Here is a 55,767-nt window from a genome sequence, read left to right as displayed (position 1 = left end):
CTTCCGCCTTCATCTCTGCGATGTGCTCGGGCGGCATGTAGCTGAAGTCGGCGCCGAAAAAGTGGCCCATCATGCGGTAGCACATGGCCTCGACAAGGGTCGGCCCCTCGCCCCGGCGGGCGCGGTCGACCGCTTCCTTCACCGCCGGGTAGACCTGGTGGACGTCATTGCCGTCGACGGTGACGCCCGGCATTCCGTAGCCGGCGGCGCGCGAAGCGATATTGGGACTGTCCGTATGGTCGGCATAGGCCGTGTGCTCGCCGTAGCGGTTGTTCTGGCACAGGAAGACGACCGGCAGCTTGTAGAGCTGGGCCATGTTCATCGCCTCGTGGAAGCCGCCGATATTGGCCGCGCCGTCGCCGAAGCTGACGAGGGTCACGCGCCCGTCGCCGTTGTTCTGGCTCGCCATGGCAAGGCCGTTGGCGATGGGCAGGCCGGAGCCGACCACACCGGTCGTCACCATGATCCCCGTCTCGGGATCGGTGATGTGCATGGTGCCGCCCTTGCCCTTGCAGGTGCCGGTGGCCTTGCCGAGGCATTCGCCCCACCACTTCTCCATCGGGATGCCCTTGGCGGTCTGCTCGCCCTGCCCGCGATAGGTGCAGACGACGTAGTCTTCCTTCTCGAGCGCCGCCATCGCCGCCGCCGAGACCAGCTCCTGCCCGCGCACACAGTAATACATCACCGCGACCTTGCCGCCCATCAGCAGCTCGCGGAACTTCTCGTCGGTGCGGTTCACCTTCATCGTGCGGGTGTAGATGTCGAGCAGCTTGTCGCGATCGATCTCGGCCATAATCACTACCTCATTGGACCCGTTCGTGCTGAGCTTGTCGAAGCACCGTTCTTCTTGGGACGATGGCCGGCGGGAAGAAAGTGCGGCCCTTCGACAGGCTCAGGGCGAACGGAGGTTTGCTCTTAGAATTGGACGCGCTGGGTGAAGCCACCGTCCACCACGATGTTCGCGCCGGTCATGTAGGGCACCGCCGGGCTCGCCACGAAGACGATCGCCTTCGCCACCTCCACCGGCTCGCCGAAGCGGCCCGTGGGCATCTTGGCGAGGGTCGCATCGTAGAGCGGCTTCATGTGCTCCTCGATGATCTCCCAGTTGCCGCCCTTGTAGTAGATCGCGCCCGGGCTGACGGTGTTCACGCGGATGCCCTTCGCCGCCATCGCCTGGCTGAGCTGCGAGGCATAGGTGATCAGGGCCGCCTTGATTGCGTTGAAGGGGTTGGGCGCGATGAAGGTCTCGAGCGCGGCGGTCGAGGACAGCATCACGATCGAGCCGGTGCCCGACTTCTCGAGGTGGGGCGTCAGGGTCTCGACCGCATAGGCCGCGCCCTTCAGGTCCATGTCGAGACAGGCCTGCCAGTCGCCAGCGCCCCCGGTGCCCGAGGCGCTCGCGGTGTGCACGAAGATGTCGCAGCCACCGAGTTCGGCCACGGCCTTTTCCAGCCACGCCTGGTAGGCCTCGGTGCCGCTCGCCATGTCGAAGACCTCGGCGAAGACCTTGCCGGGGCCTGCCGCATCGATCGCGGCCTTGGCGGCCTCGATCTTGTCTTCCTTGCGGGAGAAGAAGGCGACATCCGCACCCTCGGCGGCGAACAGCTTGAGGGATTCGAGGCCGAGCCCGTGGGCCCCGCCGTTCATGATGACCTTCTTGCCCTTCAGTCCCAGATCCATCGCGCCTCTCCCCGGCTTGTGCTTGTGATCCGAGGGGATAGCCCAGCGGGCGGGCGGGGCGTATCGTCAATTTTGACGGGGTGGCCGCCGCCTAGCGCACGTCGCTCCACGGCTTGGAGAGCAGGCCCGCGCAATTGATCACGCCGACCAGCGAATAGGTCTGGGGGAAATTGCCCCACAATTCGCCGGTGACGAAGTCGATGTCCTCGCTCAGCAGGCCCGAGGCGGTGGTGTGGCTGAGCATGGTCGAAAAGAGCCCGCGCGCCTCCTCGCTGCGGCCGACGAGGTGCAGCGCCTCGATCAGCCAGAAGGTGCAGACGTTGAAGGCGGTCTCGGGCAGGCCGAAATCGTCCTCGGCGGCATAGCGCAGCATGAAGTCGCCGCGCCGGAGCTGCTCCTCCACGGCCGCGAAGGTGGACAGGAAGCGCGGGTTGTCGGGCGCGAGGAAGCGCAGTTCGACCATCTGGAGCAGGCTCGCGTCGAGATAGTCGCTTTCGAAGCTGGCGCCGTAGTGGCCGCCGTCCTCGCCGCCATCGACCCACGCCTCGGCCTCGATTGTCGCGCGGATCGCGTCGGCCCGCGCGCGCCAGAGTTCGGCGCGGTCGGTCTTGCCGAGCCAGTCGGCGGCCATCGCCAGCCGGTCGCAGGCGGCCCAGCTCATCACCGCCGAATAGGTGTGCACCTCCTTGCGGGTGCGGAACTCCCACAGGCCCGCATCGGGCTGGTCGTGCATCGCATAGGCCATCTCGCCCACCGCCTCGAGGCTCTCGAAATCGCGCTCGTCGGCGATGCGCAGCAGGCGCTGGTCGATGAAGCCCTGCACCGTCGGGAGCACGATCTGGCCGTAGCAGTCGTGCTGGACCTGCTGGTAGGCGGCGTTCCCGACCCGCACCGGCCCCATGCCGCGATAGCCCGCCAGCGCGGGCGCGGCGGTCTCGTGCAGTTCGGACACGCCCATCACCGAATAGAGCGGCTGGATCTGCCCGCCCTTGGCGTCATCGACGATGTTCCGGAGATAGGCGAGATACTTCTCCAGCACGTCGAGCGCGCCCAGCCGGTTCAGCGCCTGCACGGTGTAATAGGAATCGCGGATCCAGCAGTAGCGGTAGTCCCAGTTGCGCTCCGAATGCGGCGCCTCGGGGATCGAGGTGGTGAGCGCGGCGACGATCGCGCCGGTCTCCTCGTGCTGGCAGAGCTTCAGGGTGATCGCGCAGCGGATCACCTGTGCCTGCCATTCGACCGGGGTCGCAAGGCCCCGCACCCAGCGGCCCCAGTAATCGCGCGTCGCCTGCTCCATGCGGCGGATTTCCTCGCGCAGGGCGCCGCCGAAGGGCTCGTCGGGGCCGAGGAAGAAATGGGTATCCGCCTCCAGCCGGAAGGGGCGGCCCTCGAGCACGTATCCGACCGGCGCGTCGGTGGTGAGCCGCAGCGCCTGGGGGCCGGTGAGATAGCGGATGTGGTTGGTGCCGTGGGTCGTCTCGGCCCGCGCGGCGCCGTAGTCGCGCATCGGGGCGAGTATCACGCGGATGCGCGGGGATCCCGCCACCGGCCGCACGATCCGTCCGATCGCCACGGGGCGGTACATCCGCCCCTTGCCCTCGTGCCGCGGACAGAAATCGAGCACCTCGATCGCGCTGCCGTCCTCTGCCTCGAGCCGGGTGACGAGGATCGGGGTGTTGCGGATATAGGATTGCGAGGCGGACACCTGCCCGACCAGTTCGATCCGCCAGACGCCGTCCTCGCGGTTCGCGCCGTTCATCAGCGAACAGAACACCGGATCGCCGTCGACCCGCGGCACGCAGGCCCACACGATCGCGCCCTCGCGGTCGACGAGGGCGCTGATCTGGCAATTGCCGATCGGCCAGAGTTCGAGGTCGGGGGTCGCCGGGGAAGCCACGTCCGGTGGCATAGGGGCCTGGGGCCGGGGGTCAAAAGCCGCACCCGCCATCCGCCGCGAGTGGTGGCCGTTGCGCGGCGAGCCGCAAGACCGGACGCGGCTCCCGTTCGCCAGACCGGCGGTCAGCCCCGGCCGATCCGCAGCCGCCGCAGCAGCGAGCCGGTGCGGGAGGCCGGAGGGGGAATACCCGCTTCGTTGGCGCAGCTTTCAAAGACATGCGCCCTGATGACGGGGATGTAGACATCCGCGTCCAGCCCCAGCAGCGCGCAGATCGTGCGGGTGAAGCCGAACACGAAGGGCTTGCCCGGGAGGCTGGCGAAATCGCCCGATTCGATGCACCGCACGTAACGCTCGGGGATCCGCGTTTTCTGCGAAACCCCGAGCGTCGTCATGCGGCGCCGCTTGCGGGCATTGCCGATCTCCTCACCGATGAGGACAAGCGCCGGCAACTCGACGTTCCCTTTTTCGTTTTTCATTGTGCGTCCCGAAGGGCAGCCGAGCATCGCGGTGCGGTTAGTCGAACCTTTGCACAAGCGGCAACCGGCGCGGCCCAAAGTGGGCCGACATGGGCAGGGTTGCGCCGGTCACGCCGGAATCCTCGCGAGATAGGAGTTCAGATCCTTCAGCTTGCGCACGAGGAAGCTGCGGATTTCGTAGGTGTAATCGGAATCGCCGACCTGTGCCGGAAAATAGACGCCGCGGCCCGATCGTCTCAGATAGCCGCGCTCGACAAGGCCGTTGACCCGGCGGCGTGCGGTCTCGCGGCTCATGCCGAGGCTGGTGTAGATCAACTTGAGACTGACCACGGGCCGGGCCTCGTCGGGGATCGCGGCCGCTTCGGTGGCGAAGGTGCGCGTGAGGAAGGGGTCCTTCCTGAGCTCGCGGGTGCTCTCGGAAGCGACGAGGCAGACGATCGCGACCTCCTCGACGGTGAGATCGTTCTGGTGCACGCCGAAACGCATGAATTCGGTGAACAGTTCGATGAAGAACGACGCGACATAGCGCGATGCGGCACACGACATATGCATTCCCCCGACCGGCTCCGGTCACGCAACCGCGCGCCACGAGTCTCTCCGCCAAGGCTGGCATGGTTAACGCATCGGATGAAGGAGTATGCCCCAGATTGGGCAATCGCATCGGCTGCTGGTGCTGCTGGGGAGGATTGAACTCCCGACCTCACCCTTACCAAGGGTGCGCTCTACCACTGAGCTACAGCAGCGCCGGAAACAGGCGCGCCCTATTGTCGCGCCTCCCCGCAATGTCAAGCGGGGGTTGAAGCTGTGCTCCCATATCGGCAATGCGTTTCGCATGAGTGAAGACCCTCGCAAGAATATGTCACGCGAAGAGCGGCTCGCGGCCAAGCTGCGCGAGAACCTGCGACGCAGGAAGGCGCAGGCGCGGGCGATGGGCGATTCGGATGTGACGGAATCGCTTCCCATTCGCTCGGACGAAAGCTAACCCCCCGCCCTCAACCGCACTGACGGAAAGCGACAATGCCCAAGCTCATCCTCGTCCGCCACGGCCAGAGCCAGTGGAACCTCGAAAACCGCTTCACCGGCTGGTGGGATGTCGACCTGACCGAAAAGGGTGTCGCCGAGGCCACCGCCGCCGGTCACCTGCTGCGCGAGAAGGGCGTGCTGCCGACTTATGCCTTCACCTCGCTCCAGACCCGCGCGATCAAGACGCTGCACCTGGCGCTGGAGGCGGCAGGGCGGCTGTGGATCCCCGAGGTCAAGGACTGGCGGCTCAACGAGCGCCACTATGGGGGCCTCACCGGCCTCGACAAGGCCGAGACCGCGGCCAAGCACGGCGATGATCAGGTGAAGATCTGGCGCCGCAGCTTCGACATTCCCCCGCCGGTGCTGGAAGCGGGGAGCGAATTCGATCTCGCCAGCGACCCGCGCTATGCCGGGATCGCGATCCCCTCGACCGAGAGCCTAAAGCTCACGATCGAGCGCGTGCTGCCCTATTGGGAAAGCACCATCCTGCCCGTGCTGGCGCGCGGCGAGACGGTGATCATCGCGGCCCACGGCAATTCCCTGCGCGCGCTGGTGAAGCACCTCTCCGGCATCTCGGACGCGGACATCACCGACCTCGAGATTCCCACCGGCCAGCCGATCGTCTACGACTTCGATGGCGACCGGGTCGCAGGTGAACGCCACTATCTGAAGGACGCGTGATGGACGCCATCGGGGGGAAGGTCGCGATCGTGATGGGCAGCCAGTCTGACTGGCCGACCATGAAGGCCGCCGCCGAGGTGCTCGACGAGCTGGAAGTGCCCCACGAGGCGCGGATCGTCTCGGCCCACCGCACGCCCGACCGGATGGTCGCTTTCGCGAAGGGCGCCGAGGGCGAGGGCTTCTCCGTCATCATCGCCGGCGCGGGCGGTGCGGCGCATCTGCCCGGGATGATCGCCAGCATGACGCACCTCCCGGTGCTGGGCGTTCCGGTGCAGTCGAAGGCATTGAGCGGCATGGATAGCCTGCTCTCGATCGTGCAGATGCCGGGCGGCATTCCCGTCGGCACGCTGGCGATCGGCGAGGCCGGGGCGAAGAACGCGGGGCTGCTGGCGGCCTCGATCCTGGCGCTTTCGGACGAGGATCTCTCCGAACGCCTGCAGGACTGGCGCGCCGCGAAGAGCGCGGGCGTGGGCGAGGTGCCGGAGGACTGATGCTTCCCCCCGGTTCCACCATCGGCATCCTCGGCGGCGGGCAGCTGGGCCGGATGATGGCGGTCGCCGCCTTGCAGCTCGGCTACCGGGTCGTCGGCTTCGCGCCCGAGGGCGACAATGTCGCGGCCGATGCCTGCTCGGGCTTCATCACCGCCGAGTGGGACGATGCTGCGGCGCTCGGGCAATTCGCCGCGGCCTGCGATGTGGTGACGTGGGAATTCGAGAACGTGCCCGTCTCCACGGTCGCGGCCCTGCCCGAACCGCTGCTGGCCTGCCCCGTGCGCGCGCTCGAGGTCGCGCAGGACCGGCTCCGCGAGAAGGCCTTCGCTGCCGAACTCGGCGGGGTGCCTGCGCCCTATCGGGCGGTGGAGAGTGCCGAAGATCTCGCCGCCGCCATCGCCGCGGTCGGCACCCCCGGCATCCTCAAGACCGCGCGTGACGGCTATGACGGCAAGGGCCAGTGGCGGGTGCGCTCGGTTGTCGAGGCCGGAACGGCCGTCTTCCCGGGTGTGACCTGCATCTACGAGGGCTTCGTGACGTACGAGACCGAGTTCTCGGTCATTCTCGTGCGCGGGGCCGATGGCGAGGTGCGGTTCTGGGATTCGACCGCCAATCTTCACGAGGGCGGGATGCTCGCCCAGTCGATCCTCCCGGCGGGCGCGCTGGTCGAGGCGCAGGTCCCCGCCGCGCGCGAACTGGCGGCAAGGGTCGCCGAGGCGCTCGGCTATGTCGGGGTGCTGACGCTGGAATTCTTCGCCACCCGCGACGGCCCGGTGTTCAACGAGATGGCCCCGCGGGTCCACAATTCCGGCCACTGGACGATCGAGGGCGCCGCCACGAGCCAGTTCGAGAACCACATCCGCGCGATCTGCGGGTTGCCGCTGGGGGGCACCAAGACCCGCTTCGCCAGCATCGAGATGCGCAACATCGTCGGCGAGGATGCGCTCAAGGCCCACGCCATCCTCGCCGAAACCGGCGAGCCGCACCTCCACCTCTACGGCAAGGCCGAAGCGCGTGAGGGGCGCAAGATGGGCCATGTCACCCGCGTCGGGCACGCGCTGAAATGACGCCCGAAATCGTGCTGATCTACGCCCGCGCCGCCAATGGCGCGATCGGCAACGAGGGCGACCTGCCCTGGCGCCTGCCCGCTGACCTCAAGCGGTTCAAGGCGCTGACCATGGGCAAACCCATTATCATGGGCCGCAAGACCTTCGAGAGCCTGCCCGGCCTCCTCCCCGGGCGCCGCCACATCGTCCTCTCCCGCCGCGAGGGCTTCGCGCCCGAGGGCGTGGCGATGGCCGGATCGGTCAGGGAGGCGCTGGCGCTGGCGGCCGAGGGCAACGCAACAGGCGAGGTGGCGGTGATCGGCGGGGCGGCGATCTACGACGTGTTCATGCCGCTCGCCCACCGCATCGAACTCACCCAGATCCACGCCGACTACGCGGGCGACACCTTCATGGCCGAGCCGGGCCGCGAATGGGTGCTGACCGCGCGCGAGGATCATGCGGCGGAAGGGGCGCACCCCGCCTTCTCCTTCCTGACCTTCCGCCGGGCCCAGAACTCAGGAGCGCAGGGCTGATGCGCTGGCTCGACCACCGCGAGGCGATGCCCGAGCCCTTGCGGGGCGCGGTGATCGCGCTCGGCAATTTCGACGGTTTCCACCGCGGGCACCAGGCGGTTGCGGGAGAGGCGATCCGCTGGGCGCAGGCCGAAGGCCGCCCCTCGATCATCGCCACCTTCGATCCCCACCCGGTGCGCTTCTTCAAGCCGGACGTGCCACCCTTCCGGCTGACGACGCTGGAGCAGCGGCAGGAGCTTTACCTCGCCGCCGGCGCGACCGCGATGCTGGTGTTCCACTTCGATGCGGACCTCGCCGGGACGAGCGCGGAGGATTTCATCCAGCGCATCCTGATCGACCGCTTCGGCGCGCATGGCGTGGTCACTGGGGGCGATTTCACCTTCGGCAAGGGGGCGAAAGGCAACGTCGAGCTGCTGCGCACCCTCGGCGGCGAGCTGGGCCTGCAATCGCGGGTGGTCGAGGCCGTTCAGGCGGACGGCGAGGTGGTCTCCTCCAGCCGCATCCGTCAGGCGCTGCGCGACGGCGACCCGCAGGAAGCCGCGCGCCTGCTCACCCGGCCCTTCGCGATCCGCGGCATCGTGGAGCACGGCGACAAGCGCGGGCGCACCATCGGCTATCCCACGGCGAACCTCGGGGTGGAGAACTACCTGCGCCCCAGATACGGCATCTACGCCGTCACGGGCCGCATCCTGGCGACCGGCGAGGTGCTGAAGGGCGCCGCCAATATCGGCATCCGCCCGCAGTTCGAACCGCCCAAGGAGCTGCTCGAGCCTTATTTCTTCGACTTCTCGGGCGATCTCTACGGGCAGGAGATCGAGGTGGCCTTCCACCACTACCTGCGCGGCGAGGCGAAGTTCGACAGCCTCGAGGCGCTGATCGCCCAGATGGACAAGGATTGTGCCGAGGCGCGGCGGTTGCTTTTGTAGAAGGGTTTCACGCAGAGGCGCAGAGGAAGCAGAGGCGCAGAGGCTCGCGCCCGCGGCGCAGCCGCACTCTTCCTCAGATATTGCGGATCGCTGCTCAGTCGAGAAGGAGGATGGTGCCTTCGGCATGCACAACATCTCTGCGCCTCCCTTCTTCTCTGCGCCTCTGCGTGAAACCCTTTTCGTCCCCTTCCCAAGACAAATTGCGCAAAGCCCGCCCGCCCGCTAAGGCCCCGCGCGATATGTCCGACGAACCCACGCAGCGCGATTACCGGGACACCGTCTTCCTGCCGAAGACCGATTTCCCCATGAAGGCCGGCCTCCCCCAGAAGGAGCCGGGCATTGCCGCGCGCTGGGAAGCGATCGGGCTCTATGACGCGCTGCGCAAGGCGCGCCGGGGCCGCGAGAAGTTCATCCTCCACGACGGCCCGCCCTACGCCAATGGCGACATGCATATCGGGCACGCGCTGAACCACATCCTCAAGGACATGGTCTGCCGCACCCAGAACCTCTTGGGCCGCGATGCGCCTTACGTGCCGGGCTGGGACTGCCACGGCCTGCCCATCGAGTGGAAGGTCGAGGAGCAGTACCGCAAGGAGAAGAAGGCCAAGCCCGTCCTCACCGGCAAGGGCCGCGACGAGGCGGCGGTGAAGGCCTTCCGTGACGAGTGCCGCGCCTACGCGCAACACTGGGTCGACGTGCAGCGCGCGCAGCTCAAGCGCCTCGGCATCATGGGCGATTGGGACCACCCCTACCTCACCATGCAGAAGGAAAGCGAGGCGGTGATCGTCGCCGAACTCCTGAAGCTGGCCGAGGCGGGGAACCTCTACCGCGGCTCGAAGCCGGTAATGTGGTCCCCGGTCGAACAGACCGCGCTGGCCGAGGCGGAGGTCGAATACGAGGACATCACCTCGACCCAGATCGACGTGGCGTTCGAGATCGTCGAGAGCCCGATCCCCGAACTGGTCGGCGCCCACGCGGTGATCTGGACGACGACCCCGTGGACGATCCCGGTGAACCAGGCCTTGGCCTATGGGCCGGACATCGAATATGTAATGTTCAACGATCCGGGCACTACCGACCGAGTTCTGGTAGCGAAGGACTTAGCGTTGGCGTTCGAGCAGCGTTCTCGGAAATCCGAGAGCGACGGGAATTGGCCATACATCACCGCCTCGTGGACAGAAGGTGATGGGCACTTAATCATCAAGGGCGCGGACCTCGCCGGCACCCTCGCCCGTCACCCTATGCACCACCTCGGCGGGTTCTACGCGGCCCCGCGCCCGCTGCTCCCCGGCGACTTCGTCACCACCGATAGCGGCACCGGCCTCGTCCACATGGCGCCCGATCATGGCGAGGACGACTTCGAGCTGTGCAAGGCGAACGGCATCAACCCCGTCTTTGCGGTGATGGACGATGGTCGCTACCGCGACGACTGGCAATGGCTGGGCGCTGCGGATGAGCGGCGCATGAGCGTCATCAACCCCAAATTCAACGCACCCGACGGCCCGATCTGCTCGGACCTGCGCGAAGCGGGCGCGCTGCTCGCGGCGAGCGCCGACTACGCGCACTCCTACCCGCATTCGTGGCGCTCCAAGGCCAAGGTGATCTTCCGCTGCACCCCGCAATGGTTCGTGCCGATGGACAAGCCTCTGCCGGGTGTCTCGACTGCGCTCGACACGAACGGAGTCGAGAACACCACCCCCCAGCCGTTCGCGTCGAGCGAAGTCGAGACGCTGCGCAGCACTGCCCTCGCCGAAATCGCGCGCGTGCAGTTCATCCCCGAAAAGGGCCGCAACCGCATTGGTGCGATGGTCGAGGGGCGGCCCGACTGGGTGCTCTCGCGCCAGCGCGCCTGGGGCGTGCCGATCACGCTGTTCGTGCGGCCGGACGGCTCCTACCTCCAGGACCCCGCCGTCAACGCCCGCATCGTCGCCGCGGTGAACGCGGAAGGCATGGACGCGTGGAACAGCGCCAACAAGGCCGCCTTCCTCGGCCCCGACTACGACCCGAACGACTTCGAGATGGTCACCGACATTCTCGACGTGTGGTTCGATTCGGGCTGCACCCATGCCTTCGTGCTGGAATCGGGGCGCTGGCCCGACCTGCAATGGCCCGCCAACCTCTACCTCGAAGGCTCGGACCAGCATCGCGGCTGGTTCCAGTCCTCGCTGTTGCAATCCTCGGCCACCCGCGGCCGCGCGCCCTACGACCAGGTCCTGACCCACGGCTTCACGATGGACGCCAAGGGCAAGAAGATGTCGAAGAGCCTCGGCAACACGGTCGATCCGCTGAAGGTGATGGAAACCTACGGCGCGGACATCATCCGGCTGTGGGCGCTCTCGGTCGATTTCACCGAGGATCACCGCATCGGCGACGAGATCCTCAAGGGCGTCGGCGACCAGTATCGCAAGCTCAGGAACACCTTCCGCTACCTGCTCGGCGCGCTCGACGGTTTCGTGGGCGACTGGAGCGATGCGGGCGAGCTGCCGGAGCTGGAGGTCTACATCCTCTCGCTGCTGAGCGAGCTGGACGGCAAATTGAAGGCGGCGGCGGAGGCCTACGACTTCAACACCTACACCCGCCTGCTGGTCGACTTCTGCAACGAGGACCTCTCGGCCTTCTTCTTCGATATCCGCAAGGACAGCCTCTATTGCGACGGGCCGGAGAGCACCACGCGCAACGCCTATCGCACCGTGCTCGACCTGCTGTTCCACGCGCTGGTGCGCTACGCCGCGCCGGTGCTGGTGTTCACGGCGGAGGAGGTGTGGCTCAGCCGCTATCCCGAGGACGGCGAGGCCGATGACGCGGGCCAGCGCGGCTCTGTCCACCTGCTCGAATGGCCGAGCATCCCCGGCGTCGTCGCCGACCGCGCGAAGTGGGAGGCCCTGCGCGCGCTGCGCGACCAGGTCAACGAAGCGATCGAGCCGCTGCGGCGCGACAAGACCATCCGCTCAAGCCTCGAGGCCGAAGTGGTCGTCCCCGCGGCGGCCGTGCCGGAGGGCATCACCGACGCCCAGCTCGCCGAACTGTTCATCACCGCGACAGTCACCCGCGGGCAGGGCGAGGCCGTGATCGTGACCAAGACCAGCCACCACAAGTGCGGCCGCTGCTGGCGGCACCTGCCCGACGTGGCCGTCGAGGGGTCGTTGTGCACCCGTTGCGATGCGGTTGTCGGGTCATGAGCGGCCTGTTCACTCGCAATCGCGTGATCGGCCTCGCGCTTGCCGCCTTCGTGGCGGTGATCGACCAGGCGGTGAAGCTCTGGGTGATCGGCCCGCTCGACCTGCGCCGGGTGCTGCACATCGACCTGCTGCCCTTCTTCGACCTCACCTACATGGAGAACCGCGGCATCTCGCTCGGGATGTTCCAGGCGAACGACATGGAGACCCGCTGGCTGCTGGTCGCGCTCACCGCGGGAATCGCGCTGGTGGTGCTGGTGTGGATGATGCGCGAGAAGGCCCTCGCCGACATCGTCGGGCTGGCGCTGATCCTCGGCGGGGCGTTGGGGAATATCCGCGACCGCTATGATCTCGGCTATGTCATCGACTATGCCGATTTCCACATCGGGGAATTCCGCCCCTTCCTGATCTTCAACATTGCCGACGCCGCGATTACCCTCGGCGTCGTCATTATCCTTGCCCGCAGCCTGCTGGTGCGCGACAAGGGCGACACCGAAACCGGGGACGCGCCCCGTGGAGAGCAACACAATGCGTAAGATGGCACCCCTGATCCTGCTGGCCGGCGCGGCCGCGATGCTGGCGGGTTGCGGCGGCGGCGGCGGGGTGTTCAACCGCGCGCGGCCCGACGAGTTCGCCGTGCAGCGCCAGGCACCGCTGGTGGTTCCGCCCGACTTCACCCTCACCCCGCCCGCACCCGGCGCCCCGCGCCCGGCGGAAGGCACCGCCTCGGAACAGGCCCTCGAAGCCCTGTTCGGCGGCCCCGCACCGCGCAGCCGGGTCGAGGCGAGCGTGCTCGACCGTGCCGGAAGCGCCGCGCCGAGCATCCGCTCGCAGGTCGGCGACACCGGGACCAACACCGTCGCCAAGGGCCGCGTCACCCGCGACATCATCGCCGCGCCGGAAGGTGACGGCCAGTCGGCTTCGACCGTAATCCCGAGCGCCTGACAGCAACATCCGTTCGCCTCGAGCCCTTCGGCAGGCTCAGGATGAACTGTCGACTTCGTCGTCAGTCGAGAGGCCCGGTCAGGTGTCTCGATTGCGCTCGACACGAACGGGGTTGAGGCTTGCTTCTCAGTCCCCCTCGACCACCCGGCTCACCAGCAGCTTGTCGATGCGGCGGCCGTCCATGTCGACCACCTCGAAACGCCAGCCCTGGTCGGTGAAGTGCTCGCCTTCGTGCGGCAGCTTCTTCATCACCGACAGGGCATAGCCCGCCGCCGTCCCGAATTCGCGATCCTCGCCATATTCGAGGCCCAGCCGGTCGGCGAGGGCGTCGGCCGAGAGCGATCCCGAGACCAGCAGCGATCCGTCCTCGCGTTCGACCACGCTCGGCAGGTCGCCATCGTCGCTGTCGCTGGCGAAGTTGCCGACGATCGCGGTGAGCAGGTCGACGGGGGTGACGATGCCTTCGAAATGCCCGTATTCGTCGTGCACCACCGCCATCGCCACCTCAGCGGACTGGAGCACGCGCAGGGCGTCCATCGCGTCGAGCTGGTCAGGCACGACCTCGACCCTGCGCATCATCTCGCGTAAGGGCACCGCGCGCCCGGCGACCAGCGCGGCGAGCACGTCGCGCACCTTGACCACGCCGAGGATCGTGTCGGGCGAGCCTTCCGCGACCGGCAGGAGCGAGTGGGTGCTTTCCTCGATCGTCTCGCGGATCTCTGCCGCATCGGCATCGGCATCGATCCAGTCGACCTCGGTGCGCGGGGTCATCATCTCGCGCACCGGTCGCTGGGCGAGGCGGACGACTCCGGTGAGGATCTGGCGCTGCTCGGCCTCGATCACGCCCGACCGGGTCGCCTCGGCGAAGATCATGCGCAACTCCTCCGCGGTGACGCGGGCCTCGTCGCCGCTGCGGATGCCGAACAGGCGGATGATTGCGGCGGAACTCGAATCGAGCACCCACACCAGCGGGGCGGCGGCCCTGGCGAGGAAGGCCATCGGGGGTGCCATCACCAGCGACACCGGCACCGCCGCCTGGAGCGCAAGCTGCTTGGGCACCAGTTCGCCGACGATCAGGCTGAGATAGGTGGTGAATGCGATCACCACCACGAAGCCGGTCTCGTCGGCATATTGCGGCGGCAGGCCGAGTGCCGCCAGCCGCTCGCCGACCGGGCCGCCGAGGCTCGCGCCCGAATAGGCGCCGGCGATGATCCCGATCAGCGTGATGCCGATCTGGACGGTCGAGAGGAACTTGCCCGGGTCCGCCGCCAGGGCGATCGCGATCCGCGCGGCTGTCGACCCGGCCTCGGCCTTGGCCTCGAGCGCGCTGGTCTTGGCAGAGACGATCGCCAGCTCCGACATGGCGAACACGCCGTTGAGCACGACGAGCGCGAGGATGATGAACAGATCGGTCCAGGGAAAGGGTGTCACGCCCTTCGCGCTAGCACAATCCGGGTCGCTTGCCAGCCATGCAACGGGGCAGCGGGCCGCGCGGGCGAACGGCGCGGCGGGTTTGTTCAACATGGGTCAAGGAAATGACTTTCAAGAACCTTAGCGTCGCGCCGGATCGACGGCTTGTCGCCGCTGAGACGACATGGCATCGTCGCGAAGAGTAAAGAGGGAGGCAAACGTCATGAACATTTCGCGTATCCTGCTTTCGGGCACCGCAGCCGTCGCGCTGCTGGGCACAAGCGCCTGCGTCACCGACCCCAACACCGGTGAGAAGAAGGTCTCCCGCACCGCGATCGGCACAGGTCTCGGCGGCACGCTCGGCTATCTGCTGGGCGGGGCGATCGGCGGGGACACCGGGCGCATCATCGGCGCCGGCATCGGTGGTTCGGCCGGCGCGATCCTCGGCAAGCAGTACGACGACCAGATCCGCGAGCTGAAGGAACAGACCGCGGGCAGCGGCGTGGATGTCGAGGAAGTGGGCAATCAGGACGCGATTCTCGTGCGCCTGCCCGACGGGGTGACCTTCGCCACCGGCTCGGCGGCAATCAATCCGGGCTTCTACGACACGCTGAACTCGGTCGCCGACACGCTCATCAAGTATCCCAACAGCCTGATCGACGTCTACGGCTTCACCGACACCACCGGCTCGCCGACGACCAACCAGCGCCTGTCGGAACAGCGCGCGCAGGCGGTCGCAGATTATCTGGCGGCGCGCGGCGTGGCGCGGGCGCGCATGGCGACCAGGGGCTTCGGGGAGAGCTACGATCACCTTCGCGTGAAGACCGGCGACAATGTCAACGAGCCGCTCAACCGCCGCGTGGAGATCAAGATCATCCCGGTCAGCCAGGACGACGTGAACGCCGCACGCGCGGGCCGCTGATCGAGAATCACGAGAATGCCTGACGGGTCGCCCTTGTGGGCGGCCCGTCTTGCGTTTCAGCGCAAGGCCCTGGCCCGTTCCGCCAGCCTCTCGACGGCAGCGGCATGGATAGCGGGAGAGCACACCAGCACGCCGAAGTCGCGCGGATCGTGCTTGTTGTAGGCGAGCGGGCGGCCGAAGGCGTCGGTAACCTCCGCCCCGGCCTCGCGCGCGATCAGGGTCGCGGCGGCGATGTCCCACTCGAAGCCCCAGCGCAGCGTCGCCACCAGATCGGCACGATCGTCGGCGACCATCGCGATCCGGAGCGCGATCGAGTTTGGCTGCTCGACCGCGACGAGATCGCTGTCCTCTCTCGGCAGGCTGTGGGTCGGAACGCGGGCGCCGGCGAATTCGCTCCGCTGGCTCGCCCGGACCGGCACATCGTTGAGCGTTGCGCCCTGCCCCGCCACCGCGATCCACTCCTCGCCCCGGGCCGGCGCGGCGAGCATTCCGATCAGCGGCTTTCCGGCACTTACCAGCGCAACCGACACCGCCCAGCCATCGCGCCCGCGCACGAAATCGCGGGTGCCATCGATCGGGTCGACCAGCCAGATGAGTCCGCTCTGCGTGCGCAGCTTGTCGTCGGCGGTTTCCTCGGAAAGCCACGCGGCCGACGGCAGCAGGCGGCGCAGCTCGCGCTTGAGGAAGCGGTCTACCTCGAGGTCCGCCTCGCTCACCGGATTGCCCGGCGTCTTGTCCCAGCTGTGCAGCGCGTGCCCGGCCCCCGGCCAGCGCGAATGGGCAATCCGGCCCGCCTCGCGGACGATGGTCTGAAGGTGCTGCCTGTCAATCATGAGAGGCCTGCCGTTGCGCCTTCACAGGGCACTTTTCAAGAGGTGCGATCCGTGCTTAGGCCCCGCGCAGACAAACCTCTCCCCAGGATTTGCTAGAAGGGATCGATACGCCATGAACGTCCACGAATACCAGGCCAAGGAACTGCTCGCCAAGCACGGCATCGCGGTGCCGGCCGGCCATGCCGCCCTCAGCGTCGAAGAAGCGGTGGAAGCCGCCAAGAAGCTGCCGGGGCCGCTCTATGTCGTGAAGGCGCAGATCCACGCCGGCGGGCGCGGCAAGGGCAAGTTCAAGGAACTCGGCCCCGACGCCAAGGGCGGCGTGCGCCTCGCCAAGAGCCTCGATGAAGTGCGCGCCCACGCCGAGGAAATGCTCGGCAACACGCTCGTCACCATCCAGACGGGGGATGCGGGCAAGCAGGTCAACCGCCTCTACATCACCGACGGCGTCGACATCGCCAAAGAATACTACCTCTCGCTGCTGGTCGACCGTGCCACGGGCCGCGTGGCCTTCGTGGTTTCGACCGAAGGGGGCATGGACATCGAGACCGTGGCGCATGACACGCCCGAACTGATCACCACCTTCACCGTCGATCCGGCGCAGGGCTTCCAGCCCCACCACGGCCGCGCCGTGGCCTTTGCGCTGAAGCTCCAGGGTGATCTCAACAAGCAGGCGCAGAAGCTGGCCAAGCAGCTCTACGACGCCTTCCTCGCCACCGATTGCGAGATGCTGGAAATCAACCCGCTGGTCGAAAGCGAAGACGGCAAGCTGCTGGTGCTCGACGCCAAGATGAGCTTCGACGGCAACGCCCTCTACCGCCACCCCGACATCGAAGCCCTGCGCGACGAGACCGAGGAAGACCCGGCGGAAGTCGAAGCAAGCGAATACGACCTCGCCTACATCAAGCTCGACGGCAACATCGGCTGCATGGTGAACGGCGCGGGCCTCGCCATGGCGACGATGGACATCATCAAGCTGAATGGCGCTTTCCCGGCGAACTTCCTCGACGTGGGCGGCGGCGCCACCACCGAGAAGGTAACGGCGGCCTTCAAGATCATCCTCAAGGACCCGGCGGTCGAGGGCATCCTCGTCAACATCTTCGGCGGGATCATGAAGTGCGACGTGATCGCCAACGGCATCGTCCAGGCGGCCAAGGACGTGAACCTGCAGGTCCCGCTGGTCGTGCGCCTCGAAGGCACCAATGTGGCCGAAGGCAAGGCGATCCTCGCCAATTCGGGCCTCGCGATCGTGCCCGCCGACAACCTCGGCCATGCGGCGCAGAAGATCGTTGCCGAGGTGAAGAAGGCCGCCTGATCGGAGGCTTTCGTTCACATAGTTCATACTGTGCGCAGTTCGCTGCGTATCAACTTTGCCAAGTCCTACAGCGGCCCGCTTCGCTTGACGTTTACGTAAACGCAAGCTAGGCGGGCGGCCAAGGCGCTGAAGTGCGTCACGTGATTCTTTGAGAGGAAGGACAAGCCCATGAAGATCCTCGTCCCCGTCAAGCGGGTGATCGACTACAACGTCAAGCCGCGGGTCAAGGCCGACGGCACCGGCGTCGACCTCGCCAACGTCAAGATGAGCATGAACCCGTTCGACGAGATCGCGGTCGAGGAAGCCATCCGCCTCAAGGAAAAGGGCGCGGCGACCGAGATCGTTGCCGTCAGCATCGGCCCGGCCAAGGCGCAGGAAACCCTGCGCACCGCGCTCGCCATGGGTGCCGACCGCGCGATCCTCGTCGAGACCGAGGAAGAGGTCGAGCCGCTGGCCGTCGCCAAGATCCTTAAGGCCATCGCTGACGAAGAAGCTCCCGGCCTCGTGATCCTCGGCAAGCAGTCGATCTCGGACGATTCGAACCAGACCGGCCAGATGCTCGCCGCTCTCATGGGCCGCCCGCAGGGCACCTTCGCCAACACCGTCGAAGTCGAGGGCGACTCGGTCACCGTGAAGCGCGAAGTCGACGGGGGCTTGCAGACCGTGAAGCTCGCGCTGCCCGCGATCGTCACCACCGACCTGCGCCTCAACGAGCCCCGCTACGCCTCGCTGCCCAACATCATGAAGGCCAAGCAGAAGCCGCTCGCGACCAAGACCGCAGCCGATTACGGCGTCGACCTGACCCCGCGCCTCAAGACGCTGAAGGTGCAGGAACCCGCCGTGCGCCAGGCCGGCGTCAAGGTCGCCGACGTCGCCGAACTGGTCGGCAAGCTCAAGACCCTCGGCATCGCCGACTAAGGCTTCAGACAAGGAACCCAAGAGATGAAGACTCTCGTTCTCGTCGAACATGACAACACCCGGGTGCAGGATGCGACGCTGGCTGTCGTCACCGCCGCATCGAAGCTCGGCGAAGTGCACCTGCTGGTCGCCGGCCACAATTGCGGCGCGGTCGCCGAGGCTGCCGCCAAGATCGCGGGCGTGGGCAAGGTCCACGTCGCCGACGACGCGGCCTATGCCAACGGCCTTGCCGAAAACGTAGCGCCGCTCGCTGCCGAGCTGATGGGCCACCACGACGCCTTCCTCGCCGCAGCCACCACGCAGGGCAAGAACGTCGCCCCACGCGTCGCCGCCCATCTCGACGTGATGCAGGTCTCCGAGATCCTGTCGGTCGAAGGCCCCAAGACCTTCACCCGCCCGATCTACGCCGGCAACGCCATCGCCACCGTCGAATCGACCGATGCCAAGCTGGTCCTCACCGTGCGCGGCACCGCCTTCGAGAAGGCCGCAACCGAGGGCGGTTCGGGCACCATCGAGGCCGTCAGCGGCCCGGGCGATGCCGGCACCTCGAGCTTCGTCAGCTCGGAAATCGCCAAGAGCGAGCGTCCGGAACTGACCAGCGCCAAGATCATCGTCTCGGGCGGCCGCGCGCTCAAGGACGCGGAAACCTTCGAGGCGACCATCACCCCGCTCGCCGACAAGCTCGGCGCCGCCATCGGCGCGAGCCGCGCGGCGGTCGATGCGGGCTATGTCCCCAACGACTATCAGGTCGGCCAGACCGGCAAGATCGTCGCCCCGGAAGTCTATTTCGCCATCGGCATCTCGGGCGCGATCCAGCACCTTGCCGGGATGAAGGACTCCAAGGTCATCATCGCCATCAACAAGGACGAGGACGCCCCGATCTTCCAGGTCGCCGACATCGGGCTCGTCGGCGACCTGTTCACCGCCGTGCCGGAACTCACCAACGCGCTCTAAGCGTTCGATTACAATCTACTTTATCTTCAAAGAAACCTCCGGCAGTCTCACCTGACTGTCGGAGGTTTTTCATGGCCCGGTTGGTTGCTGCTCTTGCCGCCACTGCCATCGCAGCCGCGCCCGCAGCCGCGCAGGCAGAAATCATTCTCGCGCCGATCGAACCATGGCGCGCATCTTTCAACGACGGCCTGTGCCGCATGGAGAGGACCTTTTCGGCATCCGGGATTGCGCACGTTCTTGTTCTCGAGCAAGTTGCACCCGGCGACGTTCTCGACATCGCTTTGGCCGGACCCTCGTTGGCTGGAATCAGCCAGGGCAAGCCACTCCGTCTGCGGTTCGGCGAACACGATCCCGGGACCGAACAACTGCCGCTCGTGGCGGAACAGGGACCACTAGGCCATTTGGTCATTCTAACCGATGTCACACCCGGTGCCGCGAGCCCAAGCGGTAGGGGGTCAATCAACGCCGGGCCCGTTCGACCGGGCATCGATCTCGAGGCGATACCCGGCGCGGACCGCATTGCAATGGCGCAAGATACCCTTCAGATCACCTTGGAAACCGGCGCACTGACAGATGCGTTCCTCGTTCTGAACGAATGCACTGCGCAGATCATGGTGGCGTGGGGCCTGAATCCAGCAGTGCAGAATTCCTTGCAGCGGGGATCATTCCCGGATCGACCGCGCCGCCTTTCCGAAACGATCCTTGATGGATATCCGCAGGGTGCAGTGCAGGACAATCGCGGGGGCACGGTCAGAGCGGCTGTCCTTATCAATGCGTCCGGCGCACCGACCGACTGCAAGATCATTGCGACTTCAGGCTTCGCAGACCTGGACAGGGCGGCCTGCACGGGCTTGATGAAGGGTCGCTATGCGGCTGCCCTCGATGCAGACGGCAAGGCTGTCGACTCGTTCTGGACGACGCGCATCACCTTTTCTCCCGGCTAGGACCCATTCGAATCGTCAGGAAATGTAGTCCCATCCCTACCAGGTACCGCAGATGCGGAGGAACTGGAGGTCGCGGTCCACGGCGCCCTCGATCTGGTTATGGCGCTACAACCTGTTCATCTCAAATGACTTTACTCCTACGCAAACCCGCGGCATTTTCCCTCCATCAACGGAGGTTTCCCATGGGTCGCACCATTCGGATTTTCGTGCCGCTGCTGCTCGCCGCCCTTCCGGGGGTGGCCGCCGCGCAGACCGTGTCGCTTTCGCCGAACGGCGCGTGGCAGCGCGAGAGCGACGGGGACCGCTGCCGCATCAGCCGGGTGTTCGGCGTGGGGGATGCCCGCCACATCCTGATGCTGGACCGCATGGCGCCGGGTGACCGTGTGCACCTCACGCTCGCCGGACCGGCCATCGGCGACTTCACCGACGAAGCCCGGGCCGAACTCGATCTGGCCGACGCCGCGCCGCCCATGCGGGTGAGCCCGCTGCTGGGCGAGGTGGACGGGTTCGGCACCGGACTGAAGCTGACTGGCATCGACCTCGCGCCGGGCGGGGCGGAGCCATCGGCGACCGAGGGGGTCGTCACGCTCGCGCAGCGCGGGCAGAGGCTGCGCCTTCAGACGGGCGTTCTGGGCGAGGTGGTCGCTGCGCTCGACGATTGCGCGCGAGGCCTGGCGGCGGGCTGGGGGCTTGATGTGGCTCAGCTCGACGAGGTGACGAGCGGGCCCCGGTTGCTCAACCGCGCCGCCGTGCGCCGCGGCATCGGCAACTCCTTCGCCGAGCACTGGCGCTGGTATTCCCATACCGACGGGATCGCCCATGTCCGCGTGATCGTGAACGAGGCGGGGCAGCCGGAGGATTGCACCGTGGTCTACGGCACCACCGGCGCCGCGCCCAACGACCGCGCCTGCCGGATCATGCGCAAGGCCCGCTTCGCGCCGGCGCTCGATACCGAGGGCAAGCCGGTCCGCGCCGCCTACTCGGCGAGCTTCAAGGACCGACGCCGGAATGCAAGCTCCTTCGGGATTGCCGGAGATTGAGCTGAACGCAGCGGCGGCAGGTCTGACGGGAGCGGCGCAAGCGCTTCGTCGCAAAGGACTTTATTCGGTAACAGGGCTGCGGCACGATTGCCTTCCCTGCCGGAGGTTCCCCATGCATCGCACGCTTGCCGCCCTTGCCGCCCTCGCCGCTGCCACCTCGCCCGCACTGGCGGCCGAGCCGGTCGTGCTCCAGCCGAACGGTGCGTGGAACCTCGATTACGCCGACGAGAAATGCCTGCTCACGCGCCTCTTCGGCGATGGCAAGGACATGCATTTCCTCGCCTTCCAGCAATACTGGCCCGCGCCCGAGGCGGGGGTGACCGTCGCCGGCCCCGGCTTCGACCGCTTCCGCAGCCTCGCGCGCACCGATGTCCGCTTTTCCGAGGCGCAGACGCCCTTTGCGACCACCCCCTTCACGGGAACGGTCGGCAGCTACGGCCCGGGGGTGATCTTCTCCAACCTCCGGCCCGACCGGGGCGAGCCCGAGCAGAACGTCACCGGCGAGACCGGCAAGCCGGGCCTGCCGCAGCTGGACCCGGCGCTGGGCAAGCAGGCGGTGTTCCTCGAACTCGCGCAGGGCGGGCGGACGGTGCGGCTCGAGACCGGACCGATGGACGCGGCCTTCGCGGCGCTCAATGCCTGCACGCTCGACCTGCTGCGCGACTGGGGGCTGGATCCCGAGCGCCACCTCACGGCGCAAAGCGGGCCACGCTGGCTGAACGAGGAGGCGCTCACACGCCGGATCGTCGCCAACTATCCCCGCGATGCGCGGATGCAGGGCGAGCAGGGGATCATGCGGATGCGGGTGATCGTCGCCGCCGACGGGTCGGTGGAAAGCTGCACGATCATCAGCGCGACCAAGACCGAGCGGCTCGAGAGCCCCGCCTGCGAGGTGATGGCGCGTGCAAAGTTCGATCCGGCGCGGGATGCCAGCGGAACCCCGTTCCGCTCGCTCTACGCGACCTCGATCACCTACCGGATGCGGTGACGGGGCCTAGAGCACCGTCGTAAGAAAGTGCAACGTCATGCCGACGAGCCCGCCCACAAGCGTGCCGTTGATGCGGATGAACTGGAGGTCGCGGCCCACCGCGCCCTCGACGCGGCCCGTTATGGTGGTGGCGTCCCAGCGTTTCACCGTCTCCGACACCAGCCGCACGATCTGGTCGCCATAGCGGGTCGCCACGCCCACCATCGTGCGGCGGGCGAAGCGGTTGATCTGATGCTGGAGCCGCGCATCCTGCTGGAGCGCCTGCCCGAGCTCGGCGAGCATCGCACGCATTTCCTCGCCCATCCCGCTTTCGGGATCGCGGGCGCGGCGGATCAGCGACTGGCGGATGCGCTCCCACACCCCGGTCCACCACACCGCCACGGCGGGATTGGCGATGAGATCGCGCTTCATATCCTCGACCTTGGCACGGGTCTCGGGGTCGTGCTGCAGGTCCTGCCCGAGCTTCGCCAGCCCTTCCTCGATCTTGGCGCGCAGGGGGTGGTCGGGGTTCACCAGCACCTCGGCGAGCAGCTTGTAGAGCCCGTCGAGCACGCTGGAGGAGATGGTCTTGTCGATCCCCGCCCAGCGCAGCACGCCCGACACGCGCTGGTGGATGATCTCGCGCAGGGTCTCCTCGTTGTCCTCGATGGTCAGGCCCGCCCAGCGCACGAAGCCGTCGATCAGCGGCTGGTGGCGCTTGTCGACCATCGCGCTCTCGATCATCCGGCCGGCAAGCGGGGCGATGTCGAGCTTGGCGAGCTGGCTTGCGAGGCCGCTCCGCACCTGATTGCCGAGCCGGTCGGGATCGAGCGATTCGAGCACCTCGGCGAGCAGCTCGGCCGCGCCGCTGGTGATGCGCGAGCGTTCGTCCTGCCCGCCCCGTCCTGGTGAGCCCGCGAGGAACTCGCCGACCGCCTTGGCGACGTTCATCGCCGACATGCGCCGCGCCACCACCGCCGGCGTGAGGAAGTTCTCGCGCAGGAAGGCAGCCATCGTGTCGGCGATGCGGTCCTTGTTCTCGGGGATGATCGCGGTGTGCGGGATCGGCAGGCCGAGCGGATGGCGGAACAGCGCGGTGACGGCGAACCAGTCCGCCAGCCCGCCCACCATCGCCGCCTCGGCGAAGGCGTTGACATAGCCCCAGGCCGGATGGCCGGTGAGCGCGAGGCCGTGGGTGGCGATGAAGATCACCGCCATCGCGGCGAGCATGCCCGTCGCCGTCCAGCGCATCCGCTTCGCGCGGTCGACCGTGAGCGGCTGGCCGCCGAAGGTCAGGGGCCTCGAGAGACGCGTTGCCATGAGAGCGGCCTTAGCCCGCTTGGGGCCGGTCCGTCACCCCTTTCCCGTCACTCGGCCGGCTCGCCGCCCGCCGGACGGTTGGCGAGGCCCGGGAAGGGCAGCTCTGGCGTGCCTTCGATGCCGCGGATCTCGTCGCCCGGCTTGTAGGTCAGCAGGCGCGAGCGCAGCCACGGCCCCACGCGCTTCTCGAACCCGTCGGCAAGGCTGAAGCCGGCCGGCACGATCAGCAGCGTCAGCATGGTCGAGAGCACCAGCCCGCCGATCACCACGATGCCCATCGGCTGGCGCCACGCCCCGTCGCCCGAGAGCGAGAGCGCCACCGGCACCATCCCCGCCGTCATCGCCACGGTCGTCATCACGATCGGCTGGGCACGCTTGTGCCCGGCATCGAGAATCGCCTCGAGCTTGCCGACGCCCTTGTTCATCTCCTCGATCGCGAAGTCGATCAGCAGGATCGAGTTCTTGGACACGATCCCGAGCAGCAGCAGGATGCCGATATAGACCGGCATGGATTGCGGCTGGCCGAGCAGCCAGATCAGCAGGATCCCGCCCAGCGGCGCGAGCGCGAGCGAGGTCATGTTGACCAGCGGGCTCATCAACCGCTTGTAGAGCAGCACCAGCACCGCGAAGACCAGCAGCACGCCCGCGATGATCGCGATGATGAGGTTGGTGATCAGCTCGGCCTGCCATTCCTCCTCGCCCACCACGTCGCGGATCACGCCGAGCGGCAGGTCCTGGAGCACCGGCAGGGCATCGATCTGCGCCTGCGCCTCGCCCTTGAGCACGCCCGCGGCAAGATCGGCGCCCACCAGCACGCGGCGGTTCTGGTTGTAACGCTGGATCGCGGTGGGGCCCGAACCGAAGGTGATGTCGGCCACCCGGCTCAGCGGCACCGATCCGCCATTGGCGAGCGGGACGGGAAGGTTCTCGATCGTGCGGAAATCGGTGCGCGCCTCTTCCGACAGGCGCACCACGATCGGGATCTGGCGATCCGACAGCGAGAAGCGCGCCGCGTTCTGCTCGATCTCGCCCAGCGTCGCGATGCGGATCGTCTGCGACAGGGCGGCGGTGGTGACGCCCAGTTCGGCGGCGATCTTGTCGCGCGGGGTGATGATGATTTCCGGGCGGTTGAGGTCGGCGCTGATGCGCGGGGCGACCAGCGACCTCAGGCCCTTCATCTCCTCCACCAGCCGGGCGGCGGTCTGGTCGAGCAGCACGGGATCGGACCCTGCGAGCATCACCGTCATATCGCGGCCCGAGCCGAACCCGCCGGACTGCGACTGGAAGCGCACCCGGGCATCGGGGAAGCGCGCCAGTTCGGGCGCCAGCTCGCGCTCGAACTCGATCGAGGTGCGCTGGCGGTCGTCGCGCAGCTTGAGGAAGATCGACGAGGTGTCGCCCAGCCGGATGCGTTCGAGCAGGCGCTCGACCTCGGGCTCCTGGCGGAGGCGGTTGGCGACGGTGTTGACCACCCGCTTGGTCTCGGCGAGCGTGGTGCCCGGGACCATCTCGATCTCGACCCGGCTGTTCTCGTCGTCGATCGTCGGCTGGAACTGGCCGGGGATCTGGCCGAACAGCACGATGGTGATCAGCAGCGAGAACCAGCCGATGCCGAGCATCCACACGCGGTGGTCGTAGAAGCGCGCGGTCATCCAGCGGGTCGCGCGGGCAAGGCCGCTGTCGCCGCGGGCAGGTGCCTCGATCGCCTTGAAGGTGAACAGGGCGGCGAGGAAGGACAGCAGCGAGACGAGGAGGATGATCACCACCTCGAACACCTTGGCGACCAGCTTGTGTGCAAACGCGTTGGTGTCGGCTTCGACGGCGCTGGCGATTTCCTTGTGGACGCCCAGCCCGACCAGGCCCTTCCACGCGCCGGTGACCGAACCGCTCGCCAGCTCGAACATCGTCAGCGCCGGGACGATGAGCAGCGCGATCACCGTCAGCAGCAGCGCGGGCACGTAGAGCGCCCGGCGGCGCGGCCCCGTCAGCCCGGCGCGGCGCACGGCCATGCGGCCAGTGTCGAGCGTCCAGGACAGCACGCGCATATAGGCGTCGATCGCCGGCCCCTCGCCGTGTTCGGCGTGGCCCTTGGACTTGAGGAAATAGGCCGCCATCAGCGGCGTGATCATGCGCGCGACGGCGAGCGACATCAGCACCGCGACGACCACGGTGATCCCGAAGTTCTGGAAGAACTGGCCCGAGACGCCCGGCATCAGGCCCACGGGGAGGAACACCGCGACGATGCAGAAGCTGGTGGCGACCACAGGCAGGCCGATCTCGTCGGCGGCATCGATCGAGGCCTGGTAGGCGGTCTTGCCCATCCGCATGTGCCGCACGATGTTCTCGATCTCCACGATCGCATCGTCGACCAGCACGCCTGCCACCAGCGCCAGCGCCAGCAGCGAGAGGAAGTTCAGGTTGAAGCCCAGCAGGTCCATGAACCAGAAGGTCGGGATCGCGGACAGGGGGATGGCGACCGCGCTGATGAAGGTCGCGCGCCAGTCGCGCAGGAACAGGAACACCACGACCACGGCCAGCACCGCGCCTTCGACCAGCGCCCACATCGAGGACTTGTACTGGCTGCGGGTGTAGGTCGTGCTGGTCGAGAACTTGATGAACTTCACGCCCGGGTTCTCGGCCTCGATCTTGTCCATCTCTTCGAGCGCGGCATCATAGACCGCGAGGTCCGATGCGCCGCGGGCGCGGTTCATGAGAAAGTTCACGACCTCCTTGCCGTTCACTTCGCTGATCGAGGTGCGTTCGGAATAGCCGTCGCGCACCTTGGCGATGTCGGCGACGCGGACGGTGCGCCCCCCGCCGAGCTGGATCTGGGTTTGCGAGAGCTGGTAGGCGGTGTCCGAATTGCCCAGCACGCGCAGCGACTGGCGGGTGCCGCCGATCTCGGCGAGGCCGCCGGCCGCATCGAGGTTCGACTGGCGCAGCGCCGCGTTGATCTGCGAGGCGGTCACGCCGAAGGACTGCATCTTGGCCGGATCGAGGATCACCTCGATCTGCCGGTCGACCCCGCCGATGCGCTGGACCTCGGCCATGCCGTCGATCTTGAGCAGCCGCTTGGCGACGGTGTCGTCGACGAACCAGCTCAATTGCTCGAGCGTCATGTCGTTGGCCTCGACCCCGACATAGCCGATCGGCTCGCCCACCACGTTGACCTTGCGCACCTGCGGCTCGAGGATGCCGTCCGGCAGGCTCCCGCGCACCCCGTCGATCGCGGTCTCGACCTCGTTCACGGCCTCGATCAGGTCGGTGCCGATCTCGAACTCGACGAAGGTCTGCGAACTGCCCTCGCGCGCGGTCGACTGGAGCGAGTTGACCCCGGCAATCGAGCGCAGCGCGCTCTCGACGCGCTGGGTGATCTGGTTCTCGATCTCGGTCGGCGAGGCGCCGGGCTGCGCGATCTGCACGATCACCGCCGGGAAATCGACATCCGGGTTGTTGGTCACGTCCATCCGCATGAAGCTGACGATCCCGGCGATCAGCAGGCCGGTGAAGAACACCAGCGGGATCACCGGGTTGCGGATCGACCAGGCCGAGATGTCGCGGAGTGCCATGATGTTCCTGCCTGTTGTTCGCCGTTCTCGGCTGTCCCCGGGGAAGCTACGCGGCGAACCGCGGCGGGGATGGATGCCTTACTTCTTCAGGGGCTGCGGATTGACGGATTCGCCGGGGTTGAGGAACCCGCCGGCGCGCAGCACCACGCGTTCGGTGCCGTTCAGCCCTTCGGTGATGGCGATGCCGTTGGCGGTGACCGCGCCGGTCTTGACCGGACGGCGCACGGCCTTGTTGTCCGCGCCCACGACATAGACGAAGCTGCCCTCATCGTCGGCCAGCACTGCGCTTTCGGGCAGCACGGTCGCGCTGAAGCTGCCGCTGTTGATGCGGGCGGTGGCAAAGCCGCCGGGGCGCAGTTCGGGGGCGAAGCTCAGCGCGATGCGCGCGGTGCCCTGGCGGGAGGTCTGGTCGATCACCGGCGCGATCTGCCACACCTGGCCCGAGAAACGCTGGTCCGACCCGGCCGGCGTGATCGTCGCCATGGTGCCGACCGAGAGCTTGGCGAGCTGTTCTTCCGAAAGCTGGGCCAGCATCTCCATCTCGCCGCCGCTGGCGATGGTGAACAGCGCGGGGGTGCCCGCACCGACGGTCTGGCCGGGCTCGACCGCGCGCGAGAGGACATAGCCGGTCGCAGGCGCGAGGATGTTGAGCCGCTGGTTGCGCGCGCGCTGCTCGGCGAGCTGCGCCTGCGCGACCTTGACCCGTGCGACGGCCGCATCGCGGGTCGCGGTCAGGCGGTCGACATCGGCCTTGGAGACGAAGCCGCGCGCCACCAGTTGCAGCGCACGGTCGAGATTGGCCTGGGCGAGATTGGCATCGGCCCGCGCGACCTCGATCTGCGCGGCCTGGGCCTCGGCCTGCTGGACCTGCACCGAGCGGTCGATCACCGCCAGCACCTGCCCCTGCTGCACCCAGTCGCCCGCATCGACGGTGACGCGCACCACCTGCCCGCCCTCGCCGACCACGCCGACAGGCATCGGGCGGCGCGCGGCGAGCGTGCCGGGTGCCTCGATCTCGCCGGCGACCGTGGTGCGGCCGGGGGTGACGACCGTCACCGAGGGGGCCTGCGAATTGTCGTCGTCCACCGCCACGGGCTCGCCGCCCGCCAGCGCGAACCACGCGGCCACCGCCAGCAGCAGGGCAAAGAGGCCAAGCCCGCCGACGATCAGCCAGCGCGGGATCGCCGGCGCGGCGAGCGTCCGCGCACCGGCATACTCGGTCGCAACCCCATCTGCGGCATCGGCCCTGATCGTCGTCTCGTAATTCATCGCCTGCGTCCTCGCTCGGGCAAGGGTCACGCGGCGCGCGCCCTGCCCCCGAGTGTATTACTCGTATAAGTCACCAAGAGCAACGGCTGATAGAATAGCAGGTGCTGCACTGCAATGCGCGCATCGACCGGTGACTTTCAGCCTAGACGAAGGACAGGCGCGCCAGGTTCCCCTCGAACCGGGTTCAGGCGCGATTCAGCGCATCCGGCCGCGCTGCATCAGGTTGAGGATGCCGAGCAGTATCACCGCGCCGACAAGCGCGCCGAACACCCCGGACCAGTCCGGCGGCCAGGCGCCGATCCGCCCGCCGCCGAGGATGAAGGACAAAAGCCCGTTGCCGATGAACGAACCGACGATCCCGACGACGATATTGGCGATGATGCCCATCGAGGCATCGCGCTTCATCACCAAGCTGGCCAGCCAGCCGATGACGCCGCCCATCACGATGAACCAGATGAATCCCAGCATTCCGGTCTCTCCCCGTTCCGGCCGCGCCACCAAGGCGCGCCCCCGCGCGAGGAATGTGGCACGAATCGGCAGCGGCCCGCAACGCCGAGGCGCTGCGGGCCGCTTTCCGATGCCGGGCGGCAATCAGTACTTGAGCTGGCGCTCGTAGAGGTCGCGGTAGTGCTGGATCTTGGTGACGCGCAGCCCGTGCATCCCCGACCGGTCGACCGCGCGCTGCCACGAAGCGAATTCCTCGAGCGTCAGGCCATAGCGCGACAGCGCCTCGTCGAGCGTCAGCAGCCCGCCGTTGACGGCGGCCACGACCTCGGCCTTGCGCCGCACCACCCAGCGCTTGGTGTCGGGAGAAGGCAGGTCGGCGAGGGTCAGCGGCTCTCCGAGCGGGCCGATGACCTGTGCGGGGCGGATGTCCTGGTTCTCGATCATTTCGTGTCTCTCGCATCGCCACGGGGCGCGTCGGAGGAAAGTCCTGCGGCGTGACCCGGGCGGTTCGCATCGTTGCGGGCGACAATGGCACCCGGAGCTTTCAATTGCCCTAAAGCATCATGGTTAAGTTCGGGTTCGCTATCGTCGAGCAGCGCGAAATAGCTCGCCGCAGCATCGCCGAAGCTGGCCGCGACCGCCTCGATCGGGGCCTGCGCCTCGCTGCGCAACAGCAGCCGCAGGTCGCGCGCGGCATTGAGGCGGGCGGTGAGCTCGCTCCACTCGAGCGCGCGCATGGCATCGCCCGCGCGCCGCGCCGGACGGGCGACGAATCGCTCGTCTCCCGCGACACCGGCCAAAGTGCGCAGACGCGCCCGATCCTCGGCGGTAAGGCCGCCGGAAGGAGCGCCGGAGCGCGCATGAGGGGGCTTGGCTTTCTCGAACATCATCGCCCCTCCTAACCCGAGTGCGTCAAAATCCGGTAAAACTGCCATTTACTCCGGCTTAGGATTAGTGCGGGCGGGTGCGGCAAGGGAGGAGGGCGCGGCGCACTGGCGAAGCGGCCAGGGCATCGCTATATGCGGCGCCGCTCATGGACACCCCCGCCCTTCTCGACACCGGCCCGGTCGCCGCTCCGCCGCTTGATGCCGAAAGCGCCGCCGCGCTGTTCGATCTCCCGCGCGCCGCGCCCGAATGCCGCATTGTCGTGGCGATGAGCGGCGGGGTCGATTCCTCGGTGGTCGCCGCCCTCGCCCACGCCAGCGGCGCGGAAGTGATCGGCATCACGCTCCAGCTTTATGACTATGGTGCCGCCACGGGCCGCAAGGGCGCGTGCTGCGCGGGCGACGACATCCGCGATGCGCGCGCGGTCGCCGACCGGCTGGGCATCGCGCATTACGTCTTCGACCACGAAAGCGCCTTCCGCGAGGAAGTGGTCGAACAGTTCGCCGACGAATATCTCGCCGGGCGCACCCCGGTGCCCTGCATCCGCTGCAACATGGGGCCCAAGTTCACCGACCTGTTCCGCATGGCGCGCGAGCTGGGGGCGGATTGCCTCGCGACCGGGCATTATGTGCGCCGGGTGACGGGGGCTGACGGGGTCGAGCTGCACCGCGCCCACGATCCGGCGCGCGACCAGTCCTACTTCCTCTACGGCACCACCGAGGCGCAGCTCGACTACCTGCGCTTCCCCCTGGGCGGAATGCCCAAGCAGGAGGTGCGCGCGCTGGCCGAGGCGGCGGGGCTGCGCAATGCGGCCAAGCCGGATTCGCAGGACATCTGCTTCGTGCCCGACGGCAATTACGCGAAGATCGTCACCAAGGTCCGCCCCGAGGGCGCGGCTCCCGGCGCGATCGTCCATGCCGCCACCGGCGCGAAGCTGGGCGAACACAAGGGCATCGTGCACTTCACCGTCGGCCAGAGGAAGGGCCTCGAGATCGGCGGGCAGCCCGAGCCGCTCTACGTGATTGCCCTCGATGCAGCATCGCGCGAGGTGCGGGTCGGGCCCAAGCGGATGCTCGCCGTGAATGCCGCGCGCCTCACCGAAACCAACCGCATCGGCCCGGTGCCCGACGCGCCGCTGACCGCGAAGGTCCGCAGCCTCGCGAAGCCCGTGCCGGTGACGCTCGAAGGGGAGCTGGGCGACGGCGCGGCGGTGACGATCCGCTTTGCCGAACCCGAATTCGGCGTCGCACCGGGACAGGCGGCGGTGATCTATGCGGGCGAGCGCGTGGTCGGCGGCGGCTGGATCGACACGACCGAGAAGGTCGAAGCCTAGTTCCCGGACCCGCTCGTCCTGAGCTTGTCGAAGGACCGTCCTACTTCTTCGAACAGAGCAGCAAAGAAATTCCGGCCCTTCGACAAGCTCAGGGCGAACGGAGACTTACCTAGCTCTCGTAGGGCTCCAGCACGCAGCCATAACCCTTGCGGTAGGTCGCGGTCGCCTGCGCCACCAGCGGGAAGCGGGCGGTGACGCTCTTTGTCTCCACGTCCTCGACCAGCGTCACGGCCTCCATGCCCGGCAGCTTGTCCTTGGCGCAATCCTCGAGACTGCGCCCGGCGACGAAGCGGCACGAACAGGCGACCCGGGCCGAATAGGCCGAGGCGATGCTGCCGTAGCCGTTGATGGGCTCGCGGAAGGCCCAGGCCGTCCCGGCAATCCCCAGCGCGAGGATCGCGAGCAGCCACAGGCCCCAGCGCGGACGGGAGGACGAGCCTGCGGGTGATTTCGCCATTGCCAAGCCTTGTTGCTTCGGGAAATGAGGGCGCGATGACCCTGCCAGCCGCCGTCCTTAACCGCGCGACCTGCCTCGCGCCAGCCCTGCTGATGCTTGCCGCCTGCGGTGCCGCTCCGCCGGCCGAGACCCCCCTCGGCGAGGCCGCGCTGGGGGCGGTCACGGCGGATGCGGGCGCGCCCAAAGACCAGCTCGCGCGCGAGATCGACGATCTCTTCACCGCTCCTGGCGTGGGCGAGACCCGCGCCGTGGTGCTGATGGCCAACGGGAAGATCGCCGCCGAGCGATACGGGCCGGGCTACGACAAGGACACGCGCTTCGTCAGCTGGTCGATGGCCAAGACCGTCACCGGGGTGCTGATCGGGATGCTGGTGTCCGACGGCCTGCTGGCGCTCGATGCGCCCGCCCCCGTCCCGCTGTGGCAGCGCCCCGGCGACCCGCGCGCCGAGATCACCGTGCGCCAGCTGCTCCAGATGCGCTCCGGCCTCAGGCACACGGAAAGCGGCGATCCGCCCTACGAATCCTCCGAGGTCCGCATGATCTTCCTCGACGGGCGCGACGACATGGCGCGCTGGGCCGAGGAGCAGCCGCTCGAGGCCGAGCCGGGCAAGCAGTTCGAATATTCGAGCAACACCAGCGTGATCCTCGCCGACATCGCCGCGCGGGCGCTCACGACGAGCGACAAGCCCGAGGCCCGGCGGAAAGCAGTGGCGGATTATCTCCAGCAGCGCCTGTTCGCACCCCTCGGGATGGACAGCATGGTGCCCGAATTCGACGCCAGCGGCACGCTGATCGGCGGCAGCCTGATGCACGCCACCGCCCGCGACTGGGCCAGGTTCGGTGAGATGCTGCGCCTCAAGGGCCGCGCCCCGGGCGGCGAGCAGCTCGTGCCGCAGCGCTGGGTCGAGGCAATGGTGACACCCAGCCCGGCGCGGGCCAATTACGGCTTCCAGATCTGGCTCAACCGCAAATTGCCCGAAGGCGAGGAGCAGCCCCTGTTCCCCGATCGCGCGCCCGCCAGCCTGTTCTCGCTGATCGGGCACGTCGGGCAATATGTGCTCGTCTCGCCCGAGCAGCGCGTGACTCTGGTGCGCCTCGGCCATTCGAACAGGGAGGAGCGCAAGGCAATGCTCCAGCAGGCGGCCGACGTGCTGGAGCTTTATCCCCTGCGCTGAACCGTGCTAACCTGCCGCTCTCTGAATATACGAGGGGGGCAATTCATGGACTACGAAGAAGGCGTCGATGGTGGCGGTGGCAGTGACATCGAAGCCATCGTCACACTGGGGATCGAACCACAAGAGGGCGCGCGCAATGCCGCCGGCTGGGCGGGCTGGGAGGTAAAGCGCACGCGCTCCTTCGCCTCGGCAAAGGAAGACTGGATCGACACCAAGAAGCTGCTGGGGCGCTACCGCAATCCCAGACTGGAACTCGCGATGACGCGCGAGGGCGATGTCTACACCGGCTCATGGACCTTCTCGCTGGAGGTCAAGATCGGCCCCTACCGGATACACAAGGACGGCAAGGTCGTCCTTCAACTCCTCAGCGGAAGCACCGTGCTGCTGTCGGTGAAGGCGCCGGGCTTCGCCCGGGCCTGCGGCGACTGGCGGACCGAAAGCTGGTCGGGGAGCCTGACCCCGGAGCAGTTCGACGCTCTCAGCGGCGTCAGCGGGACGGGCGACGTGGAGCTCAGGCTCTGCTGATCGCGGTCAGAGCCTGAACAGACCCTCGACCACGGTCACGCAGGGGCCGCCGAGCCACGCCCTGTCGCCGTCGAGGCGCAGGGTGAGGTCGCCACCGCGCTGCGAAGCCTGGTGCGCGGTCAAGCTGTCGCGCCCCAGCTTCTTCGCCCAATAGGGCGTAAGCACCGCGTGGGCGGAACCGGTCACGGAGTCCTCGTCCACCCCGCCGCCGGGCACGAAGACGCGGCTGACGATGTCGGTGCTATCGCCCGGCGCGGTGCAGATGAACTGGTCGGTACCCAGCGCCCCCAGCCCGCGAATGTCGGGATTTAGCGCGCGGACCTGAGCCTCGTTTGCGAACAGGAAGATGTTGTAGCGGCTGTCGTTGCGCCACACCTCCAGCGGCTGCGCGCCGAGCAGGGCAACCGCCTCGGGGTAGTCACGCGGGGCGGTCGGGATGGCGGGGAGTGCCAGTTCGTAGCCATCACCGGCCCTGACCACCTCGAGAATGCCCGACTTGCGGGTCCGGAAGGTGATCCGCTCGCCCCCGTCGCGCTGCAAGAGGATGTGCCCGCTCGCCAGCGTCGCATGACCGCACAGGGCGATTTCGTATGTGGGGGTGCACCAGCGCAGCTCCCAGTCCGCCGCTCCGGTGGTATCGCGCACGACGAAGGCGGTCTCCGCAAAGAGGTTCTCGCCCCCGATCTTCACCAGCACGTCATCGGGCAGCCACTCGTCCAGCACCATGACCGCGGCCTGGTTGCCGCCGAAGGGTTGCGCGCTGAAGGCATCGACGTGCCAGTAGGGGATTGTCAGGGGCATTGGGGGGCCTCAGGGATAAAGCAGCGTGTCGGACCACGGCGCGTCCGCGCTGTCGCGGGTGAATTCGCGGCGGTCGTGCAGCCGGTTGTCGCGGTCGATCCAGAACTCGATGCGGCGCGGGCTCAGGGTGAAGCCGGTCCAGTGCGGCGGGCGGGGAACCTTGCCCTCGGCCTCGTGCGCGGCCCAGATTTCCTGCACCCGGTGGATATAGGCCTGCCGCTCGGGCAGGGGACGCGACTGGTCGCTGGCGGCGCTGCCGACCTGGCTCTTGTAGGGGCGCGAGTGGAAATAGGCGTCGGCGCGCTCGGGCGAGACCTCGATGAGCGGGCCCTCGATGCGGATCTGGCGGCGCAGGCTCTTCCAGTGGAACAGCAGCGCGGCCTGCATGTTGGCGCGGATCTGCCCGCCCTTGCGGCTCTCGGCATTGGTGAAGAAGGTGAAGCCCCCCCCGGCTATCTCGCCCCTGCCATGACCCTTCAGCAGCACCATCCGCACCGAGGGCGCACCCCCGGGGGTGGCGGTGGCGAGCGCCATCGCGTTGGAATCGTTGATCTCGCCCACCTGCGCGGCGGCGAACCATTCCTCGAACAGTTCGAAGGGATCGGCCCCTGCCGGCAGCACGCTGTCGGCCAGCTGGGCATCGTCGAGGGGGGTGGAAGTGCTCATGCGCGTAGGTCCTTGCTGATCCGCGCCGGGACATAGGCGCGCCAGGCCGGCGATGAAAGTGCAGGACATGCAATTTCGCCCGCGGCTTGCGCGAGGCCGCTGTCTCACCTAGCTAATACGCCATGCGCGACCCTTACAGCACTCTTGGCGTTCCCCGCACGGCGTCCGAGCAGGACATCAAGAGCGCCTATCGCAAGCTCGCCAAGGAGCTGCACCCCGATCGCAACAAGGACAATCCCAAGGCCGCGGAGAAGTTCTCCGAGGTGACCCGCGCCTATGACCTGCTTTCGGACAAGGCCAAGCGCGCGCAGTTCGACCGCGGCGAGATCGATGCCGAGGGCAATCCCGCCAATCCCTTCGCCGGCATGGGCGCGCGGCCCGGCTACAGCCGCGGCAGCTATGGCGGCGGGCCGGGGGGCAGCGATTTCGGCGGGTTCGGCGGCGACGACGTCGATCTCGGCGACCTGTTCGAGGGCCTGTTCGGCGGACGAAACCGCCAGCAGGCGCCCCCGCGGCGCGGCTTCGGCCGCCAGCCCCCGCCGCCCCCGCCCAAGCGCGGCGCCGACATCCAGTACCGCCTTGCGGTGCCCTTCGTCGAGGCCGCCGCCGGGCGCGACCAGCGCATCACCCTCGCCGACGGCAAGGCGATCAGCCTGAAGCTGCCCGCCGGGGTCGAGGACGGCACGATGATGCGCCTCAAGGACAAGGGCCACCCCGGCCCCGGCGGCAATGGCGACGGGATCGTGATGGTCGAGGTCGGCTCCCACCCCTTCTTCCGCCGCGAGGGCGACAACATCCGCATGGACCTGCCGATCACGCTCGACGAGGCGGTGCGCGGAGCCAAGGTCAAGTGCCCGACCGTGGACGGCGCGGTGATGCTGACGATCCGGCCGGGCAGCTCGGGCGGCACGGTGCTGCGCCTCGCCGGCAAGGGCTGGACCAAGAAGAACGCCAAGCTTGTCGACGGCAAGCACGAACGCGGCGACCAGCTGGTGACGCTGGAAATCCAGCTCCCTGCCGACCTCGGCCCGCTGACCGAACGGCTCGAGGGCTGGATCGACACGGCCCGGCCAAGGGAGAAGTTCGGCCTGTAGCGGCCGGGCGCAAGGCATCATCATGGGCGACACCCCACCCCCCTCCACCCCGCGGTCCCGTTTCTGGGCCGTGGTCGGACAGGTTGCGAGCGACACCTTCAACGACGGGTTCATCCACGCCGGCAATCTCGCCTATCTCGGGATGCTGGCGATCTTCCCCTTCTTCATCCTCGGCGCGGCTCTGTTCGACCTGATCGGCGGGCGCGACAATGCCGAGACGATCATCCTCTCGGTCGCGCAGGCGATGCCGCAATCGGTGGCCGAAACCATCGTGCCGGTGGCCGAGGACGTGATCTACGCCCGTTCGGGCTGGCTGCTGTGGGCCGGCGGCGCGGTCGCGCTGTGGACCGTGTCGAGCCTGATCGAGACCATCCGCGACATCCTGCGCCGCGCCTACGGGGTGCGCAGCGTGCAGGCCTTCTGGCGGACACGGCTGCTGTCGGCCGGGCTGATCCTCGCCGCGGTGGTGGTTCTGATGCTGTCGCTGTTCGCGCAGGTGATGATCGGCGGCGCGCAGGAGGTGATCGCTGCCGCCTTCCCCCAGCTCGGCGAATGGATCGGCACGCTGCGCCTGTCGCGGATCGTGCCGACGCTGGGGCTGGCGGCCTCGCTGTGGGTGCTGTTCGTCACCCTCACCCCGCCCGCCTTCCGCGGCCGGCGCTGCCCGAAATGGCCCGGCGCGCTGTTCACGACGCTGTGGTGGCTGGCGGTGGCCGCGGCGCTCCCGATCGTGCTGCGCAGCGTCTTCACCTATGATCTCACCTATGGCAGCCTCGCCGGAAGCATGGTGACGCTGCTGTTTTTCTGGCTTGTCGGGCTCGGCCTCGTTATCGGCGCGGAACTGAACGCGGCGCTGGCGCCCGACGGGCTGGACAGGCGCGCGGGCGAGGCAAGCGAGGAGTAGGCGTAGATGAACGGGTTGATGGCAGGCAAGCGCGGTCTGATCATGGGGCTCGCCAACGACAAGTCGCTGGCGTGGGGCATCGCAAAGAAGCTGGCCGAACAGGGCGCCGAACTCGCCTTTTCCTACCAGGGCGAAGCACTCGCCAAGCGGGTGATCCCGCTCGCCGCCGAACTCGGCAGCGACTTCACCTTCGAATGCGACGTGTCGGAGATGGAATCGCTCGACGCCGCCTTCGCCACGCTCAGGGAGCGGTGGGAGACGATCGACTTCGTGGTGCACGCGATCGGCTATTCCGACAAGAACGAGCTGCGCGGCAAGTATGTCGACACCAGCCTCGAGAACTTCCTCAACACCATGAACATCTCGGCCTATTCGCTGGTCGCGATCGCGCAGCGCGCCGCGGCGATGATGCCGGAAAGCGGGGGCGCGATCCTCACGCTGTCCTATTACGGCGCCGAGAAGGTCGTGCCGCATTACAACGTCATGGGCGTCGCCAAGGCGGCGCTAGAGACCAGCGTCAAGTATCTCGCCAACGACCTGGGGCCGCGCAATATCCGCGTCAACGCGATCAGCGCCGGCCCGATCAAGACCCTCGCCGCGAGCGGGATCGGCGATTTCCGCTACATCCTCAAGTGGAATGAATACAACGCGCCGCTACGCCGCAACGTGACCATCGAGGATGTCGGCGGTGCGGGGCTCTACCTGTTGTCCGACCTGTCCTCGGGCGTGACGGGCGAGACCCACCATGTCGATGCCGGCTACCATGTGGTCGGCATGAAGCAGGAAGACGCGCCGGATATCGCGCTGTCCTGAGGGTTTCAGGCTGCTCGAACGAGCAGTGTCACTTCGGCGCCAGCAAAGTCGATCCCGGCGATGTTGTCGGCATAGAGGCACTCGCCCGGACCTGCGCAGGCAATGCCGCCATCGGCACGTACCTCGCCGGCGAGCGGCAGAGCCATTAGCGGGCCGGTGAAGCCCTCCCGCGTCGCAGCATCGGGCTCACCCTCTACCCGGTCCAGCCGGAAATGCGGTCCGTCAACCAGCACCTGACCGGCAGCTATGTTGCGCGTGTGCTCTGGGGCGTAGGGCTTGAGATCGGCCACGGCCAGCGCCCGCTCGAGATGGAGTTCGCGCGGGCGGCCATAGTCAAAGAGGCGGAAAGTGGTGTCGGAGTTCTGCTGAACTTCCACCAGCGCGAGACCCGGTCCGATTGCATGGACCGTGCCTGCGGGCAGATAGAAGAGGTCGCCAGGGCGCGCCACGTGCCACGTCATCAGACGCTCGATCGAACCGTCTTCGGCAGCTGCGGCGATCTCCTCGACGGTCATCTCGCGTTCGAACCCGATGGCGAGGCGAGCATCCTCTTCGGCGTCCAGCACCAGCCAGCATTCCTCCTTGCCCGCTTCGCCCGGCAGGGCCTGCGCATCGGAGGGGTGCACCTGCACCGACAGCTTTTCCGACGTGAAGAGATACTTGACCAGCACCTGCGGAAGTTCGGGTGGCGGCTCGAACCAGATCTCGCCGATCCTTTCGTCTGCGGGAGCGGCGAAGGGTGCGGGCAGCCTGTCGCACCCCCACACCTTGGCGACCATTCGTGTCTCGAGCCGACGCGTGCTCATTGGTTCGCAGCTCCCGGCAGCTTGCCGACTGCCTGCGCACCCTCGCGGGAGACGACCAGCACCTCGCCTTCGGACACGATGATGCAGATGTCGGTGAGGCCGACTGCTGAAATGCGCGGCCCATCAGTAAGCGCCAGCACACCGCGGCACTGGGCGAGATCGACCGTTCCGCTGCGCACGACGTTACCTGCCGCGTCGGCCCGATCCGCCAGTGCATCGCCGAGGGCGGCCCAGTTGCCGATGTCCGACCAATTCATGTCGGCCGGCACCATTGCAGCATTGGCGGTGTTCTCCATGACCGCGTAGTCGACCGAGTCACCCTCGATGGCCGCGAAGGGCTGTGCCGCCGGATGGAAACGCCTGCCCTCCTCGCGACCCGCAGCCACGGCCTCTGCCACCCGTCGCGCCATGTCCGGCCGGTGCGTGGCAAGCTCTTCGAGCAGCTGTCCGGCACGGAAGGCGAAGATACCGCCATTCCAGCTGTAGTTGCCGCTGGCGATGTAGGCTTGCGCGGTGCTGATGTCAGGCTTCTCCACGAAGCGAGCAACACGATAGCCGCCGAGCAGCGGCTCGCCGCGCTCGAGATAGCCGTAGCCGGTCTCGGGCCGGTCAGCAGCGATCCCGAAAGACACAAGATAGCCACTCCGTGCAAGTTCGGCCGCGGCAATCGCGGCGGCCCTGAAGGCGGGAACGTCGCCGATGTGGTGATCGCTCGGGCAGACCAGCATCACCGCTTCGGGCGGAAGCAGGGCTGCGGCGAGCGCGATCGCGGGGGCGGTGTTGCGCCCCACCGGCTCGATCACCAGCCGCGCGCCGGGGGCGTCGCCCAACTGGGTCTCGATCAGATCCGCATGGGCTGAACCGGCAACCACCATCGGCGCGGCGAATGTCGTAGCGTCGGCCACGCGCGCCACTGCTGCCTCGAACAAGGTCTCCTCGCCCACAAGCGGCAGAAAGGGCTTCGGGCGCGCCTTGCGGCTCAGCGGCCACAGCCGAGTTCCGCTACCGCCGCAAAGGATAACCGGATGAATCATCGCCATGTCTTATGCACCTTCAGGGTTTAGCGGGAATGATTGGGAGGAGGAAGCCGGTAGTGCCTGTTGCCACGAGTTGCCGCCGATCGCAGTGATCAGCGAGACAGTGGCTCGGTTTGGAGCTGCAAGAGGAATTTGTCGAGGTCTGCGAAGTGGTTAGACCATTCGTAAGCGTGAAACCCCGTCATCCGCTGCATCTGCGCATCGCGGCGGACGCTGGCAGGGCGGGCATAGTCGAGGATCGCATCGCGCCACGCCGTTTGATCGGATGCAGGCAAGAGTTCGGGAACGCCCTGCCCGATTTCCCGGAACACCGGCAGGTCGCTGGCGATCACCGGGATACCGGCGGCGAGCGCTTCCACCAGTGGGATCCCGTAGCCTTCCGCGAAACTGGGAAATAGCAGCGCCCGTGCATCGCCCAGCAGCCGGGCGAGCCCATCGTCGTCGAGCGGTCCGACTTCGCGAACACTGCCCCTGAAATTCGTTCCATCGAGAATCGCGAAGACATCGTCGGCCTGCCACCCGCGCCTTCCGACGATCAGCAATTCCGGAACCTCATGAATTGTGGCGCTCGCCAGCAGGTCCTGCCATACCGACAACAGCAAGCGGTGGTTCTTGCGCCCCTCTATGGTTCCCAGAACGACGAAGCTTGCCTTGCCCGCCTGACCGGTGCCGGCCACGGGCAGGCGCGGAGTCCCCGGCCAGATCGCCGCCGAAGGGGGCATCGCTGCAGCTTGGGTCTGGGCGAAGTGGGTCAGGGTTTCGAGCGTGTGCGCGCTGTTTGCGATCACGCCCGCGCCCGTCTCCAGCACGGTCCGCATCCGTCGGCGATGGCGTTCGTCCTCGCCCTCGCGGCAGAATCCGGGATGGGTGATCGGAATCAGGTCATGCACGAGATAAACCGGGCGCACGCCGCGCTGGGAACACCAAGCCGCCAGCCCGGGCGCATCAAGCCCGGTGTGGCCCGGATTGAGCCAAAGGCGACCCCGCCCCTCGAACCGGTCGCGCAAGTCAGCACCATGGCGCAGCGCAAGACCCAGGATGTCACGCCGGAAACGGACGGCATCGCGCTTCGTCCGCTCCGGCCGCCGGAGGCTGCGGAACAGTGCCTGCGAGGCTCGCCAGGAGAGTATCGCCTTGCCGCGGCGATGGATCACCACTGCCTGGGACTTGGGCGCATAATGATCGAGCCAGGCGAGGCAGATGCGATCGATCCCGGTCGCACGCATTCCGCTCCAGCGCCGCCACACCAAGCGCGAGACGTCCAGCAGCAGCGGCGCATCATTGTCGCGCATGGCGGAGGCGCCTTACTGCTGCTGAGCGATGGTCGTCACGGTTGCCGCCGGAAGGATCGCTTGCGACACGATCCCGACGAAGCGCTGGAGTTCAGCCACCGGCGAATTGGTGATGTAGACGAAGTCGCCGTCTTCCATTCGGAACTGTTGGGCGAGGAAATAGACTGCCGGGTCCTTTAGATCGAAGCTGTAGATCACCGGGTCGCGCAGGCTCGACGGATTGCTCCGGTCGCGCCAGCGGAACAAGAATACCCCGCGCGGATTGGCACGCCCGTCCTGCAGGCCACCTATCCGCCCGAGCGCCTGCGAAAGCGTGATGCCGAAAGCCTCGAAGCGGATCTCGTCGTTGCGCCCTGCTGCGCCCAACACGGTGAAGCTGTAAGGCTGGAACAGCGCGGTGACGACATCGTCCTTCGCGAGGATGATGTTGTTCTCGTCACGCTCGATGATCTGCGAGAGCGGCATCCGGTAGTTCTCGCCGTTGCGGGTGACCTGGATGGTCGTGAGGTTGACCGGAGGCTTGACCCCGCCGACCGAGGCGAGCGCATCGAGCAGGCGCTCGCCCCGCGGGGTCAGGGGAAGTCGCGCGGATTGGGCGAACTCGCCGACCAGCGTGACCGTCGCCGTGGCGTTGCGCAGCAAGCGCACCTGCACCTGAGGTGCGTTGGCGCGCCCCCGCAGCCGTGCGACGATGTCGCTCTCGATCTGGGCCAGCGTGCGGCCGCGCGCCGGGACGGCCCCGGCAAAGGGGACCGAGATCGTTCCCTCAGGTCCGACCAGAAGTTCGGGCAAGGTCGTGGGACGCGCCGTGCCGATGGCGGTGCCGATACGGGTATCCGCGATGGCACCGCCAAACAGGGTTGCCGGGGGGGCTTCCCAGATGGTGACTTCAACGGCATCGCCGACATCGACGATGGTGCCAACCGGCCTGGCCTCGCCGAATGCCTCGGCGAAGGTCGGCGCCGGCCGCGATGCCGGAAGGGCTCGGGCAGTATTCCCGTCAACCTTGATCACCTCGATCGCAACCGGCGCTTCGCTCGGGGCGACGCGCAGGGTCGTGGCACTTGTGATATCGTCCGTGCTCGGTCCGAAGGCCTGGCACGACGCGAGCACCAGTCCGAAAGCGGACAAGGCCAAGGTTCGACCGAAGTGGAGAGCATTCATCTGGGGGTGTCCATAAGGTGGGCGCGCTGCACCTGCTCCGGGGAGCTTGCAACGCCACTTCGAGCGGTGCCCTTGCCATTGCAGCCCCTCGCTGTCAAAGGGCGCGGCGTCCGCGAACCGAATTCCCGGTCCGTACCGGATGCAAAAACCGCCACGAATTTCAGGAAGATGCTCAAGCAGTCTATCGGCGGCGGTGCAAAGGTTGTATCGCCTCTCGCGTGCGGCGGGCCGATCGAAGTCGCGTTCAACCTCGGTTGACCGCGCGAGACGAAAGCCGCTAGCGGCGGTCACTAGGGTCGCCGGCAGCCAGCACGCGGTGGCGAAAGCACGATTATCGACGTTGAGGGCGTCTACCAAGGGTGCCGAAACTAATGAAGCCAATGCCAGATACGACGGCGCGTTCCTCGGAAATCGTGGCCTTCAAAGACACGGGTTCAAGCGAGGCAGCCGCTCAGGACGCGCCGGCGGCACGCCGGCCGGGGATGCTGACCCGTGCCGGCGACGCTCTGAAACACGCGGGTCCGCTGTTCTGGCTCACGGTGGTGATCCCGACGGTGCTCGCCACGCTTTATTTTGGCTTCCTTGCCTCGGACGTCTACGTTTCGGAAAGCCGCTATGTCGTGCGCAGCCCGGAAAAGCCGCAGAAGAGCGGCATCGGGATGCTGCTCGGAAGCGCCGGGTTCTCGACGGCGAGCGAGGAAGTGCGGGCGGCGCAGGGCTTCATCGAATCCCGGGACGCGCTGCGCGCCATCAACAAGGACGAATTCGCAAGGAACGCTTGGGGCTCGGACAGCGTCTCGATCTTTGATCGTTTCAACCCGCTCGGGTGGTCCGGGTCTTTCGAGGATCTCTACCAGTACTACGGTGGCAAGGTTGATGCGCAATACGACGCGGAAACCGGGATCACCACGTTGACCGCCCGCGCCTTCCGGCCGCAAGATGCGCAGGCCATCAATGCCCGCCTGCTCGAGCGGTCCGAACAGCTCGTCAACGCCCTCAATAGCAGGGGCAGCGAGGATCTTGTCCGCTATGCCGAGCGGGAGGCCGAGGAAGCGAAGGCCCAAGCCTCGGCGGCGGCGCTGGAGCTGTCGAACTACCGCAATCGCAAGGGTGTGATCGACCCCGAGCGTCAGGCCACCGTCCAGTTGCAGATGATCTCGAAGCTGCAGGACGAACTGATCGGAGCCCGGATGCAGTTGCTGCAGCTGTCGCGGGTAGCTGCACAGAACCCCCAGATCCCGGTCCTCAGGGTGCGGATCGCCGGGCTCGAACAAGCGATCAAGGAGCAACTCGGCGCAATCGCCGGAAGCGACGGGTCCCTGTCGGAAACGGCGGCGGAGTATCAGCGCCTCCAGGTGCAGCGCGAATTTGCTGACCAGCAACTCGGCCTTTCGCTGGCGGCGCTGCAGGATGCGCGCAACGAGGCGCGCCGGCAGGTCGCCTATATCGAGAGGGTCGCACAGCCGAGCCTGCCCGACGATGCGCTCGAACCGCGCCGCATCCGCGGCATTCTCGCTACACTCATCATCGGTCTGGTGGCCTGGGGTATTCTGACAATGCTGCTGGCCGGGGTCAGGGAACACCGCAACTAGGTTCTCATGACCGATCTTCCCATTTCCCAGTCCTGGACGATCCAGCGCAGGGTCCTCGGGGCCCTGCTGATGCGCGAGATTCTCACGCGCTACGGACGCCACAACATCGGCTTCCTGTGGCTCTTCGCCGAGCCGATGCTGTTCACGCTCGGGGTGACCGCGCTGTGGTCGGTCGCCAAACTCGGGTCCCATTCGTCCCTGCCGATTGTCGCATTCGGGGTGACCGGCTATTCAAGCATTCTCCTGTGGCGCTCGATGCCCTCGCGGTGCATTTCCGCGATCGAGCCGAACCTCCCCCTGCTCTACCATCGCAACGTGCGTCTGCTCGATGTCTTCGCGGCGCGAATAGCCCTTGAAGCCGTGGGCACGACTATCTCGTTCGTAGGGTTGATCCTCCTGTTCTGGGGTCTCGAATGGCTAACCCTGCCCGAAGACGTCGTAACAGTGGCGGCAGCATGGCTGATGCTGGCTTGGTTCGGCGCAGGTCTCGCGCTGTTCCTTGGCGCCCTTTCATGGTCGAGCGAGGTGGTCGAGAAATTCTGGCACCCCGCCGCCTACCTCCTGTTCCCGCTCTCGGGCGCCGCCTTCCTGGTCAACAGCCTGCCGCCCTCTTTCCAGAGTGCCGTGCTGCTCTTCCCGATGGTGCACGGTGTCGAATATCTCCGGGAAGGCTTCTTCGGTTCGAAGATCACCCCGCGTTACGATCTCGCCTACATGGCAACCTGGAACGCAGCGCTGACAATCGCCGGGCTGCTTCGCGTGCGGGCGATCTCGGGCAAGGTCAGGCCTGAATGATCCGCCTCGCCGACGTCCGAAAGAGTTACGATACGTCCGCGGGTCCTGCACGGATCCTCGACGGGGTGAGCCTGACCCTGGGGCGGGGCGACGCCATTGGCATCCTCGGCCGCAACGGGGCTGGCAAGTCAACCCTGGTGCGCATCATCAGCGGCGCGGAACTGCCCGACAGCGGCACGGTGGAGCGCACGATGAGCGTGTCCTGGCCGCTGGCCTTCAGCGGTGGCTTCCAGAGCGCTCTGACGGGACTGGACAACCTCAAGTTCATCTGTCGCATCTACGGCGTCGATCCCCAATCCTGCCTGGATTTCGTCGAGGACTTCACCGAGCTGGGGGTCTACCTGAAGGAGCCGCTGCGCACCTACTCCTCGGGGATGCGCGCGAGACTCGCCTTCGCCACCTCGATGATCATAGATTTCGATTGTTACCTCATCGACGAGATCGTGGCTGTGGGGGACAGCAGGTTCCAGGCGAAGTGTCACGAGGAGCTGTTCGTCAAGCGCGCGGACCGGTCGCGCATCATCGTGTCGCACGACCCCGAATTCGTCCGGGCCCATTGCCAGCGGGCGGCGGTGCTCGCCAACGGTCAGCTGACGGAGTTCGATTCAGTCGATGCAGCCTACGAACACTACGCCGAAATCATGGCCTGACGCATCCGGAACGCCGGCATGCGGATGCGAGAGGCGAGGTCGCCGTGGAAATTGTCAAATTATTCCAGAATGATGTAAGTCGCCCGCGCGGCACCGACGACAGGGGTAACTGATGCTGGAGAACGATGAACCGATCACCACCGTCCCGCGGCTGACGGCTCCCGACGACCGGCGCTTCATCGCCGTGGCGTACCAAGCCGTTCTGGGCCGCGCGCCCGATCCGGAGGGCGAGGCCCATTACCTCGCGCAACTGCGTGCCGGAACGCACAAGCTGGCGATCCTCAAGCAACTGCGCCGCTCGGCGGAAGGGCGCAACTTCATTCCCGGCGTTGCCGGCCTCGATCGGGCGATAAAGCGGCATCGCTGGTCTACAATCCCATTGCTCGGAGCGGTCGTACGGCTGTTCACCGGCGAGGAAGGAAATGGGGCAACCCATCGGCGACTGCGCATGCTTGCCAACGAGGTGGGCCGCCTGCGCGACCAGAATCTGGTGCTTTTCGACGCCATGAGGCAACTGGGGGGGCAAACGGGCGGAAACTGGGGCGGACTGGCTCCTTACGTCCCCTCCGGACCGACTGGCGGGTCGGTCGCCCGCCCCGTTGCTTCTCCTGCTTCCCTGAATCTGGACCAGAACACGCTTCCCGTAGACCTCGACAGCAAAGAGCGGGAGCTGCTCGATGTCCTCCGTCGGTCTGCCGCGGTTAGAGGCGCGGGCGCGTGAAGCTGCTCTTCGATCTTCAGGCCCTGCAGAACGAGAGCCGCCACCGGGGCATCGGACGTTATGTCAGAAGCCTGTTCGACGCGCTCGCGGCGCACGAGGGCGTCGAGCTTTTCGCACTGCTCAACGCTGCGATGAGCGAGACATTCGAAGAAGCCTTCGCTCACGCCTGCAACAGGATCGGCGCGGATCGGGTTCTCGTATTCCCTGGAATTCAGAACACCCGGCTCGAGGTGACGGCCAACCTTCACCGCTGGCGGCTGTCGCAGGCCGCTTACGAGGCCTTCGTCGGCGAGGCAGGCTGCGATGCGCTGCTGGTCGGCTCAGCGGTGGAGGGGTTCATCGACGGAACCAGCCTCTCGCTGAGCGATCCTCGCGGATCGTATCTCAAGGCGGTGATCCTGCATGACCTGATCCCGCTGTTCGATGTCGATCAGTATCTGTCGTGGGACAAGGCGCGCAACTGGTACTTCGACCGTATCGCTCAGGTCGAAGAGGCCGACCTGCTTCTCGCCAACTCGGAATCCTCTCGCGGCGAGGGACTGCGATTCCTCGACTTCACGCCTGAAAGCATTGCCACCATCTCGGCGGCGTTCGACCCTGCAATCTTTCATCCGGACGGCGCGCCATCGGCCGACCTGCTCGAAGGTTTCGGCATCGACCGGCCCTTCATCATGCATACCAGCGCGATCGAGCCGCGAAAGAATTTCGACGGGCTGGTCCGAGCATTCGCGCAGCTTCCCGAGGACCTGCGAAAGGGGCATCAGCTGGTGCTGGTGGGCGGGGGCACCGCCGAGGCGCGCGACGAGCTGCTTGCCCTGGCTGCCGGTCTGGGTTTGGCGAAGGGAGATGTCGTGCTCGCGGGCTTCGTGCCCGATGCCGAGCTTTCGCAATTGTATCGCTCGGCCCGCCTTTTCGTGTTCCCCTCGTTCCATGAAGGCTTCGGTCTTCCGGCGCTCGAAGCTATGGCATGCGGCTGCCCGACGATCGGATCCGGCGTGACGGGCATTCCGGAGGTGATCGGCTCGAGCGCCTATGCCTTCGATCCGCATGATCCTTCAGCCATCGCCCGCATGATCGAGGGCCTGCTCACCGACGAGAAGGCGTGGCGTGCGGCGCGCGATCATGCCCTTCGTCAGTCCGGCCAGTTCAGCTGGAGCAAGGTCGCGGAGCGGACCGTCAAGGCCATCGAAGCCGGCCTGTCCGGGCGGGCTGCGCCGCGCCAGCGCTTGGCGTCAGCCTCGCGGATGGCCGCCCATGTGGCCGACCGGGTCGCGCTGGACGAATGTCCCGAGGGCGATCTCGAGGCACTGGCGCGCTGCCTTGCCGCGGCGGAGGCCGAACTGGTCGCCAAATCTGCCACCAACTTCTCTCCCGCCGGCAAGACGTGGCGGATCGAGGGGCCATTTGACAGCAGTTACAGCTTGGCCCTCGTCAATCGCGAGACCGCGCGTGCCATGGCGGACCTGGGCTGGGATGTCGCGCTTTTCAGCACCGAAGGTCCGGGCGACTTTGCGCCCGATCCCGATTTCCTCGCGGCCAATCCCGACCTCGCGGCGATGGCGAAGAAAGCCGGCAAGACCGGACAGTCCCGCAGCTTTGCGACCAGCCGCCTGCTCTATCCGCCCCGCGTCGCCGACATGCGCGCACCGATCAATGCACTGCACCACTATGCTTGGGAGGAATCGGGTTTCCCGCAAGGCTGGGTGACGGATTTCAACGAAAACCTGACCTTTATGTCGGCCTTGTCGCGGCACGTGGCCAAGATCATGGTCGACAACGGGGTGAGCGTGCCGATCGCGGTGACCGGAAACGGTGTCGATCACTGGGATCGCATCACCGCCGACCCCGATTACGTCGTCGAGGCGCGCGCATTTCGCTTTCTGCACGTCTCGGCGTGCTTTCCGCGCAAAGGAGTCGACGCCCTGTTGGCCGCCTTCGAAGCGGCCTTCACCATCGACGATGACGTCAGCTTGGTGATCAAGACCTTCGACAATCCGCACAACGAAGTCCGGGAAATGCTCGCGGCCATGCAGGCCCGCAATCCGCGCTTCCCGCACGTCGTCCTGATTGTCGCGGACCTTCCCGAGGAACAGCTCAAGGCGATCTACGAGCAGTGCGATGTGCTCGTCGGACCAAGCTTTGCCGAAGGATTTGGTTTGCCCTTTGCGGAAGCCATGCTTTCAGGGCTCCCGGTGATCACCACTGCCTGGGGCGGGCAGCTGGAGTTCTGCAACCCGGGCAACAGCTGGCTGGTTGACTTCCGTTTCGAACGGGCGCGGTCGCATTTCGGCTTGTGGTCCTCGGCCTGGGCACGGGTCAATGTCGCGGACCTGGCGAAGGCGTTGCGCGAAGCCTACGCGGTCGATCCCGAGACCCGCGGGGCAATGGCCGCCCGCGGGCGCGAACAGTTGATGGCGCGACACACGTGGCGCCACGTCGCGCAGCGGCTGACTGCCGCCGCTACCACCTTGCCCGCCGAACCGCGGCGCAACCCGAGGACCGGGTGGATCAGCACGTGGCACAGCCGTTGCGGCATCGCGACCTATTCGCAGCACCTTGTCGATGCCATGCCGGGCGAGGTCCGCGTGTTCTCTCCCGCCAACGAGGAACGCCTGATCGGTCCGGACGGTTCGTTGCGGTCCTGGCGGCTGGGCAAGTCGAATTCAGAGCTCTGGCGGGTCCTCGCCCACCCTGACGCCGAGGACTGCGATGTCTTTGTCATTCAGTTCAATTACGGGTTCTACAACCACGCCGACCTGACGCGGTTCATCTCGCAGGCAAAGGCCATCGGCAAGGCCGTCGTGGTCATCCTGCATTCCACCATCGATCCGCCCGACGAGGCCGACGTCGCGAATTACAACCTCGCCTGGCTCGCACCCGGGCTGTCGCGGTGCGATCGGATCCTCGTTCATGCGATCGACGATCTTAACCGCCTGAAGGACTTGGGGCTGGTCGACAACGTTGCCTTGTTTCCGCACGGGGTGCTCCGCCGCGAAACGCCTCCGCCGCGCGGGGACAACAAGGTACCGGTGATCGCCACCTATGGCTTCGCCCTACCCCAGAAGGGCCTGCCCGAAATCCTTGGCGCGCTTCGCCTGCTGCACGATCGCGGACGCCCGATGCGGCTGCGGATGGTCAACGCCGAATACCCGAACCCGATTTCGGCCGAGGTGATCGACACGATCAGGCGGCGGGTCGATGAGCTCGGACTGGCTTCGCACGTCGAGCTTCACCACCGCTTTCTGGCAGACGAGGAGAGCCTCGCCCTTCTCAGCGACAGCGACCTCGTGGTGTTTCCCTATCAGCGGACGGCCGAATCCGCGAGCGGCGCCGTGCGGTACGGGATGGCGGTGGAACGCCCCGTGGCCGTCACGCCGCTACCGATCTTCGACGATCTCGAGGGAGCCGTTTTCCGGCTGCCAGGCCTGAGCGAGCAGGCACTTGCCGACGGCATCGATGCGGCCTTGGGTGCGATCCGTTCCAACACCCGACAGGCCGCCCAGATTGCCGAGCAAGCCGCCCGGTGGCGCGACCAGCACGATTACCGCAGTGTAGCCCGACGCCTATACCACATCTGTAAGGGCGTGGCATGCGTCTGATGGGGCAAATTACTTATTGTGCCGCACAAGCCTAACCTAGTTCAGAAATCGGTTTACAGCTTTGTTTTGTCTGACGTAAGGCCTGCCGCGGGGTGGCGGACGCAAATCGCAGGGTCCGAGCCGATCCCTATCAATCGCTATTCATGGTGGAGACGGCATGGGCAAGAATGTGGGCGACGCGGGAGCTGAGCCACCGGTCAGTGTCGTCATCTCCACGCTCAACCGTGCGCCTCTGTTGCGCAAGAGCCTGCGATCCCTAAGGTATCAGAACTACTCGAACTTCGAGGTGGTCGTGGTCAACGGCCCTTCGGACGACGATACCGAAAACGTGATCAGCCAGTATCGGGGCGATCTGGTGGTCGAGCGTATCGCCGAAGCCAACCTGTCGAAATCGCGCAATACAGGCATCAGGGCTTCATCGGGCGAGTATGTCCTGTTCCTCGACGACGATGCCTTCGCCGAACCCGACTGGATTGCCAACATCGTGTCCGGCTATGCCGAGCCGGATGTCGGCGGGGTGGGAACCCGGGTCTATGATTTCACGGGTTTTCGATGGCAGATGAACCCCTTCCTCATCGACCGCTTCTACAACCCCAATTTCGAATGGAAGCCGCCGCTGTGGGCTTTCAATTTCAGGGACTCGCAGACCATCCCCCACATCCTCGGGGCCTCGAGCAGCTTCCGCAGAGATGCGCTTATCGAAATCGGAGGATTCGACGAGGAGATCGAATACTTCCTCGACGAGTCCGAGGTCTGTCGTCGCATCTCCGAACTGGGCCTGCGCATCCGGTTCATCGATTCAGGCGCCAGTGTGCATCACAAGTTCGCCTCGGGCGTGACCCGCGACGAGCGGAAGATCCTGACCTACCCATACCCGGTGGTGAAGAACAAATATTACGTCTGCCTGTCCGATTGGCGGCGCAACGGCGGCGACCTGGCAGAAGTGATGAACGAATGCGACAAGTGGACGCAGGAACTGCTTGATGGCGCGCGCTGGCAGCTCGACGAGCGCGGGATCAGCCGCTTCGAGTATGACCGCTTCGTTGCAGACGTAAAGCGTGGCAAGAAGGACGGACGCGAACGGGCGATCTCGCAGGAACGGAAAAGCACGACCATCGGTCCGGCACGTCCTGAAGCGCTTGCCCGCTTCAAAACCCTCACACCGGCAAATGGCCGCCTTACAATCTGCCTCGTGTCGCGCTGGCTTCCGCGCCGTTCGCCGGGTGGGATTGCCCGTTACATCTGGGATCTGGCGCGCGGCTTTGCCCGCCACGGCCACGAAGTGCACCTGATCACCATGGTCGACACGCCGTCGACCGTCGAGTTCGAGGACGGAGTCTGGATACGCGGGCTCAGCGAGGCCGATATCGCAGCCGGGCAGGCGCCTGCGGGGGTCAGGGAATCCCTGGGAGAACCGCGCTCGGGTGCGGCGCGGTTCAACATCGCATGGGCTCGGGCCGCGCACGCGGAAGTCCTGCGCATTCGCCGCGACCGCTACGTCGATGCGGTGATCGCGCCGGTCTGGGATCAGGAGGGGCTGTTCTGCACTCTCGACCGGTCGCTCTTCACTGTGGTCTCCACCAATACCAGCTTCCGAACCTTTGCAGAGATCGAGGGACGGCATCTCGACCGCGACACCACGCGCGAACTGACCCTGCTGGAGGAGGTCTACCTTGGCAGCGCCAAAGCCTTCCACCTCAACAGCGAGGCGAGCGGCAGGCATCTCGAGGAATCCTTCGGCATCGAACTCTCGAACCAGTGGTTCCGGGCACCCCACGGCATCGCCGACCTCCCGGCCCCGCAGGTTGACCGCGCCCGCAAGCATCGTGCATCGGCCAAGGGGCCGGTGCGGATCCTCTATGTAAGCAGGCTCGAACAGCGCAAGGGTGTCGATCTGTTGCTGTCTGCTGCGGTGTCGCTCCTCGAGGAGGGGCTGGACATCGCCGTCGATGTCGTCGGGCGCGACAGCTATGCCGATGATCCGGCGCGCAGCATCAAGGAGCGGTTCCTGTCGGAACACCCCGAGTGTGGCTCACGCATCACCTTCCACGGCGAACTGGCGGAAACCGAGCTGGCCGAACTCTACCAGACCGCGGACGTGTTCTGTGTTCCGTCGCGCTACGAGAGCTTCGGCATCATCTACGTCGAGGCGCTGCGATACGGCCTGCCCGTCGTGGCCCTCGAGGCCGGCGGCGTACCCGACATCGTCGTTGACGGCGAAACAGGGCTGCTTTGCTCGAAGAAGACGGCTGCGGCGGTGCGATCGGCCCTCCACCGGCTGGTTTCCAATCGCAAGTTGCGGCTGCGCATGGGGGATGCGGGGCGCGAGCGCTTCCTGCGCCATTTCGAGGACGACATCGTGGTCCAGCGCACGCTGGAGGGTCTTCGGGGTGTGCTGGCTCAACAGTCGGCGAGCGGTTCTGGCGAGGAGGTCGGACATGCCGGCAGGTAACTATACCCAGAAGGTTTCGTTCGTCTCCGGGATCGTCAATGCGGGCGACGCCATCAGCGAGACCATCCTCGCCGAGCTCGAGGCGATCGACCGGATTGCCCGGCGGGAACGGCGCAACATCGATGCGCGGGTATTCTGCGCCGCGTCGAACATCCCGGATCCGCGGATCGTGCCGCTCGGAGAGTGGAAGGACATCCTGCACCATGAGCATTTTCTGGTGTCGGACTGCTACCTCTTCCATTTCGGCATCTACAGCCCGATGCATCAGGCGCTGGCCTTCGCGCGGCGGGATGCGTGGGTCAGCGTGTTCTTCCACAACGTCACCCAGCCGCAATACCTGCCACGCGCGGCCGAAGCGCTGATTCACCGCTCCTATCAGCAGATCGAGCTGCTCCGCCTCGCCGACGAGCATTTTGCGGCCTCGCAGTTCTCCGCCGACCAGCTGCGCAGCTACGGGCTCGCGCGAAGCGTCAGCGTCGTCCCGCTTTTCGGCCCCAATGCCGCTGCGACCGTGGGGCCGGTGCGTCCTGTTCCATCGGCAGACCGCCCGATCCGGCTGGCCTATTGCGGCCGCTTCGTGCCGGCCAAGGGCATCCTCCCGGTCCTCGAGGCGCTCGGGGGTCGGTCGGAAGCGTCGCAGATGCCGTTGTCCATAACGCTGGCCGGGTTCGAGGAACATTCCGATCCGGCTTATCTCGCGAGCCTGTTCGCAATGGCAGAACAGCTCAAGGGGCGGATCGAGGTCGACATCCTCCTCAACCTTTCGAGTGCCATGCTGACGCAGGTCATCAAGGCCGCTGACGCATTCGTGCTTCCCTCCTTCCACGAAGGCTTCGGGATGCCGCTGGTCGAGGCCCTCAGCCACGGCGTGCCGGTACTGTGCTCGGATGCGGGGGCACTGCCGGAGATATCGGGCGGACTCGCGCTCGGTTTCAAGGCGGGCGATGCGCGCTCGATCAACACTGCCCTGGATCGCTTCGTGGCGGAGTATCGCGAAGGCAGGGTCGCGACGGATTCGGGCACCTTCGCCATGGCCGAATGGCACGCGCGGGTGAAGGAATATGCCGCCCAGTTCAGCCGGGAGGCTTTCGTGGAACGCTCCGTCGACCGCGTCGGCGCGATGCTGGCGCGCACCGCGTATTGTTCGGAATCCTACCGGGCGCAGCTGACCGAAATCGTCCATTCGGTCCTCCCGGCCCGGGATATCCACGCCGAGGACGCGCAGGACTGCGCCCCGCTAGCCTCCTGGTCGGACCGGCTGGAGGCCACCGTGCATGGCGCCATGCTCTGGAGCGAGCTGCGGAACCGCCGCAACGACGACGACCGGGCAATCCTCAAGGCCCTGCTCAAATGGCCTTTCATAGGCGACCAGTCCGACGCCGATCTCGATTACTGGGTAAGCGAGGTCAACAAGCTGGGGCTGATGAAGATCCTGGAGCGGCTGTCGCATTCGCCCGAGGTCCAGCGTTCCCCGGCCCGGCTTGCCGCGGGCCTCCACATCAAGTCCGCGATATGCGAGCTTGCCATGGCGCGCACCGTTTCCGACAATCCGCGCGAGACGCAGGGGCCGGAGAGGCTCGGCCTCGATCATCCCGTGATTGCCCTGCTGATCGGGAGCCCGGTGAGCACGGCGGAGTTCGTCAAGCAACTGTTCCGCCTCGTTCTCGGACGCGAGCACGAGGAGAACGGTTTCGGTGCCTATTTCGATTCAATCGAGAGCGGCGCGATGAGCCGCAGGATGGTCGCTGCCGAAGTGCTGGCTTCGGAGGAGTATGAGAACCTTTTAAACCTAGAAAAATCTTGAAGAATTTTGACGGTGGAAATGCCATAGGGTTGATCTTGTTGCACAACAGGGTATCTCCTGAGAGTTGATAAGGCACATGAACGGATATCCATATGGCATTAGAAATTCCCACAATACCTCTGGTCGAAGATCAGTTGGAGAGCGCGCGATTATTTTCTAATCGGTTCGATATGGCCAAAGCCTTCTTGCCGAAGGCTGCCCATTTAGCAGAAATCGGCGTGGCTTTGGGCGATTTCTCCGAATACATGATCAAGGAATCCGGTGCATACGCGTTTGACGCCTTCGATCTTTTTGAAATGCATCACACGCCGATGCACTGGGGAACGCCGAGCGAAGAATTATTCCGAGGGTTGACACAACGTGAATTCTTCGAGCGAAGAATTTCACCGTTGGTTTCAGAGCTTCATCTCCACGAGGGCTTAAGCGGCGAGACGCTGCCGCAGTGCTCGAAAGTCTTCGACTTTATCTACATCGATGGCGCGCACGACTACGAAGGTGTCAAAGCCGACGGCATCCAAGCTCATCGCTTGCTAAAGAGTGGTTCGATTGCAATATTCAACGACTACACACATTTTGACCAGTTTCTGAACGTACGATATGGCGTCATACAGGCTGTCAATGAACTCGTTTCAGAAGGAAAGTTCAAAGTCGTGGGGTTCGCCTTGGAGAAAAACGGTTTCCACGATATTGCATTGAGGAAAACCTAGTTTCGACAAGGCAGCATATCAATAATGATTGCTGTATTACTTGTTGTTCTCAGAAAAGCAAAATAGCTCGAGGCTCACTGAGGACTGTATCCTTCGGGCAATGCCAGAACATCCCACTCGCGCCCCGCTTCTCCATCCCATAAGCGGGGTTCGGGCATGGGCTCGAAGGTATCGGCGGTGAACAAGCGGTAGTTCAGGTCCAGCAGGAACCGGTAGAGGTCGCGATAATCCACGCCCCTCGCGCGGGAGAGTTCAGGAGCGATCTCGACCAGTATTGCCGGCTTCCAACGGGTGATGCTCTCCCGCCCTCCCTCGAGCGCGAGGAGATCATACCCTTGTGCATCGGACTTGATGAAGTGGACGGGCTGTCCGGCGAGGATGTCATCCAGCCGCCGGATCTGCACCCGCTCGGGTTTCCCGAGACGGGTCGCACCCTCGGCCGGTCCGGAATGCTCGGTGTGAATGCCAAGGCTGCCGACATTCCAGCACTCTTCGGGATCATCGTAGCCCGGATGCATCATCATGGCCGTGCCTTCGACGTCGCCCAGGGCAACATCCCAAGCCTCGACATGATCGAGGCCGTTGAGGGCCAGATTGCCCATCAGCAACCGGAAGACCCGCTTCTGCGGTTCGAAGGCCAGAACGCGGCCCGTCAGCCCGACAAGCTGCCCGAGCACGACGGAATGGTGGCCGAGATTGGCCCCGATATCGATTGCACAATCACCGGGGCGCACATGACGCCGGAAGGCTTCGATCTGGTCGCTTCCCCAGAAGCCGGAAGTGGCGATGGAATGCGAGATCACGCTGTCGTTCGCCAACGTCAGGAAATGGCCGTGATCGCCATGAACGAGTTTGACGCTCGGCGATGCCCAAACCGTGCGGGCCAGCCAGCCAGGCCTTTCGGCAAAAAGCAGGCGCCGAAACCAGATCTGCCTTCCGAGATCTGACGAAGTCTCCTCAAGAAGCCTGATCGCAACCTTCCTGCGACCCTGCCCTGGCAGAGGAAACCGGCGCAAGACATGCTGCTGCGAGAAGGCGTCGATCTGGAGAGTTTCATCGCCGCTGGAAAGCTCCAGGCGACCGGACCACGAATGGCAAGCCAGCTCGATCGCCGCAGCCCCTTCGATCTGTTCGATTTCGATCCACGCGCCCGGTGTGTCCGTCATCAGGCAATGTGAGTCCGAGAAGTAGTCCTTCCTGATCCCCCAATCGGCCATTCGCACCATGACGTCGTCGTCACTGTCCTTCAATCCGAAGAGAAAAGGCGCCGAAACCTCGTACATCCGAACTCTCCCGATCCATCCATTCAGCCCTCAGGCCCGACATCGTGCCGCCAGCACGTTCCACGCGATCGATCACGCTGGAAGAACTAGCAGACTCCCGCGCCCGGCTCAGGAACAAGTTTGCCGGAGCGTGCCTCATCGTCGCTCTCTCGCGCGAAGCCCGAGAAACTCCGCTGCCGGAGCAGATGATCCAGAATGAAGGTCGCGGTGTCGTTCCAGGTATGGTGATCGATGGCGGGCAGAGGTTCGAGGGCCGGACCCTCGAGCCAGCGCGCGATTTCGGCGGAAAGCGTCGCTGCCGAGGCGTCGGCATCGAACAACGTCACGCCGCGGCCCTCCAACGCCTCGAACACGTCGAGGCGGCGGGCGAGAACCGGTTTGCCGTGGGCGAGAGCCTCGACGATGGGGAGGCCGAAGCCCTCCGCAAGGCTGG

General features: G+C 66.4%; 52 protein-coding genes and 1 tRNA gene (2 of these 53 cut by a window edge). 30 read left to right on the top strand and 23 right to left on the bottom strand.

All coding sequences use genetic code 11. The features are described 5' to 3' along the window. The 6 genes from ACMX37_RS00535 to ACMX37_RS00510 all read right to left on the bottom strand — a co-directional run. Positions 1-793: the 5' portion of a thiamine pyrophosphate-dependent dehydrogenase E1 component subunit alpha gene (locus tag ACMX37_RS00535; RefSeq protein ID WP_483147027.1), read on the bottom strand. 176 nt of this gene lie to the left of the window's left edge; only the first 793 of its 969 coding nucleotides appear in the window; its start codon is at positions 791-793; the stop codon falls past the left edge of the window. Between the two features lie 122 nt (positions 794-915). Continuing rightward, on the bottom strand, positions 916-1,680 hold the full coding sequence (locus ACMX37_RS00530) for an SDR family NAD(P)-dependent oxidoreductase (protein ID WP_483147026.1): 765 nt from the start codon (positions 1,678-1,680) through the stop codon (positions 916-918). 91 nt (positions 1,681-1,771) lie between these two features. Continuing rightward, a complete protein-coding gene (locus ACMX37_RS00525; RefSeq protein ID WP_483147025.1) occupies positions 1,772-3,589 on the bottom strand; it encodes a glycoside hydrolase family 15 protein in 1,818 nt (605 codons plus the stop codon). 110 nt (positions 3,590-3,699) lie between these two features. Then, positions 3,700-4,080 carry a helix-turn-helix domain-containing protein gene (locus ACMX37_RS00520; RefSeq protein ID WP_483147024.1) on the bottom strand — a complete coding sequence of 127 codons (381 nt, stop codon included), beginning with the start codon at positions 4,078-4,080 and terminating at the stop codon, positions 3,700-3,702. Between the two features lie 81 nt (positions 4,081-4,161). Further along, positions 4,162-4,599, bottom strand: coding sequence for a helix-turn-helix domain-containing protein (locus ACMX37_RS00515; protein WP_483147023.1), 438 nt, complete (start codon positions 4,597-4,599; stop codon positions 4,162-4,164). 122 nt (positions 4,600-4,721) lie between these two features. Next, positions 4,722-4,796, bottom strand: a tRNA-Thr gene (locus ACMX37_RS00510). A gap of 113 nt (positions 4,797-4,909) precedes the next feature. On the opposite strand from ACMX37_RS00510, the gene ACMX37_RS00505 reads away from it, so the two are divergent. The 9 genes from ACMX37_RS00505 (at position 4,910) to ACMX37_RS00465 (ending at position 12,874) form a co-directional block, all read left to right on the top strand. Further along, positions 4,910-5,035, top strand: a complete 126-nt coding sequence (locus ACMX37_RS00505) for a hypothetical protein (RefSeq protein ID WP_483147022.1) — start codon at positions 4,910-4,912, stop codon at positions 5,033-5,035. Between the two features lie 35 nt (positions 5,036-5,070). Beyond that, the gene (gpmA, locus tag ACMX37_RS00500; RefSeq protein WP_088912767.1) at positions 5,071-5,757 is read left to right on the top strand and encodes a 2,3-diphosphoglycerate-dependent phosphoglycerate mutase; all 687 of its coding nucleotides are present in this window, start codon (positions 5,071-5,073) and stop codon (positions 5,755-5,757) included. Continuing rightward, entirely contained in the window at positions 5,757-6,248 is a 492-nt protein-coding gene (gene purE, locus ACMX37_RS00495) for a 5-(carboxyamino)imidazole ribonucleotide mutase (protein WP_088912768.1), read from the top strand. Before gpmA ends, purE begins: the two co-directional genes overlap by 1 nt. Next, positions 6,248-7,315: a 5-(carboxyamino)imidazole ribonucleotide synthase gene (locus ACMX37_RS00490; protein WP_483147021.1), complete on the top strand. Its 1,068-nt coding sequence runs from the start codon at positions 6,248-6,250 to the stop codon at positions 7,313-7,315. The genes purE and ACMX37_RS00490 overlap by 1 nt, the downstream gene beginning before the upstream one ends. Next, positions 7,312-7,827 carry a dihydrofolate reductase gene (locus ACMX37_RS00485; protein WP_483147020.1) on the top strand — a complete coding sequence of 172 codons (516 nt, stop codon included), beginning with the start codon at positions 7,312-7,314 and terminating at the stop codon, positions 7,825-7,827. The genes ACMX37_RS00490 and ACMX37_RS00485 overlap by 4 nt, the downstream gene beginning before the upstream one ends. Beyond that, positions 7,827-8,753 (top strand): bifunctional riboflavin kinase/FAD synthetase, encoded by a 927-nt coding sequence (locus ACMX37_RS00480; RefSeq protein WP_483147019.1) that lies wholly within the window; start codon positions 7,827-7,829, stop codon positions 8,751-8,753. Before ACMX37_RS00485 ends, ACMX37_RS00480 begins: the two co-directional genes overlap by 1 nt. A gap of 239 nt (positions 8,754-8,992) precedes the next feature. Then, a complete protein-coding gene (gene ileS, locus ACMX37_RS00475) occupies positions 8,993-11,932 on the top strand; it encodes an isoleucine--tRNA ligase (protein WP_483147018.1) in 2,940 nt (979 codons plus the stop codon). Further along, positions 11,929-12,465, top strand: a complete 537-nt coding sequence (gene lspA / locus ACMX37_RS00470; protein WP_483147017.1) for a signal peptidase II — start codon at positions 11,929-11,931, stop codon at positions 12,463-12,465. Before ileS ends, lspA begins: the two co-directional genes overlap by 4 nt. Then, complete coding sequence (locus tag ACMX37_RS00465; protein WP_088912774.1) at positions 12,458-12,874, top strand: DUF3035 domain-containing protein; 417 nt, start codon at positions 12,458-12,460, stop codon at positions 12,872-12,874. The genes lspA and ACMX37_RS00465 overlap by 8 nt, the downstream gene beginning before the upstream one ends. A 126-nt stretch (positions 12,875-13,000) precedes the next feature. Here ACMX37_RS00465 and ACMX37_RS00460 read toward each other — a convergent pair whose 3' ends face one another. Next, a complete protein-coding gene (locus ACMX37_RS00460; RefSeq protein ID WP_483147016.1) occupies positions 13,001-14,305 on the bottom strand; it encodes a hemolysin family protein in 1,305 nt (434 codons plus the stop codon). Positions 14,306-14,507: 202 nt separating this feature from the next. On the opposite strand from ACMX37_RS00460, the gene ACMX37_RS00455 reads away from it, so the two are divergent. Beyond that, the gene (locus tag ACMX37_RS00455; protein WP_483147015.1) at positions 14,508-15,206 is read left to right on the top strand and encodes a YiaD family glycine zipper/OmpA-like lipoprotein; all 699 of its coding nucleotides are present in this window, start codon (positions 14,508-14,510) and stop codon (positions 15,204-15,206) included. 56 nt (positions 15,207-15,262) lie between these two features. Here the strand turns inward: ACMX37_RS00455 and ACMX37_RS00450 are convergent, their stop codons facing one another. Then, positions 15,263-16,039: a 3'(2'),5'-bisphosphate nucleotidase CysQ gene (locus ACMX37_RS00450; protein ID WP_483147014.1), complete on the bottom strand. Its 777-nt coding sequence runs from the start codon at positions 16,037-16,039 to the stop codon at positions 15,263-15,265. Positions 16,040-16,151: 112 nt separating this feature from the next. On the opposite strand from ACMX37_RS00450, the gene sucC reads away from it, so the two are divergent. The 6 genes from sucC (at position 16,152) to ACMX37_RS00420 (ending at position 22,195) form a co-directional block, all read left to right on the top strand. Then, a complete protein-coding gene (gene sucC / locus ACMX37_RS00445) occupies positions 16,152-17,351 on the top strand; it encodes an ADP-forming succinate--CoA ligase subunit beta (protein WP_483147013.1) in 1,200 nt (399 codons plus the stop codon). A 168-nt stretch (positions 17,352-17,519) separates the two neighbouring features. After that, positions 17,520-18,269 carry an electron transfer flavoprotein subunit beta/FixA family protein gene (locus ACMX37_RS00440; RefSeq protein ID WP_088912779.1) on the top strand — a complete coding sequence of 250 codons (750 nt, stop codon included), beginning with the start codon at positions 17,520-17,522 and terminating at the stop codon, positions 18,267-18,269. A 24-nt stretch (positions 18,270-18,293) separates the two neighbouring features. Beyond that, on the top strand, positions 18,294-19,223 hold the full coding sequence (locus ACMX37_RS00435) for an electron transfer flavoprotein subunit alpha/FixB family protein (RefSeq protein ID WP_483147012.1): 930 nt from the start codon (positions 18,294-18,296) through the stop codon (positions 19,221-19,223). A 71-nt stretch (positions 19,224-19,294) separates the two neighbouring features. Further along, the gene (locus ACMX37_RS00430; RefSeq protein WP_483147011.1) at positions 19,295-20,167 is read left to right on the top strand and encodes an energy transducer TonB; all 873 of its coding nucleotides are present in this window, start codon (positions 19,295-19,297) and stop codon (positions 20,165-20,167) included. Positions 20,168-20,349: 182 nt separating this feature from the next. Beyond that, positions 20,350-21,207 carry an energy transducer TonB gene (locus tag ACMX37_RS00425; protein WP_483147010.1) on the top strand — a complete coding sequence of 286 codons (858 nt, stop codon included), beginning with the start codon at positions 20,350-20,352 and terminating at the stop codon, positions 21,205-21,207. Between the two features lie 112 nt (positions 21,208-21,319). Next, entirely contained in the window at positions 21,320-22,195 is an 876-nt protein-coding gene (locus ACMX37_RS00420) for an energy transducer TonB (protein WP_483147009.1), read from the top strand. Between the two features lie 6 nt (positions 22,196-22,201). Here the strand turns inward: ACMX37_RS00420 and ACMX37_RS00415 are convergent, their stop codons facing one another. The 6 genes from ACMX37_RS00415 to ACMX37_RS00390 form a co-directional block, all read right to left on the bottom strand. Then, positions 22,202-23,494: a DUF445 domain-containing protein gene (locus tag ACMX37_RS00415; RefSeq protein ID WP_483147008.1), complete on the bottom strand. Its 1,293-nt coding sequence runs from the start codon at positions 23,492-23,494 to the stop codon at positions 22,202-22,204. Between the two features lie 47 nt (positions 23,495-23,541). Then, positions 23,542-27,063 (bottom strand): efflux RND transporter permease subunit, encoded by a 3,522-nt coding sequence (locus ACMX37_RS00410; protein ID WP_483147007.1) that lies wholly within the window; start codon positions 27,061-27,063, stop codon positions 23,542-23,544. Between the two features lie 78 nt (positions 27,064-27,141). Then, positions 27,142-28,332 (bottom strand): efflux RND transporter periplasmic adaptor subunit, encoded by a 1,191-nt coding sequence (locus tag ACMX37_RS00405; RefSeq protein ID WP_483148434.1) that lies wholly within the window; start codon positions 28,330-28,332, stop codon positions 27,142-27,144. Between the two features lie 195 nt (positions 28,333-28,527). Further along, positions 28,528-28,800, bottom strand: a complete 273-nt coding sequence (locus ACMX37_RS00400) for a GlsB/YeaQ/YmgE family stress response membrane protein (RefSeq protein WP_483147006.1) — start codon at positions 28,798-28,800, stop codon at positions 28,528-28,530. A gap of 123 nt (positions 28,801-28,923) precedes the next feature. Continuing rightward, a complete protein-coding gene (gene sciP, locus ACMX37_RS00395; RefSeq protein ID WP_483147005.1) occupies positions 28,924-29,223 on the bottom strand; it encodes a CtrA inhibitor SciP in 300 nt (99 codons plus the stop codon). After that, on the bottom strand, positions 29,220-29,669 hold the full coding sequence (locus ACMX37_RS00390; protein ID WP_483147004.1) for a hypothetical protein: 450 nt from the start codon (positions 29,667-29,669) through the stop codon (positions 29,220-29,222). Before ACMX37_RS00390 ends, sciP begins: the two co-directional genes overlap by 4 nt. 143 nt (positions 29,670-29,812) lie before the next feature. Here ACMX37_RS00390 and mnmA point away from each other — a divergent pair, with 143 nt between their 5' ends. After that, a complete protein-coding gene (mnmA, locus tag ACMX37_RS00385) occupies positions 29,813-30,997 on the top strand; it encodes a tRNA 2-thiouridine(34) synthase MnmA (RefSeq protein ID WP_483147003.1) in 1,185 nt (394 codons plus the stop codon). 109 nt (positions 30,998-31,106) lie between these two features. Here mnmA and ACMX37_RS00380 read toward each other — a convergent pair whose 3' ends face one another. After that, a complete protein-coding gene (locus ACMX37_RS00380; RefSeq protein ID WP_483147002.1) occupies positions 31,107-31,454 on the bottom strand; it encodes a hypothetical protein in 348 nt (115 codons plus the stop codon). A 35-nt stretch (positions 31,455-31,489) separates the two neighbouring features. Here ACMX37_RS00380 and ACMX37_RS00375 point away from each other — a divergent pair, with 35 nt between their 5' ends. Both ACMX37_RS00375 and ACMX37_RS00370 read left to right on the top strand, forming a co-directional pair. Further along, the gene (locus ACMX37_RS00375) at positions 31,490-32,629 is read left to right on the top strand and encodes a serine hydrolase domain-containing protein (RefSeq protein WP_483147001.1); all 1,140 of its coding nucleotides are present in this window, start codon (positions 31,490-31,492) and stop codon (positions 32,627-32,629) included. Positions 32,630-32,674: 45 nt separating this feature from the next. Beyond that, positions 32,675-33,154: a hypothetical protein gene (locus tag ACMX37_RS00370; RefSeq protein ID WP_483147000.1), complete on the top strand. Its 480-nt coding sequence runs from the start codon at positions 32,675-32,677 to the stop codon at positions 33,152-33,154. A gap of 6 nt (positions 33,155-33,160) precedes the next feature. Here ACMX37_RS00370 and ACMX37_RS00365 read toward each other — a convergent pair whose 3' ends face one another. Both ACMX37_RS00365 and pdxH read right to left on the bottom strand, forming a co-directional pair. After that, complete coding sequence (locus tag ACMX37_RS00365; protein ID WP_483146999.1) at positions 33,161-33,955, bottom strand: PhzF family phenazine biosynthesis protein; 795 nt, start codon at positions 33,953-33,955, stop codon at positions 33,161-33,163. 9 nt (positions 33,956-33,964) lie between these two features. After that, the gene (gene pdxH / locus ACMX37_RS00360) at positions 33,965-34,621 is read right to left on the bottom strand and encodes a pyridoxamine 5'-phosphate oxidase (protein WP_483146998.1); all 657 of its coding nucleotides are present in this window, start codon (positions 34,619-34,621) and stop codon (positions 33,965-33,967) included. 122 nt (positions 34,622-34,743) lie between these two features. On the opposite strand from pdxH, the gene ACMX37_RS00355 reads away from it, so the two are divergent. Genes ACMX37_RS00355 through fabI form a run of 3 tightly spaced genes read left to right on the top strand, consistent with a single transcriptional unit; the run spans position 34,744 to position 37,432 of the window. Then, positions 34,744-35,715, top strand: coding sequence for a DnaJ C-terminal domain-containing protein (locus tag ACMX37_RS00355; protein WP_483146997.1), 972 nt, complete (start codon positions 34,744-34,746; stop codon positions 35,713-35,715). Positions 35,716-35,737: 22 nt separating this feature from the next. Next, positions 35,738-36,619 carry a YihY/virulence factor BrkB family protein gene (locus ACMX37_RS00350; protein ID WP_483146996.1) on the top strand — a complete coding sequence of 294 codons (882 nt, stop codon included), beginning with the start codon at positions 35,738-35,740 and terminating at the stop codon, positions 36,617-36,619. Between the two features lie 6 nt (positions 36,620-36,625). After that, positions 36,626-37,432 carry an enoyl-ACP reductase FabI gene (gene fabI / locus ACMX37_RS00345; RefSeq protein WP_483146995.1) on the top strand — a complete coding sequence of 269 codons (807 nt, stop codon included), beginning with the start codon at positions 36,626-36,628 and terminating at the stop codon, positions 37,430-37,432. A 5-nt stretch (positions 37,433-37,437) separates the two neighbouring features. Here the strand turns inward: fabI and ACMX37_RS00340 are convergent, their stop codons facing one another. The 4 genes from ACMX37_RS00340 to ACMX37_RS00325 all read right to left on the bottom strand — a co-directional run bounded on the left by ACMX37_RS00340 (position 37,438) and on the right by ACMX37_RS00325 (position 42,088). Further along, positions 37,438-38,238 (bottom strand): class I mannose-6-phosphate isomerase, encoded by an 801-nt coding sequence (locus ACMX37_RS00340; RefSeq protein ID WP_483146994.1) that lies wholly within the window; start codon positions 38,236-38,238, stop codon positions 37,438-37,440. Further along, positions 38,235-39,278 carry a mannose-1-phosphate guanylyltransferase gene (locus ACMX37_RS00335; protein WP_483146993.1) on the bottom strand — a complete coding sequence of 348 codons (1,044 nt, stop codon included), beginning with the start codon at positions 39,276-39,278 and terminating at the stop codon, positions 38,235-38,237. The genes ACMX37_RS00340 and ACMX37_RS00335 overlap by 4 nt, the downstream gene beginning before the upstream one ends. An 89-nt stretch (positions 39,279-39,367) precedes the next feature. After that, entirely contained in the window at positions 39,368-40,567 is a 1,200-nt protein-coding gene (locus ACMX37_RS00330) for a glycosyltransferase family 4 protein (RefSeq protein WP_483146992.1), read from the bottom strand. 12 nt (positions 40,568-40,579) lie between these two features. Continuing rightward, positions 40,580-42,088: a polysaccharide biosynthesis/export family protein gene (locus ACMX37_RS00325; protein WP_483146991.1), complete on the bottom strand. Its 1,509-nt coding sequence runs from the start codon at positions 42,086-42,088 to the stop codon at positions 40,580-40,582. 56 nt (positions 42,089-42,144) lie between these two features. On the opposite strand from ACMX37_RS00325, the gene ACMX37_RS00320 reads away from it, so the two are divergent. From ACMX37_RS00320 to ACMX37_RS00285, 8 genes are all read left to right on the top strand, one after another. After that, complete coding sequence (locus ACMX37_RS00320) at positions 42,145-43,323, top strand: KpsE/RkpR family capsule polysaccharide export protein (RefSeq protein WP_483146990.1); 1,179 nt, start codon at positions 42,145-42,147, stop codon at positions 43,321-43,323. Positions 43,324-43,329: 6 nt separating this feature from the next. Beyond that, complete coding sequence (locus ACMX37_RS00315) at positions 43,330-44,118, top strand: ABC transporter permease (protein ID WP_483146989.1); 789 nt, start codon at positions 43,330-43,332, stop codon at positions 44,116-44,118. After that, positions 44,115-44,768, top strand: coding sequence for an ABC transporter ATP-binding protein (locus tag ACMX37_RS00310; RefSeq protein WP_483146988.1), 654 nt, complete (start codon positions 44,115-44,117; stop codon positions 44,766-44,768). Before ACMX37_RS00315 ends, ACMX37_RS00310 begins: the two co-directional genes overlap by 4 nt. A 112-nt stretch (positions 44,769-44,880) precedes the next feature. After that, the gene (locus ACMX37_RS00305) at positions 44,881-45,489 is read left to right on the top strand and encodes a DUF4214 domain-containing protein (protein WP_483146987.1); all 609 of its coding nucleotides are present in this window, start codon (positions 44,881-44,883) and stop codon (positions 45,487-45,489) included. After that, entirely contained in the window at positions 45,486-49,088 is a 3,603-nt protein-coding gene (locus tag ACMX37_RS00300; protein ID WP_483146986.1) for a glycosyltransferase, read from the top strand. Before ACMX37_RS00305 ends, ACMX37_RS00300 begins: the two co-directional genes overlap by 4 nt. A 157-nt stretch (positions 49,089-49,245) precedes the next feature. Beyond that, positions 49,246-51,540 carry a glycosyltransferase gene (locus ACMX37_RS00295; protein ID WP_483146985.1) on the top strand — a complete coding sequence of 765 codons (2,295 nt, stop codon included), beginning with the start codon at positions 49,246-49,248 and terminating at the stop codon, positions 51,538-51,540. Then, the gene (locus ACMX37_RS00290) at positions 51,479-53,344 is read left to right on the top strand and encodes a glycosyltransferase (RefSeq protein ID WP_483146984.1); all 1,866 of its coding nucleotides are present in this window, start codon (positions 51,479-51,481) and stop codon (positions 53,342-53,344) included. Before ACMX37_RS00295 ends, ACMX37_RS00290 begins: the two co-directional genes overlap by 62 nt. Positions 53,345-53,514: 170 nt before the next feature. Continuing rightward, a complete protein-coding gene (locus ACMX37_RS00285) occupies positions 53,515-54,051 on the top strand; it encodes a class I SAM-dependent methyltransferase (RefSeq protein ID WP_483146983.1) in 537 nt (178 codons plus the stop codon). Between the two features lie 74 nt (positions 54,052-54,125). On the opposite strand, the gene ACMX37_RS00280 is transcribed toward ACMX37_RS00285, so the two are convergent. Together ACMX37_RS00280 and ACMX37_RS00275 are read right to left on the bottom strand one after the other, a co-directional pair. Next, positions 54,126-55,334: an FkbM family methyltransferase gene (locus ACMX37_RS00280; protein ID WP_483146982.1), complete on the bottom strand. Its 1,209-nt coding sequence runs from the start codon at positions 55,332-55,334 to the stop codon at positions 54,126-54,128. Between the two features lie 86 nt (positions 55,335-55,420). Then, a protein-coding gene (locus ACMX37_RS00275) for a glycosyltransferase family 4 protein (protein ID WP_483146981.1) crosses the window boundary here: on the bottom strand, positions 55,421-55,767 show its end. Its footprint extends 994 nt past the window's final position; 347 of the gene's 1,341 nt are visible here — the last part of the coding sequence; its start codon lies beyond the right edge, outside the window; it ends in the stop codon at positions 55,421-55,423.

It is taken from the genome of Porphyrobacter sp. THAI-01a, from assembly GCF_056868655.1.
The sequence above is the reverse complement of the archived record's forward strand: the minus strand, read 5'-3'. Positions and strand labels throughout refer to the sequence as shown.

Bases quoted from the DNA above. Each gene is read 5' to 3' on its own strand.
- ACMX37_RS00525 (WP_483147025.1), bottom strand. From the start codon at position 3,589: ATGCCACCGGACGTGGCTTCCCCGGCGACCCCCGACCTCGAACTCTGG.
- ACMX37_RS00400 (WP_483147006.1), bottom strand. From the start codon at position 28,800: ATGCTGGGATTCATCTGGTTCATCGTGATGGGCGGCGTCATCGGCTGG.
- ACMX37_RS00430 (WP_483147011.1), top strand. From the start codon at position 19,295: ATGGCCCGGTTGGTTGCTGCTCTTGCCGCCACTGCCATCGCAGCCGCG.
- ACMX37_RS00450 (WP_483147014.1), bottom strand. From the start codon at position 16,039: ATGATTGACAGGCAGCACCTTCAGACCATCGTCCGCGAGGCGGGCCGG.
- ACMX37_RS00440 (WP_088912779.1), top strand. From the start codon at position 17,520: ATGAAGATCCTCGTCCCCGTCAAGCGGGTGATCGACTACAACGTCAAG.
- ACMX37_RS00425 (WP_483147010.1), top strand. From the start codon at position 20,350: ATGGGTCGCACCATTCGGATTTTCGTGCCGCTGCTGCTCGCCGCCCTT.
- ACMX37_RS00490 (WP_483147021.1), top strand. From the start codon at position 6,248: ATGCTTCCCCCCGGTTCCACCATCGGCATCCTCGGCGGCGGGCAGCTG.
- mnmA (WP_483147003.1), top strand. From the start codon at position 29,813: ATGGACACCCCCGCCCTTCTCGACACCGGCCCGGTCGCCGCTCCGCCG.
- ACMX37_RS00485 (WP_483147020.1), top strand. From the start codon at position 7,312: ATGACGCCCGAAATCGTGCTGATCTACGCCCGCGCCGCCAATGGCGCG.
- sciP (WP_483147005.1), bottom strand. From the start codon at position 29,223: ATGATCGAGAACCAGGACATCCGCCCCGCACAGGTCATCGGCCCGCTC.
- ACMX37_RS00365 (WP_483146999.1), bottom strand. From the start codon at position 33,955: ATGCCCCTGACAATCCCCTACTGGCACGTCGATGCCTTCAGCGCGCAA.
- ACMX37_RS00310 (WP_483146988.1), top strand. From the start codon at position 44,115: ATGATCCGCCTCGCCGACGTCCGAAAGAGTTACGATACGTCCGCGGGT.
- ACMX37_RS00315 (WP_483146989.1), top strand. From the start codon at position 43,330: ATGACCGATCTTCCCATTTCCCAGTCCTGGACGATCCAGCGCAGGGTC.
- ACMX37_RS00435 (WP_483147012.1), top strand. From the start codon at position 18,294: ATGAAGACTCTCGTTCTCGTCGAACATGACAACACCCGGGTGCAGGAT.
- ACMX37_RS00405 (WP_483148434.1), bottom strand. From the start codon at position 28,332: ATGAATTACGAGACGACGATCAGGGCCGATGCCGCAGATGGGGTTGCG.
- ACMX37_RS00420 (WP_483147009.1), top strand. From the start codon at position 21,320: ATGCATCGCACGCTTGCCGCCCTTGCCGCCCTCGCCGCTGCCACCTCG.
- ACMX37_RS00280 (WP_483146982.1), bottom strand. From the start codon at position 55,334: ATGTACGAGGTTTCGGCGCCTTTTCTCTTCGGATTGAAGGACAGTGAC.
- ACMX37_RS00455 (WP_483147015.1), top strand. From the start codon at position 14,508: ATGAACATTTCGCGTATCCTGCTTTCGGGCACCGCAGCCGTCGCGCTG.
- ACMX37_RS00530 (WP_483147026.1), bottom strand. From the start codon at position 1,680: ATGGATCTGGGACTGAAGGGCAAGAAGGTCATCATGAACGGCGGGGCC.
- ACMX37_RS00340 (WP_483146994.1), bottom strand. From the start codon at position 38,238: ATGAGCACGCGTCGGCTCGAGACACGAATGGTCGCCAAGGTGTGGGGG.
- ACMX37_RS00355 (WP_483146997.1), top strand. From the start codon at position 34,744: ATGCGCGACCCTTACAGCACTCTTGGCGTTCCCCGCACGGCGTCCGAG.
- ACMX37_RS00520 (WP_483147024.1), bottom strand. From the start codon at position 4,080: ATGCTCGGCTGCCCTTCGGGACGCACAATGAAAAACGAAAAAGGGAAC.
- ACMX37_RS00505 (WP_483147022.1), top strand. From the start codon at position 4,910: ATGTCACGCGAAGAGCGGCTCGCGGCCAAGCTGCGCGAGAACCTGCGA.
- ACMX37_RS00515 (WP_483147023.1), bottom strand. From the start codon at position 4,599: ATGTCGTGTGCCGCATCGCGCTATGTCGCGTCGTTCTTCATCGAACTG.
- ACMX37_RS00370 (WP_483147000.1), top strand. From the start codon at position 32,675: ATGGACTACGAAGAAGGCGTCGATGGTGGCGGTGGCAGTGACATCGAA.
- ACMX37_RS00380 (WP_483147002.1), bottom strand. From the start codon at position 31,454: ATGGCGAAATCACCCGCAGGCTCGTCCTCCCGTCCGCGCTGGGGCCTG.
- ACMX37_RS00480 (WP_483147019.1), top strand. From the start codon at position 7,827: ATGCGCTGGCTCGACCACCGCGAGGCGATGCCCGAGCCCTTGCGGGGC.
- ACMX37_RS00410 (WP_483147007.1), bottom strand. From the start codon at position 27,063: ATGGCACTCCGCGACATCTCGGCCTGGTCGATCCGCAACCCGGTGATC.
- ACMX37_RS00285 (WP_483146983.1), top strand. From the start codon at position 53,515: ATGGCCAAAGCCTTCTTGCCGAAGGCTGCCCATTTAGCAGAAATCGGC.
- ACMX37_RS00390 (WP_483147004.1), bottom strand. From the start codon at position 29,669: ATGATGTTCGAGAAAGCCAAGCCCCCTCATGCGCGCTCCGGCGCTCCT.
- gpmA (WP_088912767.1), top strand. From the start codon at position 5,071: ATGCCCAAGCTCATCCTCGTCCGCCACGGCCAGAGCCAGTGGAACCTC.
- ACMX37_RS00350 (WP_483146996.1), top strand. From the start codon at position 35,738: ATGGGCGACACCCCACCCCCCTCCACCCCGCGGTCCCGTTTCTGGGCC.
- lspA (WP_483147017.1), top strand. From the start codon at position 11,929: ATGAGCGGCCTGTTCACTCGCAATCGCGTGATCGGCCTCGCGCTTGCC.
- ACMX37_RS00335 (WP_483146993.1), bottom strand. From the start codon at position 39,278: ATGGCGATGATTCATCCGGTTATCCTTTGCGGCGGTAGCGGAACTCGG.
- ACMX37_RS00305 (WP_483146987.1), top strand. From the start codon at position 44,881: ATGCTGGAGAACGATGAACCGATCACCACCGTCCCGCGGCTGACGGCT.
- sucC (WP_483147013.1), top strand. From the start codon at position 16,152: ATGAACGTCCACGAATACCAGGCCAAGGAACTGCTCGCCAAGCACGGC.
- ACMX37_RS00375 (WP_483147001.1), top strand. From the start codon at position 31,490: ATGACCCTGCCAGCCGCCGTCCTTAACCGCGCGACCTGCCTCGCGCCA.
- ACMX37_RS00465 (WP_088912774.1), top strand. From the start codon at position 12,458: ATGCGTAAGATGGCACCCCTGATCCTGCTGGCCGGCGCGGCCGCGATG.
- ileS (WP_483147018.1), top strand. From the start codon at position 8,993: ATGTCCGACGAACCCACGCAGCGCGATTACCGGGACACCGTCTTCCTG.
- ACMX37_RS00295 (WP_483146985.1), top strand. From the start codon at position 49,246: ATGGGCAAGAATGTGGGCGACGCGGGAGCTGAGCCACCGGTCAGTGTC.
- fabI (WP_483146995.1), top strand. From the start codon at position 36,626: ATGAACGGGTTGATGGCAGGCAAGCGCGGTCTGATCATGGGGCTCGCC.
- ACMX37_RS00330 (WP_483146992.1), bottom strand. From the start codon at position 40,567: ATGCGCGACAATGATGCGCCGCTGCTGCTGGACGTCTCGCGCTTGGTG.
- purE (WP_088912768.1), top strand. From the start codon at position 5,757: ATGGACGCCATCGGGGGGAAGGTCGCGATCGTGATGGGCAGCCAGTCT.
- pdxH (WP_483146998.1), bottom strand. From the start codon at position 34,621: ATGAGCACTTCCACCCCCCTCGACGATGCCCAGCTGGCCGACAGCGTG.
- ACMX37_RS00415 (WP_483147008.1), bottom strand. From the start codon at position 23,494: ATGGCAACGCGTCTCTCGAGGCCCCTGACCTTCGGCGGCCAGCCGCTC.